Here is a 57,671-nt window from a genome sequence, read left to right as displayed (position 1 = left end):
CCCGGGTGGAGGGAATCTTCGCCTCGCTGAAGCTGCGGCGAGCCGCGGCGAGATGTTCGGGTTCGTTGTCGATCGAGGTGAGTATGGCTTGAGGGGCTCCGCGCAGTAGCCACAGACCGGAGACGCCGGCGCCGGTGCCGATCTCGACGATCGAACGGGCATTGCTGGTCGCGGCGAGAACAGCAAGTTGCGCACCGACTGCGGCGCTGAGCGGCGCAGCGCCCAGCTCAATCGCGTGGGCCCGTGCGCGTGCGATGGCTGCGGGCTCGACAATGGCCTCGCGGATGTACCGTGCGTTCGCGTCATTTTCGCTCATGACCATCTCCTATAGCTGCTCGTTCCAGAGTATTCGCATGCCCTGTTCTTGTCAGGCAGGCGCGGCCGGTAGCCTGTGTCATATGGATTTCGGTCTGACCTTCGAGAAACTGCTGCTCATCGGCGTGGTTGCTGCGATCATCATCGGTCCCGAGCGACTTCCGAAGGCTGCCGAGAAGTTCGCCGGTTTCGTGCGAAAGGCGGGGGAGTACCTCCGAGACACGAAATCCCGGATGCGTGACGAGATCGGTCCGGAGATCGATGACGTCGACTGGCGCAAGCTTGATCCGCGTCAGTACGACCCACGTCGCATCATCCGTGACGCGCTGCTGGAAGACACACCGAAGCCTGCGGCAGCTGCGCCGGCAGCCGTTGCCACCGCACCGCTTGCCAGACCGCGTACCCCTCTGGTGCGGCCGGAGTTCACGCGTGAGTCTCCGCCGCCGTTCGACCTCGAGGCGACCTGAATCAGATTCGCGACTTGAGTTGCGCGACGTCCGCGTCGTTCAACAGTGCGCGGGGCACCGCCGTGATCACTGACTGGCCACGCAACTGCAGAATCACCGCGTGTTTGCCGACGCGAATCGCACGAAACGTCGAATAGGCCATATCCGAGACGCCGCGCTTCGAGATCATCTTGATCGTCTCGTCGCCAAGCTGTACGGCTGCCTTCGTGCCTGCGGGCATCGACGTGGTGATGGCACGCTTCACGGAAGCCTTGGTGAAGATGATCGACGCGACGATCAATGCCGCAATCGCGAACAGCGTCCAGCTCAGGTTCGCCGTTTGCTCATCATCGACGCCGCCGATTATCGACAACACGATGGCGTTGACGACGAACGCTGCGATCAGAGCAGCGTAGGCAATGATCGCCAGCGGACGAGTCAGAGTGTAGATCGTCGCATCCCAGGTCATCCCGCGAAGGAGCTCCTGGTCGACGAGCACAGAACGGGGCGCAGGTTCGCTGGTCACGTCAGAAGTCTTTCATGCTCCGTCTGGCGCGCCGGACGGAGCTGCTCTGGTCACCGTCATCGGCAGTGATCTGCCTGCCAAACGTCGCCCCTGGTGGGCGAGTGTCGCGGCCAGATCACGAATTGTGCGGGCGGCGACGTCATCGGGCTCGCTGAGGACGATGGGGATGCCGGTGTCGCCGCCCACGCGCAGGGCGGGGCTGAGCGGTATGGAAGCGAGCAGTGGCACCTCGTCGTCCGGCTGGGACAGGGCAGCGGCGACTTCGGCACCACCGCCGGTCCCGAACAGGTCGACTACTGTGCCATCCGGCAGGGTGAACGCTGCCATGTTCTCGATCACGCCGATGACCTTCTGCCCGGTCTGTCGTGCGACGAGTCCGCTGCGGATCGCGACATCGGATGCTGCGCTCTGCGGCGTCGTGACGACGAGCACCTCGGCGTGGGGGAGGATCTGCCCGATCGAGATCGCGATGTCGCCGGTTCCAGGAGGCATGTCGATGAGCAGTACATCGAGGTCGCCGAAGAACACGTCGGTGAGGAACTGCTGCACTGTGCGGTGCAGCATCGGTCCGCGCCACGCCACCACGGCCTCACCGTCGCGCAGGAACATTCCGATCGAGATGGTCTTCACCTCGTGCGCCACCGGTGGCAACATGAGGTCGTCAATACGGGTCGGTTGGGTGCCAGGCGGGATGCCGAGCAGGCCAGGGATCGAGAACCCGTGTACGTCGGCGTCGACGAGTCCCACAGCGAGTCCCTGTTCGGCCAGAGCGACAGCGAGATTTGCGGTGATGGTCGATTTGCCGACGCCGCCCTTGCCGCTGGAGACGAGGATGACGCGTGTGAGCGAGTCCGGCCCGAACGGCATCTGCCGCGCGGGGCGGCCGTCGCGGAGCTTCTCGGTGAGTGCCTTGCGCTCTGCCGGCGTCATGACGCCGAGGTCGATCGTGACATCCGAGATTCCGGGAACGGATGCCGCAGCACGGCGCACATCGCTCTCGATGCGGTCAGCGGCGGGGCATCCGACGATCGTCAGCGCGATGCCGACGCGGGCATGCTCCCCGTCGACGGCGATCTCGCGCACCATGTCGAGATCGCCGATTGGGCGTCGCAGCTCGGGATCCGATACCGCGCTGACTGCCTGCCGTACCCGGTCTGAGAGCGTCATGTGCGTGGGCGGCGCGGTCTGGTCGAGATCGGACCGGTCTCTGTGCCCGCTGTCTGTCCGCCGTCGCGTTCGTCGTCGAGCCCGGCCAGCATCGCCTTGAGCTCCGCGCGCAGCACGTCGCGCGTCACCGTCTGGGAGTTGCGTTCTTCCAATGCCATGCGCAGTGCGACGATTTCGCGAGCGAGATACTCGGTGTCGGCGAGATTGCGCTCGGCGCGCTGACGGTCCTGCTCCATCTGCACACGGTCGCGGTCGTCTTGACGGTTCTGCGCGAGCAGGATGAGGGGAGCAGCATACGAGGCCTGCAGGGAGAGCATCAGGGTAAGAGCGGTGAATCCAAGGGCGGCGTCGTCGAAGCGCACCGAGTGGGGCATCAGTGTGTTCCAGCCGAGCCATGCGACACAGAACAGCGTGAGGATCAGTAGGAACGCGGGCGTTCCCATCGCGCGGGCGACCCATTCAGTGAACCGGCCGAACCGGTCTCGGGACGAGGGACGCTGGCGGGTGGCGCTGCGCCCGAGTGGAGCATCCAGTGCGGAACGGTCAGGCTTTGCCATCGTTGCCCACCCCCTCGGTGGCAACAGCAGCATCGGAATCCTGCGTGCGCCAGTCATCCGGCAGTAGATAATCGAGCACGTCATCGATGCTCACCACGCCGACGAGCCGGCTGGCGGCATCGACGACGGGGAGTGAGACGAGGTCGTAGCTGGCGAGCAGACGAGCGGTCTCCGCGGCGGATGCCGTCACCGAGATGGGCTCCATCGTCTCGTCCACAATGGCACCCAGACGCTCGTGCGGCGGGTAACGCAGCATCCGCTGGAAGTGCACCACTCCGAGAAGGCGACCGGTCGGTGTTTCGAACGGAGGGAGTGTCACGAACACCGCAGCGGCAAGAGCCGGGTGTAGTTCATGGCGTCGGATCAACGCGAGCGCCTCGGCGACGGTGGCGTCTGCGGAGAGGATGATCGGCTCGGTCGTCATGAGACCGCCCGCGGTATCGGGCCCGTAGCTGAGCAGGGTCCGAACGTCTTCGGCTTCCTCAGGTTCCATGAGTTCGAGGAGCTGCTCGAGACGCTTCTTCGGTAGCTGCGCCAACAGGTCGGCCGCGTCGTCCGGCTCCATATGGTCGAGAATGTCGGCGGCGCGTTCATCGCCCAGACCGTCGAGGATATGCACCTGTTCGTCCTCTGGCATCTCCTCGAGGGCGTCGGCGAGACGGTCATCCGGAAGCTCTTCGGCGACCTCGATCATCCGCTTCTGCGGCAGGTCGAGCAGGGTCGTCGCCAGGTCTGCGGCGTGAAGTTCGGAGTAGGAAGCGACGAGCTGCTCCGCGGACTGGGATTCACCCGGTGCACGCTTTTCGGTGACCTCATTCCAGGCGGCGAAGGTCGTTGGACCCTTGGCAAACGGCGAGACGCTGGTCTTGGGCTTGCGCAGGAAAAGCTGGCTGACGTTCCACTCGCCGAGACGGTTTGGCTCGATAGCGACATCTTCGATCACGGCGCTTCCGGTGCCGTCGATGAGTTCGACTCGGCGTCCCAGCATTTCGGCGAGAACACGCACTTCACCCGGGCGAGGCTGGAAGCGACGCACGTTGATGAGGCCGGTGGTGAGGACCTGTCCCGACCGGATCGAGGTGACGCGTCCGATCGACATGAACACCTGGCGGCGGCCGGGGATTTCGATGACCAATCCGATCACGCGCGGGGACGCCGTACTTCGATAGACGATGACGACATCACGGACCTTGCCGAGCCGGTCGCCCACGGGATCAAAGACGGCGCATCCCGCTAGGCGTGCGACGAAAACCCGTTGTGTGCTCACGCTCCCAGAGTAGTCCGCGGCCCGCTGAACTCGGGCTGTGTGCATGCGCGCGTGGAACAATAGGATCATGAGCTTGCTGAATCGACCTGCCGCTGGTGCCGTTGTGGGCGAGACCGTCGCTTCGGTACGCGAGTACGAGGCCGCCCAGAAGACTGTTTCGAAGCTGATCGCGGGTGACGTGCCTGCGCGCGACATCGCGATCGTTGGTCAGGGTGTGCGCACGATTGAGCGCATCACGGGGCGACTCGGCTATGCGGCAGCCGCGCGTTCAGGCGCGGTGAACGGAGTGCTCATCGGGCTCCTGCTGTCGGCGATCCTGGTGATCGGAAATCCGGATGCTCCGATACAGCTGTTCGTCGGATTCGTCTTCATCGGCGTCGCGCTCGGCATGATCCTGAGCCTGGTGACGTACGCAATCGTGCGACGTCGTCGCGACTTCGCGAGCGTTACGCAGCTTGCCGCCGATCACTACGAGGTGACAGTGCTGCCGGCGTCGCTGGCGAAGGCGCGCGAAGTCGTCGGCGATCAGCGCACCGTTGTGGTGCGTCCGCCGGTCGATCTGACCGAGCCGCCGCGGTACGGTGAGCGCGTCGATCCCGGTGCGAAGCCTGCCGCGGACGCGAGCACGGACGCGAGCAGCGAGGCAGGTGCGGATTCCGCCGGCGGGCATGTGATTCCGCCGCGCCCAGCCGATCCGGCACCTCGTTTCGGCGAGCGAGCATCGGATGACTCGGCCTCGGATGATTCAACCGCGGATGCTTCAACAGCGGATGCGTCAACCGCGGATGCTGGGGCTTCGGATGAGTCGGGCGAACCAGTTGAGACGACCGCTGAGTCCGATTCTCCTGCGGAGGAGCCCGGCGACAAGGCGTGAGCATGCTCATCCCGGTTGAACTGCCGAATGCGGCGGTTTCCGTCTCGGGCGTGTGGAGTGCCGGGTCCGGTCGCGGCACCGTCGTCATCGCTCACGGCGCTGGAGCAGGGATGGAGCATCCCTTCCTCACCGGCTTTGCAGAGGCGCTGAACGCGTTGGGCTTCTCGACACTGCGCTTCAACTTCCCTTATCGCGAGCAGGGTCGGCGGATGCCGGGCCCCGCGACGCATGCGATTACGACGTGGCACGCAGTGGTGGCACACGCACATTCCCTGGCTCCGGAGAGCCCGCTGTGGGCTGCGGGAAAGTCCTACGGTGGCCGGATGGCCTCGATGGCCGTCGCCGGCGGGCTGGCGGTGGATGGGCTGATCTATCTCGGGTACCCGTTGCATGCTCCGGGGAAGCCGGAGAAGCCCCGTGCCGAGCATCTGCCCGCGATCGCGGCGCCGCAGCTGTTCATCGAGGGGACGAATGATCCGTTCATCCAGCCGCTCTCGCAGTTCGAAGAGGTCCTCGCGACCTGTCAGGACGCTCGTGTCGCGTGGATCGAGGGCGGCGGCCACTCATTCGAGGTGAAGGGCAACAAGCGTGCTCCTGAGGTTGTCGGCGCCTCGCTGGCACCGCTGGTGGCGGCGTTCGTGGCGTGACGAGTCAATCCTCCGTCAGGTTGATCACGGTACGCGGCGTGTCGGCTGCGTCGGTGTCGAAGTCGATCGTGCCGGAATAGCCCGTACCATCAACTTTTCCCTTCACTACGAAGGAGGCCAGATGGACCTGCTCGCCAAGGGGGTTGGCATGAATTTCATATCCGGCATCTTCCAGAAGTTTCTGATAGGTCGCCGAGGCTGACTGAGCGTCGCCGGGAAAACTGAGTGTCCCAGACATCGCGATGTCCTTGCCTATTTTCTCCTCCGCGAATGCGTCGAGCTCTGGCCAGTCTTCTGGCACGGGGAAAGGGAATGCGGCACTTGCCGGCCTCGCTCCTGCCGGAATGACGGTTGACGACGCATCGTCGTCCTCCGAGGTGTCGACCACAGGATCTGATTGCTCCTGCTCCTGCTCCTGCTCCTGCTCCTGCTCAACGATGGGGCTCGTTGCGTCAGCGTCGCCAGAAGTGGCGCTTGCGCAGGAGGACAGACTCATTATGCCCGCCAACAATAGTGTGGAGGCGATCGTAAGGCGTTTCATAATTTCCTCGTGGTTGATGAGTGGTAATGATCAGTTGCACACAAAGCGCAAAGTGCCTGTTCCGTGGTCAACGCCGGTGTTGCCCCATGTTTTCCCCGTAGCGACGAATTCGTTTCCCTTCTTTACGACCGTGAACGTGATGTCACCTCCAGTGGGGGCGCCCAGTGAGAGGAATTCATCCGACGACTGAAAAGGCCCGTCTGCGCCGAGATCGATGCGAAACTCGCCCAGCGGGTCACTGTCCATCCTCATGGCGCCTCCGTCGAGGAAGCTGGGAACGTCAGAGTCTATTTCCCCACCGAGACCGCGCAGTTCCACTTCCTCTTCGTTGTACATGACGCAGAGGTCCAACTGGAAGGTGAATTCTCGCCCCGCGATAAGAGCGGTCGCGTGACCGGCATACGTCTCGTCGGACACTTCCTCATCATCCGGAGATGCCGATTGCTCCGCAGGTTCCTCCCGGATCGTTGTCTCGGGCAGGTCCGCAGGCTGTGGCGCACCCGAACACGCGCTCAGGAGGAGGACAGCGAGCAAGGATCCGCCGAATCGTACGCCGCCAAGGTGGTGTCGAAATTTGTTCTCGGAAATCCTGGTCTGGTCAGTCATCGAAGATGGCTCCGTTTCCCCGCTCAGGCGTATTTCTTTGTTCTTCTGAAGCAATTTGGCTCCTCCGGTGCGTCACGAAGATTCACCCCTCTGCAATTGCGCGCGCGAATTGGGAAATATGTCCCATTCGAATTCTCATCCCCCTGGATGCGCCTGTATTCCACGCTGATTCGGCGACGTTGAAAGGATATGTTGAGCGCGTGAGCGGTTTCTTAATGCGAGCTTTAAGAATCGGCTACGGTGATGCTGTGCCGACTACGATTCGTTTGACGCTTCACTTTTCAGGGCAGAAAATAGTTGCTCAAGAAAAGACAGCCGCAAATCTGCTCGCGCAGATCAGCCCCGCAGAGCACGCAACGCGCGCACGACTGCACGCGATCCTTGCGGCTTCGCGCGTTCTCATCTCCCCTTTGGACGCTGCAGATTCGGCGTCCGAATCGGCTCGCGAGGCGGAGCACGCACGCGATGACGTATCCCGCGCCTGGTCGATGATCGCCGCATGCATCGTTGATGTGTCTCCTGGCACTTTGAACGCGCGCGTGACGATGTCCGGTGAGGCGATGCGGATTGCGCAGGCTGCGGATGAGCGTGAACTCGTGCCGACAGCATATTTTCTCCACCTCGGTGCGCTCGCGGAGGCCGGCGCGATCGAAGACCTTGATCTGGCACTCAGCCCCTCGGGTACGGTTCTCTCCGCTTTCCCATGGCTGGAGCAGGAGAGACACGTCGTGTGGTTTCGCTGCCTGCGCGCGACGATCGACGGTCAGCCGGAGCTCGCCGAGCAGCTTGCGGGGAAGGCGCTCAGAATCGCCGAGGAGCAGGAAGACCCCGACGCTCAGACCGTGTGGCTCGGGCAGCTCGCGATCATCCGCTGGATGCAGGGGCGTGTGGTCGAGCTTGAGCCCGCGTTTTTGCACGCGAGGAGGACTGCTCCGCATGAGCCAGTGTGGGCAGCCTCGCTGGCGTGGATGTGGCTGCAGCAGGGGCGCCGAAGCGCGGCGCGTGCACTTATTTCTACGATGGCACGGTTCGACCAGCTGCCGGTCGACAGGAACTGGTTGGCGACGTCCTGCCTCCTTGCAATCGTTGCGGCCGAACTGGATGAGATCGAGATTGCAAGAGCCGCTTATGACGCTCTTGTGCCGTATGAAGACCGCATAGTGACGATGGGACTCGGAATCACCACGTGGGGAACAGTGGCGAGGCCCCTGGCCCTGCTCGCCCGCACTATGGGCGACGACAACGCTGCAATTCGGCACTACCGAGCCGCAGCAGGGGTAGCTGCACGCGCGGGAGCGCATTCATGGCTCGCAGAAATTCAGATCGAACTCGCCGCGCTTCTCGCAACGCGCTCACACGACGTGGACGCGGAAGAGGCCATCGCGCTGGTCACCGATGCGATGGCGACCGGTCGCGCGCTGCGGTTGCGTGCAATTGAGGAATCGGCGGCAGTCCAACTTTCAGCGTTGAGTTCGCCGAGGCATTCCCGTATACAGGCGAGGCTTCCGTCCACTGAGGCGCCTTCGGCCCGGATTAGAGTTCTGGGCACTTTCGAGGTTGCGTCCGAGCAGGGGACGATCGCGCGCTGGCAGTCGCGTAAAGCCAGACAACTGTTGCAGATCCTTGTCGCAAAGCGAGGCGTGGCGATCAGCCGCGAAACGGTGATGCATCTTCTTTGGCCTGACGAGTCGTCGCAGCGATTGGCGAATCGTCTCTCTGTGGCAGCGACGACTGTCAGGCGTGCGTTTGATCCGGCCGGACTGCTCCCGAAGGATACGTATCTTGAAGCACGCGGGCCGCTCATGCGGCTGTGCGTCGATCGGCTCGATGTGGATGTCGAGAGATTTCTCACAGACGCGTATGCGGCGCTGTCGGACGTCGGAACAGAAGATGCGCACGCGCAAAAACTCGCGGACGCATTGGCCAGCTATCACGGCGAACCGCTTATCAACGAGCCCGAACAGCTATGGGCGCAGGAATTCCAACGCGAGGTGCACATCGCCTTCTTCTCGTTGTGTCACGCACTCGCGCACGCATCAGACGTGGCAGGTGACCAGCTCACCAGATTGGATTGCTATCGGAAGGTTTTGGCCGTCGATCCGTACGACCAACGTGCGCACGAAGGTCAGCTCGACGCGCTGACGAAGCTCGGCGCAACCACACAGCTCAGCGAAGCGAGGACGTCCTATTCCGAACGCATGAGTGAACTGGGAATACCTCTTGTGCCGAGGTGACGACGGGGTTTGTAGCATGGCCATATGCCTATCGCTCTCGTCACCGGCGCCGCTCGCGCCAATAGCATCGCCGCAGGCATCGTTCCGCGCCTGATCTCAGACGGATGGGACGTCGTCACGAGCGACCTCTCGGATGCCGATTTTCCCTGTGACCTCTCCACTCACGCGGGGCCGGACGAACTGTTCACCGCCGTGAGCCGCGACCGCGGGCAGATCAGCGCGCTCGTGCTCAGCCATGCGCACGATGTGAACTCCGGCATCCTCGATACAACTGCCGAGAGCTTCGATGCGCATGTGGCGATCAACGCGCGTGCGAGCCTGCTGCTCATCGCGGCGTTCGCTCGGCAGATCCCTACGGACGGCGGGGCGGTCGTGGCGTTGACCAGCGACCACACCACCGGCAACCTGCCCTATGGCGCGTCCAAAGGCGCGCTGGACCGTCTCGTGATCTCCGCGGCGCGTGAGCTCGGACCGCTCGGAATCTCAGCGAACGTGCTGAACCCCGGCCCGATCGACACCGGATGGATGGAGGAAGGATTCGCGGAAGAACTCGTGTCCGCGCATCCGCTTGGCCGTATTGGCACACCCGGCGATATCGCGGCCTTCGTCTCGTTCCTGCTGTCGGAGGAAGGCCGGTGGGTCTCTGGACAGCTTCTACACGCCGACGGCGGCTTCTCGGCGCGGTACTGAGCCTGGTCCACGCCGAGCGAGCAGCTCACGTCCGGATCAGCCGGCGAACGCCCGAACCTCGTCATCGTTCAGTAGCCGCTCGATCGTAGACAGTCCCAGCGCGCTCATCGCTGGATTCGAGTTCACGTAGTACCAACCGAGCCCCATGGCCTGTTGGAAAGCCCAGGCGGCGCCACGCAGCCATTCCACGTCGCTCACGCCGAGCCCCCGTCGCACGCGCTCGCGGCTATCTGCGTCGAACAGGTGCCACGCAGCGACCAGGTCCAACGCCGGATCGGCAGGCCCGAAGGCCCCACCGTCCAACACGCCGCTGAGTCGGCCGTTCGACACGAGCAGATTCGGCGGCGTGAGATCGCGGTGCGACATGACATCGGCCCCCAGCGACGGCAGTGCGTGAAGCGAGTTCCACAGTCGGGCAGCCGTCTTGACATCCAGCAGTCCTGCGCTTCGTGAGAAGCACCGCTCCAGCCATTCGTCATGATCACGGAGATCTCCACCGCGACCATTGCCGTCAAACGTACGACCGCCAACACTCACCGCCCGCAGCGCGGCGATCAAAGTCACGACATCATCAGCAAGCGCCTCAGAGCAGGCGAAGTCGGATGGGCTCGCCACATCACCTGACACCCACGTCTGCACCGACCACGCCGATGGGTACTCCGCCGACGTAGTACCGACACCGATGGGCTCCGGCGCCGCGAACGGGGAGGCGGCAGCGAACGCACCCAACTGCTGAGCTTCAGTCTCGAGCTCCGATGCGGATACAGCCTCAAGCGGCAACCGCGCGACGAAGCGCACCCCGACACGGAAGATCGCGTTCACTGTTCCCTGTGTCGCGACCCTCCGCACCGGCATCCCACGGTGTGCGGGAAACTGCTCGTCGATCAGCCGACCGACGAGACCTTCATCGACATCGAGTTGTCCGACGTGCACGGGTCAGCCCTGCTGAACCCGCGCGATCCACGCTTCAACCTCGTCGACTGTCCGCGGAATATCTGCTGACAGGTTCACGGGGCCGTCCTCGGTCATGAGAATGTCATCTTCGATGCGCACGCCGATGCCACGCAGTTCCTCAGGAACCGTGAGATCGTCGATCTGGAAGTACAGGCCCGGCTCGATCGTGAAGACCATGCCAGCCTCCAGCACGCCGTCGTAGTACATCTCACGACGCGCCTGCGCGCAGTCGTGCACATCGATGCCGAGGTGGTGCGAGGTGCCGTGCACCATGTAGCGACGGTGGTGGCCACCGGCATCGGCGTCGAGCGCCTCTTCGGCGGTGACCGGCAGCAGACCCCACTCTGCGACGCGCTTGGCGATCACAACCATTGCTGCCTCGTGCACCTCGCGGAACCGCACGCCCGGACGAGCCACGGCGAATGCCGCATCCGCAGCCTCAAGCACCGTCTCGTACACGCGCCGCTGCACGTCGGAGAAGGTGCCGTTCACAGGCAGAGTGCGTGTGATGTCGGCCGTGTACAGGCTGTCGGTCTCGACCCCGGCATCCACCAGGATCAGGTCACCGGGGACGACAGCGCCGTCATTGCGCGTCCAGTGCAGGTAGCAGGCGTGCGGGCCGGAGGCCGAGATCGTGTCGTATCCCTCGCCATTGCCGTCTTCGCGCGCGCGGCGGTGGAACACACCCTCCACGACGCGCTCGCCCCGTGCGTGACGGGCTGCATCGGGCAGCGCGTGAATGATGTCGTCGAAGCCGCGTGCAGTGATCTCGACGGCGAGGCGCATCTGGGCGATCTCGTACTCGTCCTTCACGAGGCGCAGCTCAGATACGAAGCGTGCGAGATCGGCATCCTCCAACGTCACGTCGTCGTCAGACGCGGTGAAAGCGTTGAGGTGATCGGTGGCGACGGCAAGATCGGCGGCGACGCCAGCCAGCGATGGCCGCGCGCCGATCCAGAATTCGCCGACCGTGGCATCCGCGTAAAACTCCGTCGTGGTGCGGTCAGCCCGCTCGCGGAAGTACAGGGTCACGGCGTGTCCGGCATCCGTCGGCTCGAACACGAGCACGGAATCCGGCTCGGTGTCGGCGGCCCATCCGGTCAGGTGCGCGAACGCCGAGTGGGCGCGGAACGGATAGTCCGTGTCATTGGAGCGCTGCTTGAGCGAGCCAGCCTCGATCACGAGGCGCTTGCCTGGGAACGTGGCAGACACTGCCACGCGCCGCGCTGCCGCGAACTCTGCCTGCGCACGCGCGCTCGGCATCGACTCAGGCCGGTCCGCCCAGCCGGTCGAGATCGTTTCCAGGAATCCGCGGGGGAAGGGCTGCTTGCGGTTCGTGACGGGGGCCTCGGCGATGGTTTCGCTCTCTCCGGTGTTCATACAACCAGTCTCTCACTCCGCCTTAGGCTGGGAAACATGACTAGTGACACGATGGCACCAGGATTCTCCCGGCCACTCACGATCGTGATCGACGTGGTGCTCGTCGCGGTGTTCTGCGTGATCGGCCGCCTTTCGCACGCCGAAGGAATCTTCAGTGACATTCCCGGCCTGCTGAACACGACGTGGCCCTTCATCGTCGCCGTCCTCGTCGCGCACGCCGTCGTACTCATGCGTCGTGCGCGTGCCGAGCGGATGTCTACGGGCGCAGCGATCTGGGCCATCACAGTCGTCGGTGGCCTGCTGTTGCGCGCAGTCAGTGGCCAGGGCACGGCTCTGCCGTTCATCATCGTGGCGACGCTGGTGCTCGCGCTGTTCCTGATCGGGTGGCGCGCGATCCTCGTGCTGGTGCGGCGAGTGCGGACGGCCTGAGGCTCAGCCCGCGGGATCCAGCTGTACAACGAGCGCGCGGTGATCGCTTCCCGACGCATCCAGCACGAGCGAGCCGGTCGGCTCCCAGTTCTGGCTCGCCATCACATGGTCGATCGGTGCACCCACCAGCTCTGGGAATGAGGCCGGCCACGTCGCGGTGAACCCGGTGCCGGTGCGCATGGCCGCGTCGCGGCAGTAGCCCATATCGCCGTCGTCGACGCCGAGCGTCGCCATATGATCGATCGTCGCGTTGAAATCACCGGCCAGAATGAAATCGCCTGCGGGGCACTGATCCGCAATCCACTCCAGATCGGACTGCCAATGCGCCATATCCTCGACGCGCGGAGCCACGGCGTGCACAGCCACGATCGTGGGTCCGGTGCCGTCTACCGGCATCACGACGGCACTGGGCACTGAGCTGGTGTTGCTGGAGCCGTCCTGCGAAGAAGCGATCACTGAGTAGTCGCCCAGCTCAGGGGAGATGAGGATCGTCGTCTCCCAGGCCTGCGGCCCGTTGGTGACGTCGCCGAATTGCACATGGTGCACCCACATCGGGCGCCCCTGTTCACGCAGCATGACCGCGATACGTTCGCCGACCGACTCCGCAGTCTCCGGCAAAGTGACCACGTCGACCTGCTGCGAAAGGATGGTGTCGGCAATCGTCTCGGCAGAGACCGCTTCCCCGGCAGTGTTCCAGGTGAGCACGCGCACGCTGTCCTCGGTCTTTTCCGGCAGCGTTCCGGTGCTGACACCGCGCAGCGCGCCGATCCCGCCGATCGCGACGGCGCCCAGCAGGGAGATGACCAGAATGGATGCCGCGAAACCTCGCAGCGGCCGAGCGAACAGCAGCAACAGCGAGAGCAGCGCGATCACGAGAAATCCGCCGAGCACGCCTCCACGGACAGCGACCAACTGCGCGATCGGAAAGGTCTGCTCGAGCTGGAAGAACTGCGGCCACACGACGATTGCTGTCGCAATCGCGAACAGCACCGTGATCAGGATCCCCAGCAGCCGAAACATCCCTGCCAGCCTACGGGCGCTCACTGTGAATCGCCTGCCGCGCCGGTATGCGCGCACCGCAGTATGGTCGAAGCATGACCGATGTGCAGCGCTTCTGCGGACCGAATGACCTGCACATGCATTCCAATCACTCAGACGGTACCGAGAGCCCAGGGCAGGTGGTGCGTCAGGCCCATGCCCACGGCGTCCGAACGCTCGCCCTCACCGACCATGACCGCACCACCGGATGGGCTGAAGCCACAGCGGCCGCGACGTCGCTCGGCATGACTTTTATACCTGGAATGGAGCTGTCGGCGAAGTATGAGTGGCGCAGCGTGCATGTGCTCGGGTACCTTTTCGACCCCGAGAACGCTGCGCTGCGCGCTGAGACCGATCGCATCCGCGACGATCGGCTCGGACGGGCCGAACGCATCGTTCGCAACATCGGGCGCGATTACGATCTCACCTGGGACGACGTCGTCGAGCAGACGACTCTGGATGCCACGGTCGGCCGCCCGCACATCGCTGATGCTCTCGTTGCCCGGGGTATCGTGCAGGACCGCTCGGCAGCGTTCGACGGCATCCTGCACCCGCGCGAGGGCTATTACGAGCCGCACTACGCGCCAGATCCACTGATCGCGGTCGGGCTCATCACGGATGCCGGGGGAGTCGCTGTCATCGCACACCCCGTCACCGCGGGACGCGATCGGATGATGCCGCTCAGCTTCATCGAGCGGCTCATCGCCGCTGGGCTCGGAGGGTTTGAGATCGACCATCGTGAGAACACGGTGCAGGGCAAGCGCATTCTGCATGACCTGGCGGCAAAGCACGACCTCATCGTGACCGGATCCAGCGACTATCACGGCTCCGGCAAGCCCAATCTGCCGGGGGAGAACACGACCAGCGATGAGATGGTCGCACGCCTGATCGCTCGGGCCACCGGGACCGCGCCGCGTTACCCCTGAGCGTTCCTGCTCAGGTACACGAAAGGACGGATGCCGAAGCATCCGTCCTTTCGAATCAGAACTTAAGCGCCGGTCGGTGCGGCACCACCTGAGCGGCGACGACGACGGCGGCGCTGCGGAGCGGTCTTGCCATCGTGGTGCTCACCGCCCTTGCCGTCGTGCGTGCCAGCGCCCTCGGAATCGCGGTCCGCGGCGGGGGCCGCATCCGACGATGCCGTTTTCTCGGCGGGTGCACCCTCGGTGAAGGTCGAACCAACCTTGTCGCCCGATCCGCCGCGGCGGCGACGGCGACGCGTGCCACTCTCGCCGGAATCCTGCTCAGCGGCGGCATCTGCAGCGCGCTCCGGACGCGGCGCGCGCTGCGTCTTCACGGACTGCGTCTTGGGCGCCGTCGTCAGACGACCCTTGGTGCCCTCGGGGATGTCAAGGTCCGAGTAGAGGTGCGGGCTCGACGAGTAGGTCTCCATGGGCTCGGGCTGGCCGAAATCGAGAGCGCGATTGATGAGCGCCCACTTGTGCAGGTCATCCCAATCGACGAACGTGACCGCGATACCGGTCTTGCCCGCGCGGCCCGTACGACCGGCGCGGTGCAGGTACGTCTTGTCTTCGTCCGGGATCGTGTGGTTGATCACGTGAGTCACATCATCGACGTCGATGCCGCGAGCGGCGACATCCGTGGCGACGAGTACATCGCGCTTGCCGGCCTTGAACGCGGCCATCGAACGCTCGCGCTGCTCCTGGCCCATGTCTCCGTGCACACCGCCGACGTTGAAACCGCGGTCGCCGAGTTCATCCACGAGACGCTGCGCTGCACGCTTGGTGCGGGTGAAGATCACGGTCTTGCCGCGGCCTTCGGCCTGCAGGATGCGGGCGATGACCTCATCCTTGTCGAGCGAGTGCGCGCGGTACACCAGGTGCTTGATGTTCGCCTGCATCAACCCCTCATCGGGGTCGGTCGCACGGATGTGGATCGGGTTCGTCATGAAGCGGCGAGCCAGTGCCACGATCGGGCCGGGCATCGTCGCCGAGAACAGCTGCGTGTGGCGGACGGGCGACACCTTCTGGAAGATCTTCTCGATGTCGGCGAGGAAGCCGAGGTCGAGCATCTTGTCGGCCTCGTCGAGCACGACCTCTGTCGCATTCGACAGATCGAGCAGACGCTGGCCTGCGAGGTCGATAAGGCGCCCGGGGGTACCGACGACGATCTGCGCGCCGGCCTTCAGCTGGTCGATCTGACCTTCGTATGCCTTGCCACCGTAGATGGCGACGACGCTGGTGGAGCGATTGCTGGTGAGCAGATCGATGTCTTCGTAGACCTGCACGGCGAGTTCACGCGTCGGCACGACGATGAGTGCCTTGACACCCGGCGTCGGGTTCTTGCCGAGGCGCTGCACGACGGGGACGCCGAAGCCGAAAGTCTTGCCAGTACCAGTCTTGGCCTGGCCGATGATGTCCTGGCCGGGAAGGCCGAGGGGGATGGTCTGCTCCTGGATGGGGAACGCGTCGATGATGCCTTTAGCGGCGATTGCGTCGACGATGTCCTGATCGATACCGAGATCAGCGAAAGATGTCACTTGATTTATTTGCCTGTCCGGCGGCCTTCAGATGAGAAGAGATCGCCTCGTTACGGATCCACGCCGTCTCTTGTGCCACAGGCGCGGGGCCCTACTCCTACGGCAGGGGCACTTCAAGCGTACCCGAGGGGTGCAAAACTGCGCGGATTCCGGAAGAGGACTCTTCACGCAGGTAGTCTGAACGCGTGGTGAAGTGGTTCTGGCAGCGAGACACGCCCCGACGCAACTTGACGCTCCGCAGTCGCGGAGACGTCGGCAATGCGACCAGGGTGGATTTTGCCGAACTCGCGCCCGAGTTGAATCGTTTCCTTGGCCAGGCGGCGTACCTGCAGCTCGGGTACTTCGAGACGCTCACGCGGCTCATCCGCGCGACACCTGAGCTCGATGAGAAGGGCGCCCTCGCACGCGCAGCAGGTGCAGCCCTCAGCAAGCATCGGGGCATCGTTGACGTCATCCGTGAGCAGGGCGAGGACCCGACCGAGATCATGCTCCCGTTCCGCGAGTACCTCGACGCGTTCCGCCGCAAGACCATCGGCGTTCGTCCGAAGGAAACACTCCTTGCCGTTTACATCACGGCGGGGATGCTGGATGACTTTTACCTCGCCCTTGCCTCCAGCTACGGCGCGACGGGGCAGCGTGTCGCGGATATCCTCAGCGAGGACGACGACACCGGCGAGATTGTGGCGATCTTGAAGCAGACCATCGAGATCGACAATGAGTGGCGCTCACTTCTGTCGATGTGGGCGCGTCGGCTCGTCGGTGACACGTTGCTCGTGGCGCGACAGGCACTTCGACCAGAACGTCTCGCTGTGAATGAGGATCGCGTCGAGCCGGTCTACACAGAACTCATGGGCGCGCACGCGCGTCGTATGGACGCGATGGGCCTCGCCGCCTAGCAGGCATGGCACCAATTTTCGTCGTCAGACCGTGAGACGAGGCGAACCTCAGATGCCGAGGGCAGCCTTCTGCGCGGCATCCGAATTGCGGCGCGAGAGCGTCAGCAGGTAACCCGCCACAGCGGCGATCACCGGGGCGCCGACGATGCTCGCCAGCCACAGCCAACCGTTGTCCTGCCCGATGCCCGCCCACTGCATCATCGTGTAGATGACCGCTGAGGCGGCCGTCGCGATCGCGGGAACCAGCGCGACGCCGCGCAGTGTGCGATGCGGCAGTAGGTAGTGCACGCCAATGCCGAGCGCACACGCGGCGATGAGCGCGAGAAGGATGTACATCGTGGGTCAGGCGACGAAACCGACGCGACGCGACTCTTCAGTGCCCAATTCGATGTAGGCGAGGTTCGCGGTCGGAACGATGTAGGAGTTGCCCTTCACATCGGTGAAGCTGACGTGCGCGGTGCTCTGCTCAAGAGCAGCGGTGACCTCAGTGCGGACTTCGCCCGCGGGGGTCGCGGTCTCGAAGCTCAGTTCGCGGCCGGTGTTGATGATGCCGATGCGGATTTCCACGCGTGCTCCTTGAAGATTCGGGGACTGCGCCCAACTCTACCCCGGCGCGGTATGCCCGGGATCGGGGCAGCGCCGTGGTTTCGCCGTGGGCGCACAAGTGGAGTTGTGCGACGGCGTCCAGCAGTGTCCGAGCCTGCCGATAACGTGGATGACATGACAGAGGATGCCGGACAGCGCGCCGTTGTAGACGCACCCGTCGACGCTTCCGGTGTCATCATCGGTGCCCCGGGGACGGGGAAGACCCAGACACTCATCGACCGCGTCGTGCGTCTTCTCAGCGGCGACGGCGCACTCGCACCCGAAGAGGTGCTGGCGCTGACTCCGAACCGCCAGGCGGCCACCGTGCTGCGTGACCGAATCGGGGTGCGCATCGCGCAGGCGACGCCCGGACCGCTGGCTCGCTCGCTGGGGTCACTGGCCTTCCAGATCGTGCGCGGCGCGATGGTGCGTGCAGGGGAGGACCCTCCTGCACTGCTGACCGGCGCGGACCAGGACCGCATCATCGCCGATCTGCTCGGTGGCGACGCCGAAGACGAGGCTGCCGGCCTCGAGAGCCGCTGGCCCGAGACGCTGAGTCCGGCGGTGCGCGCGTCGAAGGGTTTCCGCTCCGAGCTGCGCGCTTTCCTGGCCGAGTGCACTGAGCTGGGCGTGCTGCCCGAGGAACTACGGGCCTCCGATCGCCCGGTCTGGCGCGCTGCCGGGCTGTTCCTCGACGAGTATCGTGCCGTGCTTGCGGGCATGCGCACGTCGTATCGTGATGCCGCCGACCTGGTCAGCGAGGCGGCTGCGATCCTTCGCGAAGCGGATGCTGCGACTCTTGGCCCGCTCGCGCCGCTGCGGGTCGTGCTCATCGACGACGCGCAGGAGATCACCCGCGGCGGCATCACTCTTGTGCAGGCACTGCGTGAACGCGGCATCGCCGTGCTGGCGTTCGGCGATCCGGACATCTCGTCCGGGGCCTTTCGCGGCGCGAGCCCGCAGCTGTTCCACGACCTCTCCGGGGTGCTCGGCCGGGTGTTCGTTCTGGACACCCCGCACCGGCAATCGCGCGCGCTGGTCGACCTCACCCGCACCGTCACTCAGGCGATCGGCGTTGCCGGGCGCGTGGAACATCGGCGTGCGCCGGGGCCGGCTCACGAGACCCCTGATCCCGCCGTGCAGGCTTTCCTCGCGGCATCCCCCTATGAAGAGGTGGACCGGATCGCTGGCACGCTACGCGACTGGCACCTCAGCCACGGCGTTGCCTGGAGCGACATGGCCGTCATCGCCCACGACACCCGCCAGGTCATGACGCTCGAGACCGAGCTCGCCGCACGTGAGGTGCCGACCAGGGCTGCCGGCGTGCAACGTCCGCTCGGCAGCGAGGGCGTCGTGCGCGACATCGTCGGCATTGTGCGGCTCGCCCTCACCTCCGTCGAGGAACGTGAGACTGAGGCGCTCGTGGAGGCGTTGCGCTCGCCGTTCGGCGGGATGGATGCCGTTGGTCTGCGCCGTCTGCGCGCGCGCATGCGTCACGCAGAGCTGGCCGAGTCAGGCTCGACGCCGGCATCGGAACTGCTACGTGAAGCGATGGCGCATCCGCTGTCCTTCACCTTCATCGACGCTCCGGAGGCGCGCGTCGCCGCGCGCTTCGCCAAGACACTGGCAGAGACAGCCGCCGCAGCAGATGCGGGGGAGACGATCCACGAGCTGCTCTGGCGCATCTGGGACGATTCGCGCGCCCTGGACGGCTCGAAGCTGCAGAAACACTGGCGTGAAAGCGCCGATCAGGGCGGCGGAGGCGAGACTTCCCGCGCGCTCGATGCGCTGGTCGCGCTGTTCGACGCGGCCAAGCGCTTCGTCGAGCGCACGCCCGACGAGCGTCCGGAGACGTTCGTGCGCGAGATCCTCGACAGCGAGGTGCCGGAGGACTCGCTCTCCACCCCCGATCGTCCGGGACTCGTGACGCTGCTCACCCCGGCGACCGCGCTGGGCACCCAGTTCGATGCGGTCATCGTCTCCGGTGTGCAGGACGGCGTCTGGCCGAACACTCGTCTGCGCGGCGGCATGCTCGAGACCTGGCGGCTGGCAGATGCCGTGACCGCCGCACGCACGGGCATCCCCGACGTAGCTCCGGGAGCGCTTGACCGCCGCCGCGCGGCCCTCCACGACGAGCTGCGGCTGTTCGTACGTGCTGTGTCCCGCGCGCAATCGCGCATCGTCGTCACCGCTGTTGACGACGACACGACCGGCCCGAGCGCCTTCTTTGCCTTCCTGCCCGTGCCACCGCCGTTGTCGGAGCATCCGGCATCCGAGCATCCGCTGACCCTGCGCGGACTGGTCGCCAGATATCGGCGCACGCTGACGAGTACGCTCGATCCGACCACGCGAGCGGAGGCGGCGGAACAACTCCGTCTGCTCGCCGAAGCCGAGGTTCCCGGCGCTGCTCCCAGAGAGTGGTACGGCAGCACCGCACCGTCGACGCCGGCGCCACTGCACGATCTACAAGTGGAGGCAGCACGCGTCTCCCCGTCGAAGATGGAATCGTTCGAGGAGTGCCAGCTGAACTGGGCGATTTCTTCCCTCGGCGGTGACACGGTCCTGCCGCCATCGGCGGGTATCGGCACGATCATCCACGCGGCGATGGAGACGGCGTCGGATGGCGATCTCGAGAAGATGCGCGCTGTCGTCGCCCAGCACTGGCCGGAGCTTGAGTTCGAAACCGAGTGGATCGGGCGCAAGGAACGCCGCAGGGCCGAACTGTACGTCGACCGACTGCACTCCTACCTGAGCACCGTCGCGGACGAGCACGGGAGCGTGCTCGCGAGCGAGGTCGAGTTCCGCTTCGCGGTCGACGTGGCCACAGAAGAATCAGACGAGGAGCCCGCAGTGCACATCGGCGAGGAGGCAGGTGGCCCGCACCGCGCGGTCGTGCACGGGTTCATCGATCGGGTTGAGGTCTATCCGCGAGCAGGCGGTGAGCACGCCGCTGCCCGCGGCCGCGGCTTCACGTCGATGGGTGAAGGAGCGAATGGGGAGCGTGTGGTCGTCGTCGATCTGAAGACCGGGAAGTATGAACCGGAGTCCGATGGCAAGGTCATCGACCACGCGCAGCTCGCGGCATATCAGGTCGCGGTTGAGCAGGGGCTCGTCGAAGGCGCGGATGCTGCGGCGTTGACCGGCGCGCGGCTGGTGCTCGTCGCGAAGACGCTGTCCGGCAGCGACTATCGGGTCGCGCACCAGCACACCCTCCAGGGCGAGGATCGCACGCGCTTCCTGAACCGGCTCGCCGATGCTGCCAAGGGCATGTCTGGGAACAGCTTCACCGCACACGTCGAGGCGCACTGCGCCGACGTGCAATGGCGTGTGCAGCCGTGCCGCATCCACACGGTCCCGGCGGTGAGCGCGTGACTGCCTGGAACGGGGGCGCAGGGCTCTCCGCGCTCGAGGTCGCAGCCGCTCTCGGGCAACCTTCGCCGACCGCAGCGCAGCAGCGCGTGATCGAGGCGCCGCCGACACCCGCGCTCGTCGTAGCCGGTGCCGGCAGCGGCAAGACCGAGACGATGTCAGGGCGCGTGGTCTGGCTCGTCGCCAACGGCCACGTGCGCCGTGACGAGATTCTCGGACTCACGTTCACCCGCAAGGCGGCCGGCGAATTGGCCGAACGCATCGGCGCAAGACTCACGGTCATTGACGAGTTCGGCCGCCGTGGGCTGTTGCCGCACATGCCGGACATCGTGGCATCCGGTGCGCTGGCGCGGGTGGATGCGGCCACCACGGCCGCGCAGAAAAGCACAGTGCGCGCGCACGTGCTCGACGAGATGGCTGAGAAGTTCGGCACCGGGTGGGATCAGAGCGCGCCCCGTACCGCAGACGACCTGCTGATTCGACCGCGGGTCTCGACGTACAACGCGTTCGCGGACTCGATCGTCCGTGAGCACGCCGCGCGGATTGGCCGCGACCCTGATGTCGCCATGCTCAGCCAGGCGGCATCCTGGATGCTGGCGCGCGAGATCGTCTTGCGCGCAGATCTGCCGCAGCTAGAGGATATTGACCTGTCTGTGGCGACGGTCGTCGACGCCGTGCAGCGCCTCGCCGGCGACGCCCTCGACCACCGGGCCGATCTCGGGCGCGCAGAGCGCATCGCCATAGAGCAAGCTGGCGCATTCGAGCCGTACCGCAGCAATGACACGATCGCGAAGATCGCCGATAACCTGCTCTCGCTTCCCACGCTCGCCGTGCTCGTGCGCGAGTACATCTCCGAGAAACACCGCCGCGGCGTGCTCGATTTCGCCGACCAGGTCAGCGGCGCCTTCGACATCGTCGAGTCATCTCCCGATGTGCGCGAGGCTCTTCGTGAGCAGCACCGCGTCGTACTCCTGGACGAATATCAGGACACCTCGGTGATTCAGACGCAGTTCCTCGCCGCGCTGTTTCGTGATTCGGCGGTCATGGCTGTGGGCGACCCTCATCAGTCGATCTACGGCTGGCGTGGCGCGAGCGCGGACAACCTCTACGCCTTCGCCCGAACCTTCGCCACTGAGCAGTCGGCGCAGAGCTACAGCCTGATGACGAGCTGGCGCAATGACAGCGCGATCCTCGGCATCGCGAACCAGGTGCTGCAGCCGCTGCGCCGACCAGAACTCGACGTGCCGCCGCTGGAGGCGCGCCCCGGCGCAGGTACAGGCGCCGTCGAGGTCCGCTTTCCGCTCACCGTGCACGATGAGGCCGCGCAGGTTGCGGACTGGTTCGCGGACCGTCGAGCCGCGCACAGCGATACGGCAAAGCCGCATACTGGTGCGATTCTGTTCCGCTCCAAGCGGCACATGCAGACCTTCGCCGAGGCGCTCGCAGCCCGCGGCATTCCGCACCGCATCCTGGGTCTCGGCGGTCTGCTGGCGACGCCGGAGGTCGTCGATGTTCTCTCCGCGCTGCGCGTCATCCACGATCCGAACGCCGGGTCCCCGCTGATCCGACTGCTGGTCGGTCCGCGCTTCAGCGTCGGGGTGGCCGACATGGGAGCGCTATATTCGCTGGCGAGCGAGCTTTCCCGCCGCGACAGCGGGTTGCTGCCGCTGCCGGAGGAGCTCCGCGCCCGCATCCGCGCATCGCGTGGCGCCGACGAGGCGGTATCGATCGTGGATGCCGTCGACGTGGTCCGCGGACTCCGTGACGACTACCGGCTGCTGGAAGGCATCACGCCGGAAGGGCGTGCGCGAATCCGTGCGGCAGGGGAGATATTCGAACGTCTGCGTCGCGCCGCGGGCCAGCCGATTCCCGAGTTGATCCGCCTCATTGAGCTCGAACTCCGTCTCGACATCGAACTCGCCGCGAACGAGACGCGCGGACCGGCACGTGTCGCAGCCACCCAGCTGCGCGCGTTCACCGACGAGGTGCGTGCGTTCCTCGCCGCAGACGACCGCGGCACGATCGGGAGCCTGCTCGCCTGGCTCGACAAGGCTGAGAGCACCGATGAGCTCATGCCGCGCCCAGAGCCACCGGAACCCGGCATCGTGCAGCTGCTGACGATCCACGGTTCCAAGGGACTCGAATGGGATGCGGTCGCAGTCGTTCGCATGGTTGACGGAGAGCTTCCATCGCGTCCGAGCGACACCTCCGGCTGGTTCGGATTCGGCGTGCTCCCGTTCGCCCTGCGCGGCGACAGTGCCGCCCTGCCCAAGTTCACCTGGTTTCCGCCGGTCGAAGAGGAACTTGATCCCGAGAAGCGTCTCAAAGCTGGCATCGCCTCGCTCACGAGCGCGAGCAAGAAGACCCCCGGCGCGATCACGGTGTTCAAGGACGCGTATCGCGACTACCAGCAGCAGGAAGAGCGGCGGCTCGGCTACGTCGCCGTCACCCGCGCGCGCACCGATCTGCTGCTCAGCGGGTCTCACTGGGCAGGGCAGAAGAAACCGCGGGGGCCCGGGCCATTTCTGCGTGAAGCCTTCGAGGTCATCGGGGTTGATCCGATCACCGAGATCGACGAGGACGAAAACCCCTACGAGGGCGAGGGCAAGACGAGCGTCTGGCCCATCGACCCGCTCGGGTCACGCCGCGAGAAGGTCGAGGATGCGGCGGCGGCAGTGCGCGAGGCCTTCGAGCGGGATGCCGCGCAGCCGACCGACCTGCTCCGACGGCTGCTCGCCGAACGCGCCGAACGTCAGCACGGAATCACCGCTGTCGCACCGACCCGCGTGCCTGCGTCACGGTTCAAGGACTACGTCACCGACTACGACGGCACCGTCCGCGGACTCACCCGTCCCATGCCGGAGCGTCCCTACCGGCAGACCCGGCTCGGCACCCTGTTCCACGCCTGGGTCGAGCATCGATCGGGTCTCGTCGGCACGGCGCCGAGTCCGGAGAGTGCGTTGTGGGAGATCGACGAGGATCAGTCCGACGTCTGGAACGCCTCGGCTGCGGATGCCGCAGACCTCGAACGCTTGCGTGAGACCTTCGAATCCAGCGAATGGGCCGCACTCAAACCCATCGCGGTGGAGATCGAGATCGACTTCGCGCTCGGCGCCGGTTCGACCCCTGAACGGATCGAAGGGCACATCATGATCTGCAAGCTTGACGCTGTCTACCGACGAGAAGACCGCGGCGGGCGCATCGAGATCGTGGACTGGAAGACCGGAAAAGCGCCGCGAAATTCGGCAGAGCGAGACGAGCGGATGCTGCAGCTCGCACTGTATCGCCTCGCCTACCACCGCCGCTTCGGTGTTCCGCTGGAGGAGATTGACGTCGCGCTGTACTACGTCGCAGACGACCTCGTCCTCCGCGGGGACCGGGTCTACTCGGAGGAGGAGTTGGTCCAGCGTTGGAGCGCGGCGCGCGCCGCGCGCTGAGCTTCCTCGGCCGGGTCGCTGCCTGATCCGTCGCTGCCTGATCCGTCGTTCCCTGGCCTGTCGACGGGCTCAGCGACTGGCAATTCAGCGTTCAATGTCTCATCCCGCGGGAGAAGGTCCGACTCCGCAAGGTCACTGAGATCTTCGGTGGCGTCGCCTAGGACCACTTCATCACTGATGACACCCTCGGCACCGACGACCACCTCGGCCGTGTCCTCACCGGGCAGCAAGTCCTCTGGGTTGTATGCGTCGGTCTGCATCGAGGTGTTGATGCGTGCTGCCGCCGTCGCCGGCACGCGATTCAGCGCATCCATCGCCGAGTCGACGCCTTCGCTGCGGGCCGCGATCACAGAGAGGTCGCGTTCCCGCAGCCCCTCAGAAAGTGATTCGAGCAACGACGTCGCGTCGTCCATGATGTCGGGGCGTCGCAGCAGGTCGCCATGCACAAGCCACCGAGCGAATTCCAGCTCGGCCAGCAGCCGTGCTCGCACGGCCAGTGCGTTGTCCGGCGCGCGATCCGAGGCCGCAGCGTAAGCCGCATAAACGTCGCTAGCGGCATCCGGAGCAGATGAGAGCCAGGCCAGGTCCACGGCAGGGTCCCCCAACGAGAGTCCGTGCCAATTCAGGATGCCGACGACGGTCGGACCCTGCTCCGGGTCATCCTCGAAAAGGAACGAAGTCGCCTGGGTGCCGCCGAGATTCACGGCAGACTCGAAGCGCCACAGGTCATCGTCGCCGACGGCCTCGCGCCAGCGAACTGTCAGGCGTGCGGGCACGCGACCCGTCGCCGCGGCGCGATCGACCAGCTGGCGGATGTCCTCACGCGACTCGTCGGCGCTGCGAGCGGTGAGCCCGGCGCTGCGCACCACGGATGCGGGAAGCGCGTGTACTGCGGCGATCGACGAACCCATCGATTCGGCAGCCCCTCGACCGCCGGGCACGTGGCCTGCTTCGATCTGAAAACCGGGCAGCAAACCGGTGACAAGTGCGCGACCCTCGGAAAGCAGCGTTTCGCCAACATAGTCCGGGGCGCTGAAGGGCAACATGGCGCGAGCCCCGGCCGTCAATGCGCGAAGCGCGATCGACTCCGCCGCAAGCTCACGTGCCGTCTCATCGTCATCGCCGACGCGGATTGCGACTTCGCTTCCATCAGCGAGCGTCGCGACTGCAGAGTCGAATCGTCCATCGCCCCCGGCGGTCAGAATTCGTGCGCCGACGACCTCGGCCCCGGGCAGTGCAGCCGTGACCGCCGCGGCTAGAGTAAAGGGAGACCGTGCCATGCCCCCAGGGTAGGTCGGCTCGGGTGTGGATTGGCCTACGCCACGCCTGTGAGAGAGGGAGTCGATGACTGTTCGCCGTGCTGAGTTTGATCGTGCAGGACACCTCCGTGATGAACCCGGGATCCTCGAAGCGCTGCGTTCCTCGGATGATGCCCGTGTAATCGTGGTCCGTGAAGGGCGCGTCCGTGTCGAAGACGGTGCACTCGTCACCGTCGCATCCGCCGAGGTGGGCGACGCCGACTGGGGGCTACTGGGGCGGCACAGCGACGGAAGCACTCTCTTAGTCGCGGCCATCGCGGCTATGACAGATTCGATCGACGCGGCGCCCGCCGAAACGTGGCTAGGCCTGCGCGATACCGGTGGTCTACTCGATGCGGAGCATACTGAGCTCCTCGTCGAAGCGGTCACGCTCGCTTCATGGCTGCGCGACGCGCGTTTCTGCACGGCGTGCGGATCAGCGACAGAGGTGCGCCAGGGCGGATGGTCACGGAAGTGCCTCGACAATGGCCATGAGTTCTTCCCTCGTACCGATCCCGCGGTGATTGTGGCAGTGGAGAGCGAAGACGGCGAGAAGCTGCTCCTCGGTGCCAATGCGAACTGGCACGGCCGGATGTACTCCTGCTTTGCCGGATTCGTAGAGGCCGGTGAATCACTGGAGTCGACAGTGCATCGCGAGATCGAAGAGGAAGCGGGCGTCCTGCTGAGCAGCCTCCGATACATCTCCTCGCAGCCGTGGCCGTATCCGCGCTCACTCATGGTCGGTTTTCGCGCGACAGCATCCGATGAACGTCGCGCGCGCCCGGATGGTGAGGAGATCGTCGACGTGCGGTGGTTCACTCGTGCGGAGATTGCCAGTGCAATGAACGGTGACGGTCCGGTCGGGCTGCCGGGTCCGGCATCCATCGCCAGGGCCCTGATCGAGGACTGGTACGAGGCTCGCGAGTGAGTGCGCTCGACACTCTCGACGAACGTCAGCGGGAAGCGGCATCCGTGCTGCGTGGACCGGTCGCCGTGCTCGCCGGTGCGGGTACCGGAAAGACGCGTGTGATTACGCATCGCATCGCGCACGGCGTTGACACCGGTGCATACTCGCCGAGTCGCGTGATGGCGGTCACGTTCACTGCGAAAGCAGCCGGTGAACTGCGCGGACGCCTGCGCGCCCTCGGAGTCGAAGGAGTGGCCGCGCGAACCTTCCACGCTGCGGCTCTTTCACAACTGAACTTCTTCTGGCCGACGCTCGCCGGCTCGCCGGCGCCGAGCATCATCGACAACAAGGTGCGCATGCTTGGCCAGGCCGGCGAGCAGCTGCGGCTGCGGCTGGACACCGCCACCCTGCGCGATATTGCCAGCGAGATCGAATGGCGTAAGGTCTCGATGCTCTCGATCGAACAACACGCCGCACTCGGTCGTTCCATCGGCCGGGTGAGCACCGAACAGCTCGCCGAATTTCAGCAGGCATACGAGATTCTCAAAGACGACCGTCGCCAGCTCGACTTCGAGGACGTGCTGTTGGCGTGCGCCGGGATGCTGGAAGCAGAGCCTCGGGTGGCCGCATCAGTGCACGAGCAATACCGCCACTTCACCGTCGATGAGTACCAGGACGTCTCGCCGCTGCAGAATCGTCTGCTCGAGCTGTGGCTGGGAGAGCGCAGCGACATCTGCGTCGTCGGCGATGCCAGTCAGACGATCTACTCGTTCGCCGGCGCCGATCAGAAGTACCTGCTCGAGTTCGGTCGTCGATACCCGGATGCCACGGTGGTGCGGTTGGAGACCAACTACCGCTCGCAGCCACCGATTCTCGCTGCAGCCAACGCGCTCATGAAGGGGCGCCCCGGCGCTCTCGAGTTGGTGGCGGCGCGAGAGTCTCTGACTGCAGAACCGCCGACGGTGACCGCCTACGACAGCGAGGCCGAGGAAGCGGCAGGTATCGCCGCGGCGATCGCCGCCAGGATCAAGACCGGCGCCTCCGCTTCAGAGATCGCCGTGCTGTACCGCGCGCACTCGCAGTCCGCAGCGATTCTGCAGGCGCTGGGCGAAGCGGGGATCGCATCGACAGTGCTCGGTGGCAAACGCTTTTTCGACATGCCGGAGGTGCGTCAAGCTGTGCTCGCACTGCGCGGTGCATCCGTGGCTCCGACGGAACGCGATTTCCTGTCCAATGTGCGCAAGGTCATGCGCGAGCTCGGCCTGAGCGACGAACCGCCAACGGCCGGGGGAGCGCAGCGCGACGGTTGGGAGGCGAGACGGGCGATTCTGCGTCTCGCTGAGGAAGCATCGAGCGAGACGACGCTGCGCTCATTCAGCGAAGTGCTCATGGCGCGAGCGAAAGACCAGCATGAGCCGACCATGCAGACGGTGACGCTGTCGACGCTGCATGCGGCGAAGGGTCTGGAGTGGCCGCACGTGTATCTCGCCGGTTGGGCGGAAGGTGCCCTACCGATCGGATATGCGAAAAGCTTCGAAGCGATCGATGAGGAGCGCCGACTGGCCTATGTCGGCGTCACGCGCGCCGCGCGAACCCTGGATCTCTCATGGTCGCGTGCGGCGGGACGAGGGGATCGGCAGCCTTCGCGGTTCCTTCAGGAGATCGGAACGAATGCTCGCGGCACCGGCATTCTTCGTGAAACGTCACCGCGCGCCACACGCGCCGTCCGTCAGGGCTGATCCGCACCGATTTCGTGCGCTTCGCCTTTCCCGGTTCAGCGAGGATTCTCGCAACGAGGCCCGCGGCCTCAGATGCGCGGGCGGCGGTGATGGGGGTTGACGTCGCAGCGACCAGTTGTGCATGCATGCCGGGCCAGGCCGCATCTCTGTCACGTTCATGCGCATCACGGCACGACAGGCATGCGGTTCGGCCAGGCACCACGAGCGGACCAGCCGTGGTGCCACCAGGTTCGAACGCAACCGGCACGTGCGTGAGGTCATCGCGCAGATAGCGGGCGAGCTGATGAGCGGACGCTGCGCCGTGCACGAGCACGACGCCGACAGCTCTCGGATCTGCACGATCCGTTGTGGTGAACCCCTCGTCAGCCAGGGAACTCTCCACTCGGGCTTCAACTCGGGAATCGGCGATGTTGACGCTCTCGATCCATATCCTCGGCAGAGGAGGAGCATCCGTACGCAGCACTGGCCGGAGCCGCGCGAGCAGCTGCCTGGCAGCATCCCTCGGCGCGCCGGCACCATGGGCGATCACATCGAAGGAACTGCGACGGAAGCCGTTTCTCATCGCCTGCAGCAATGGCTCGATCCACGGCTCAGTCAGGGGCACGCACACCCGCCCCTCCAGCCCGAACTGCACCGTGTCGACATCCCGCCAGAGCAGCGGGTAGGCCGGATCGAGGCGAGTCAGCGTCGGCGGCGTGATCGGGGACATGTCCCGATTCTGCTCATCATGCGCTCGCCGCGGGGCGCGAAATCACGATCAGTGGAGAACTCCGCGCACCGACGATCTGTGCAGAGAAAGACTTACTGTTCGCGGTCCTGAGTGATCAGACCGGAGTCTCGCCGCCCTGGTTGGTGCCGTCGCCGTCGGTAAAGTCATCGCCATCGAGCAGTCGGGTCAAGGCCTCATCGAACTCATCTGTTGCGGGTGCCTCACCGCGAGCGCGAGCCTGCAGCCGTTCGATGAGAGCGGTGGGATCATCGATGTCGGCAGCGGTCGGCTGCAGGTCGGGATAATCCCAGAGCGTGTCGCGGACGGCGATGCCGACGGCATCCGTCACCTTCCGCCACATCGCGGCCGCCTCACGCATACGCCGCGGACGCAGTTTCAAGCCGACCAGGGCTCCGAGAGCATCCTCCGCCGGGCCTCCGACAGCGCGACGGCGACGAGCCGCTTCGGCCAGCCGGACGCTATCGGGCAACCGCGAGGTCGCCTCGTTGGTGACGACATCCACCCAACCGTCGATCATCGCGATGATGTTCTCCAGGCGGGCGAGTGCGTCGCGCTGAGCTTCGGTCTGCGCCGGTAGCAATGCGCCGCCTTCGATCGCGGCGCGAAGTTCTTCCGGGTTCGACGGGTCAAGTCGACTCGCGACATCTTCGAGTGCTTCGACATCGACGGTCACACCGCGGGCGAAATCGGTGATCTGCGACATCACATGCAGGTGCAGCCACTTCGCGTGCCGGTAGAGGCGGGCGTAAGCGAGCTCACGGGTCGCGAGGTACAGTGCGATCTGGTCTTCCGGGATCTCGAGCCCCTCACCGAACGCAGTGATGTTCTGTGGGATCACCGCGGCGGTTCCGGCCGGCAGCACCGGGATACCCACGTCGCCACCGGAGACGACCTCGAGCGCGAGATTGCCGAGAACCTGACCGAACTGCGCGGCGAATACCGAAGAGCCGAGTCCGCGCATAAGTTTGCCTGCGCCCTGGATCGCATCACGCATGTCGTCCGGAACCTGAGTGTCCAGGGCGCTGGTGAGGGCGTCGGCGATGCTCGTGGATACCGGGCCTGCGATCTCTTTCCACACTGGAAGCGTCTTCTCCACCCACTCGCCCCGAGTCATCGCTTTGGGCGTCTCGGAAAGTTCAGAGATCGTGGTCGCCTCGCCCAGCCAGAGATTCGCCAGCGCGAAGGCATCGACAAGCGAGCTCTGCGCGCCGTCGGTGATGCCCTGACCCTCGCGGTTGGCGATGTGCAGGGCCTGGCGCAGTGTGTTCGCCCACGGGTCTCCGCTGAAAGCACCCTGCAACTGCTGCATGAGTCCCGCCATCATCGTCGGGTCGAGTTGAAAGCCCTCGGCCCCACCTAAAGCGTTCTGCAGAGCGCTCAGATCGAAGTCTCCGTTGCCCGCGCCGGACATCATCTTGCGCAGGAACTCCTGGAAGTCCTCGGGGTTGGGTTCGTTGTCTGCCATGTCGGTCGCCTCTCAGCACGTCGCTAGCCGTGGCATCTACGCTAGTTGCACGAGTCTGCCCGGGCCCCCGCCACGGGCAGATCGCTGTACGCCGGTCGCGAACGACGGAGGATCTCCTTGTCTCATTCCCGCACGCCCAGGGTCGGGCTCGGTGTCTGGGCGCTCATTGTCGCCCTCATAGCCCTTGTCGTGATGACATTTCTGCCGACTCCGTATGTGATTCAACGACCGGGTCCCGTATACGACACCCTGGGCACTGCGGCCAGCGCTGACGGCGAACAGGTGCCACTGATCGCCATTGACGGTGCCGAGACGTTCGATACCGGCGGCACCCTGAATCTCACAACGGTGGAGGTGGTCGGTAATCGTGAACGCACGCCCTCGTGGTTTGAGCTTGCGCTGGCATGGACGGATTCGTCTCGTGCGGTCGTGCCCATCGACTCGGTGTTCCCCGAGGGCGTCACCAGTGAGCAGCGCAACGAACGCAATGCGGTGCTGATGGTCGATTCACAGCACGAAGCAACCGCTGCTGCGCTGCAGGCGCTCGGCTTCGACACCGGGGCTTCGGTGAAGGTCGTCGCCGCGATCGAAGGTTCACCCGCCGAGGGGCTGCTGGAAGAGGGCGATGTGATCACGGCGTTCGACGGCGTCAAAGTCACCAGCGCCAGTGAGCTACGCAACGGCATCCAAGAGGCAAAAGGTGCAGCGGCGCAATTGACTGTGCTTCGCGGGAGCGAGGAGATCGAGGTTGAGATCACCCCGGAGCTCAGCACATCGAACGGCGTGGATACCTGGCTGATCGGTATCACGCTGACCACCGAGTACGACTTTCCCATCGATGTGACGATTCAGCTGGACAATGTCGGCGGCCCCAGCGCCGGGATGATGTTCGCGCTCGGAATCATCGATGAGCTCACTCCGGGCGAGCTGACCGGCGGCAATGACATCGCCGGCACCGGAACGATCGATGCGACGGGGGCGGTCGGTCCGATCGGCGGCATCAGGCAGAAGCTTTACGGCGCACGCGATGCGGGCGCTGACTTCTTCCTGGCTCCGTCGTCGAACTGCGACGAGGTCGTCGGTCATGTCCCTGACGGACTCCAGGTGATCAGCACTGCGACGCTGGATGAATCCTTGAAGGCGCTTGAAGTGATCGCGGACGGCGGTGACGTCGATTCACTGCCGATGTGCACGGCATCGTGACCTCCCCGTCACCGTAAGCACAGCCCCCACATAATCAGTGGCACTTAGGATGGACGGGTGACCACGACCTCGGCGCCGAATCCGGCCACGCCCAGTACATCCCGACGAATCATCACGATATCGCTGGTGATCATCGCTGCGATCATCGCGGCGTTCTTCGTCTTCGCTTCGCTCTACACAGACTTCCTCTGGTTCGACCAGTTGCAGTTCACGAACGTCCTCACCACGCAGTGGCTCGCCACCGCGCTGATGTTTGTCGTGGGCTTTTTGGGGATGGCGGTGCCGCTGTTCATCGTGATCCAGCTGGCCTATCGCCTCCGCCCGGTCTACGTGCGACTGAGTTCGCAGCTCGACCGGTATCAGGAGGTCATCGAGCCGCTTCGCAGGCTTGCAATGTGGGGAATGCCGATCTTCTTCGGCCTGTTCGCCGGTTTCGCGGCGGCGGGTAACTGGCAGACCGTGTGGCTGTGGTTCAACGGTGGCGCCACTGGCGTCGCTGACCCGCAGTTCGGCATGGACACCGGTTTCTACCTGTTCGCGATGCCCTTCTACTCGATCCTTCTCGCGTTCGTCTCGGCTGTCATCCTGCTGAGCCTGATCGTCACTGCGCTGGTCTCGTACCTCTACGGTTCTGTGCGCATCGGTCAGGGCGAGCTGCGCATCTCGAAGGCTGCTCGCATTCAGCTCGCCATTCTCGCCGGACTCTACCTGCTGGTGCAGGCCGCGAGCCTCTGGCTGGACCGTTACAAGACGCTCGTCGCCGAAGAGGATCGCATCACCGGCGCCGCCTACACCGCGGTCAACGCCACGATCCCGGGTATGGCGATTCTCGCGATTCTCGCGATCCTCGTCGCAATCCTCTTCTTCGTCACCGCAATCATGGGCCGCTGGCGTTTCCCCCTGGTGGCGACCGGGCTGCTGCTCGTGGCATCCCTCGTTGTAGGCATCGGCTACCCGTGGGTCGTCGACACCTTCCAGGTGCGCCCGAACCAGAACAGCTTCCAGGCCGAGTACTACCAGCGCAACATCGATGGCACCAAGCAGGCGTACGATATCGCCGACATCGAGGTCACACCGTTCAAGGCAGAGACGGATGCCAAGGCAGGCCAGCTCCGTGAGGACGCCGAGACCACCGCGTCCATCCGTATCCTCGACCCGAGCATCATCAGCCCGACTGTGCAGCAGCTCGAGCAGTTCCGTGGCTACTACCAGTTCAATGAGACGCTCGACGTCGACCGCTACGAGATCGACGGCGAGACGCAGGACACCGTGGTGGCTGTTCGTGAGCTCGACGTCAACCGCCTTGGCGACAGCAACAACTGGAACAACCGCACCGCCGTTTACACGCATGGTTACGGTCTCGTGGTCGCAGCGGGAAACCAGCGCACGAGTGAGGGTGAGCCGGTATTCCTTGAACGAGGCATCCCGTCGTCCGGCTTCCTGACGGAGAGCGAAAACTTCGAGCCTCGCGTCTACTTCGGTGAAGACTCTGCGCTGTACTCGATCGTCGGGGCCCCGGAGGGGACAGCCGACGTCGAGATCGACTATCCGCGTGGTGAAGACGGCGCGAACGAGACGAAGACGACCTTCGAAGGTGATGGTGGGCCGGCGATCGGCAACACCTTCAACAAGCTGCTGTACTCGCTGAAATTCCAGGAAGCCGAGATCCTTTTCTCGGATCTGGTCAACTCTGACTCGCAGATCCTTTACGACCGCAACCCGGTCGATCGCGTGCAGAAGGCCGCTCCGTACCTCGAGCTCGACACCGACCCGTACCCGAGCGTCGTGGACGGTCGCATCGTCTGGATCATCGACGGTTACACCACGAGCTCCACGTACCCGTACTCGACGAGCGTGAGCCTGTCGGATGCGATCACCGACTCGAACACGACGGCACCTGCGTTCGCGCTCGATGACATCAACTACATCCGCAACTCGGTGAAGGCCACCGTCGACGCATACGACGGCACGGTCACGCTGTACGCATGGGATGAAGAAGACCCGATTCTCAAGGCGTGGCAGAAGGTATACCCCGCGACGGTCGAGCCGATCAGCGAGATGTCGGCCGATCTGATGAGTCACGTGCGCTACCCGACTGACCTGTTCAAGGTGCAGCGCGAGATCCTCGAGGTCTACCACGTGGACACCGCTGGTTCGTTTGCACAGCAGGACAACCGTTGGCAGACGCCGAACGATCCGCGCAACGACACCCGGCTGCAGCCGCCGTACTACCTGTCGATGCAGATGCCCGGTCAGGATTCGCCGAGGTTCTCGATGTTCTCGACGTTTATTCCTTCGTCCGCGGCGGGTACAACCAGCCGCAACGTTCTGCTGGGTTACCTGGCCGTCGATTCGGATGCCGGAGCCACCGCAGGTGAGAAGGCCGAGGGCTATGGTCAGCTGAACCTGCTGGAGATTGATGCCGACACCACGGTGCCTGGCCCCGGTCAGGTGCAGAACACGTTCAACTCCGACCCGGCCGTGGTGCAGCAGCTGAACCTGCTGCAGCAGGGTGAGTCAGAGGTCAAGTACGGCAACCTGCTGACACTGCCCGTCGGTGGCGGTCTGCTCTATGTGCAGCCCGTGTACGTGCAGTCTTCTGAGGGCACCAAGCTTCCGCTGTTGCAGAAGGTGCTGGTCACGTTCGGTGACAGCATCGCCTTCGAAGACACCCTCACTGCCGCACTGGATGTCATCTTCGGCGGTGACGCTGGTGCGAGCGCTGGCGACGAGACGGTGGAGCCGATAGACCCTGATGCTGGTGCGACGACGCCGCCCGACGAGGGTGGAACGCCGCCTGATGAGGGCGCAACGGACCCGGGCACGAGTGAGCCCGATCCCGGCACCGGCGGCGACGCACGCGAACAGGCTCTGGCAGCCGCGCAGAAGGCGTTGACCGACCGGGATACGGCACTGAAGGCTGGTGACCTCACGGCGTTCGCCGAGGCAGACAAGCGTCTGACTGCCGCGATCACCGAGCTGCTGGCGCTGGAGGCTGCAACGGCCAAGTAACCGCGGGCACCCCGGGCGGGTCCGCCCGGGGCGCGCCGCGGGTTCGCCCCGCATATGCGAGAAGGAATTCCCGGCTGAGACATTGATCTCAGCCGGGAATTCCTTCTTCCGTCGGGTGTGCCACGCCGGGGACTTTGCGGGCCCCGGGCTGGTCCGGGGCAAAGCAAAAGGCTCCTGATCAAGTAATACTTGATCAGGAGCCTTTTGTGTGTCGCGTTCTCGTTGCGGGGACAGGATTTGAACCTGCGACCTCCGGGTTATGAGCCCGGCGAGCTACCGAACTGCTCCACCCCGCGGCACGTTTAAGAGTTTACGTGACGTTTAGGTTCAAATCCAATCGTCACTGTGTGGGCGTGTTGACGGCGTTCTTCCCTGTGGTTGCAAGGGATCTGGCTCGCCGCTCCAGCGCCGTCTCGCTGCCTCCCAGCCGTTGGTCAGTTTCCCTTCCGCAGAGACAGCATCACCGCCCCGATGCCAATCCAGCAGATTGAAGCGATCGAAGCTCCCATAATCATCGAGGCGGCATCCATGCGGCCTACCTTAGGGCAGGACGGTGCGACGTGCTGAAAAACGCCGGCCTATAACCCCCTCGTGGAGGAGAGAAGAAGCTGACATAGCGAAAGGCCCCTGATCTGGATTTCTCCTGATCAGGGGCCTTTCTGTGTCGCTATATCCGTTGCGGGGACAGGATTTGAACCTGCGACCTCCGGGTTATGAGCCCGGCGAGCTACCGAACTGCTCCACCCCGCGGCACGCCTTATAGCCTAGTACGGATTTCGAGCACCGGGCGCCACTTGTCACGATGCGCGAAGATAGGGGCATGTCCGAGCTCGTCGTTGCCGTGTGCCAGTTCCGTCCAACCGAGGATCGGGAGGGCAACCGCACGCGCATCACGGAGCTCGTGGCGGATGCCGCGAGCCGGGGCACCCGCCTGGTGGTGTTCCCGGAGTACTCCAGCTACTTCGTCGATCCGATGGATGCATCGTTCGCGTTGCATGCCGAGACCCTCGACGGTGAGTTCGTGCGGGCGCTGCAGGCGGCGGCATCCGCCCATGACGTCACGATCATCGCCGGCCTCGTCGAAGCAGCGGGGGAGCGCGTGCGCAACACCCTCGTCGCCGTCGATGCCACAGGCCTGCGCGCGACCTATCGGAAGCAGCACCTCTACGACGCCTTCGGACAGACCGAGTCTGACTGGATAGAAGCAGGGGAGCTGGGTGTGCCGCAGACGCTCGACATCGACGGCCTGCGCATCGCGATGATGACCTGTTATGACCTGCGATTCCCCGAGGTCGCCCGCACGCTCGTGGATGCCGGCGCCGACGTCATCGTCGTGCCGGCGGAATGGGTGCGCGGCCCACTCAAAGAACACCACTGGACGACGCTGCTGGCGGCGCGCGCGATCGAGAACACCGTCTACGTCGTCGCCGCTGACCACCCGACCCCGATCGGCATCGGGCATTCACAGATCATCGACCCGCAGGGGGTCGTGATCGCCGGAGTCGGAACGGGCGACGGTATCGCCGTAGCCCAGCTCTCCCAGGAAGCGATTGCCCGCGTACGCGAGGTTAACCCCGTGCTGCGGCTACGGCGCTACGGTGTTGTCCCGCGCTGACGCGTTCGAGGGTCGCACATGGCCGGCTCGGTGCGCTTGAAGCGGCCATCCGCGACCCCTGGGGAGATGCGACATCTGCGGACGTCCGACTCCTGCGGACGCCCGACCCCTCAGAACGAGGCCGCGGCGAGGCGCCTGGCAGCCTCTTCCAGCACGTCGATCTTCTTGCACGCCGCGAAGCGCACGAGGCCCGAATACTCGCCCTGATGGTCGGGGCTGACGAATGCGCTCATCGGGATCGCGACCACCCCAGCCTTCTCCGGCATCGCCCGGCAGAAGGCTGCCGTATCCGATCCGCCGAGCGCTGTGGCATCCGCGACAGTGAAGTATCCGCCCTGCGGCATGGCCACGTCGAAGCCTGCGCTGCGCAGCCCAGCCCCGAGGATCTCGTGCTTGTGTGCAAGAGTCGCGGCGGCATCCGTGAAGAATGCATCCGGCATCCGCAGGCCCACCGCAATCGCCGGCTGGAACGCTGACCCGTTCACATAGGTGAGGTACTGCTTGACGGTCAGCACCGCGGTGATGAGGTCAGCGGGGCCGTGGATCCAGCCGATCTTCCAGCCGGTTGCCGAGAACGTTTTCCCGCCGGAGGAGATCGTCAGCGTCCGCTCTGCGGCACCGGGCAGCGTTGTGAGCGGCACGTGAGGTGCGGCGAAGGTGAGGTGCTCGTAGACCTCGTCGGTCACGATGATTGCGTCATGCTGGTGCGCCAGCCGCACAATCTCAGCCTTCACCTCCGACGTGAACACCACACCGGTCGGATTGTGAGGGTCGTTGACGAGGATGATCCGAGTGCGATCCGTGACGGATGCCGCAAGTGCCTCGAGATCGGGTTGGAAGTCCGGGCGGCGCAACGGAACAGTGCGCAGGCGCGCGCCAGCCAGCGCCACCGCGGCGGCATACGAGTCGTAGTACGGCTCGAACACGACGACTTCGTCATCGGGAGAGTCGATCAGTGCCAACAGCGTCGCAGTCAATGCCTCCGTGGCGCCGGCGGTCACGATCACCTCGGTCACCGGGTCGACTACGAGTCCGTAGAACCTGTGCTGGTGCTCGCTGATGGCCGCGAGCAGATCAGGAAAACCACGCCCAGGCGGATACTGATTCATGCCATGCGAAATCGCGGTGCGAGCGGCTTCCAGCACCTCGGCGGGTCCGTCCTCGTCAGGAAAACCCTGACCGAGGTTGATCGCACCGGTTCTCACCGCAGCCGCAGACATCTCTGCGAAGATGGTGGGCGCGACGTTGCCCTCGGGAGAAAGAAGTCCGGCTCCAGCCGCGGTGCGCCGCCAGGCGCCGGGAATAGCACTCATAGAACCCAGGCTAAGGCCATAGCGGACACTCATCGTGACCATAACGAACGCACAGGTACGAGCGGCACTCTGAAAAGACGTTGTTGAAGGAGCAGACCATGAACGAAGACAACATTCCCAACGAGACCGTTCCGTCCGAGCAGCCTGCACCGCAGGTGCCAGGTGGTAGCGGTGCCGGCCACGAGATCCCTACCGCATTTACGTCGCCCGTCATGCCCCAGCCGGCCCAGGCACCAACTCCACAGGGGGCAGCCTTTGGCATCCCCACACCGGAATATCAGTACGGCACCGTGCCGGGTGCGACAGTTCCGATCACCCCGATCACCCCGATCGAGACGAAGGCCGCGCAGAAGAAGTCCTTCGGAGCTGGCAAGGTCGCAGCTCTCATCGTTGCGGCATCCCTTGTCGGCGGTGCGGCGGGACTGGGAACCAGCTACCTCGGAAACACTCTTTGGGCGCAGCCGGCGGGCACCACTGCCAGCGGTCCAGACAGCATCACTGTGAACAACCCCGGCTCCGTCAACGAGACGACAGCGATCGCCACGAAGGTGTTGCCGTCGGTCGTCACGATCGAAGCTGTCGGCGACAGCGAATCGGGTAGTGGTTCTGGTGTCATCCTCAGCGACGACGGCTACGTGCTCACCAACACGCACGTCGTTACCCTCGGCGGCGCAGCCGCGCACCCCACGATTCGGGTCACCACCTCCGACGGTCACATCTACAACGCCACCATCGTCGGCACCGACCCGGTCTATGACCTCGCTGTTATCAAGCTTGAGGATGCCAAGGGGCTGACCCCCATCGACTTCGCCGACTCGTCTGACATCAACGTCGGCTCGACCGCCGTCGCCGTTGGCGCACCGCTGGGGCTGTCCAACTCGGTGACTACCGGCATCGTCAGTGCCCTGAACCGTAGCATCCAGATCGCGTCGTCGGCGCTGCCGGAATCTGCAGATCAGGAGGCCCCGGATGACCAGGGTGATTCCGGTCAGGAGAGCCCCTTCCAGTTCGATCTTCCCGGAACCAACACCCAGGGAGCAACGCAGAACATCTCGATTGCCGTGATCCAGACGGATGCCGCCATCAACCCCGGAAACTCCGGTGGTGCGCTGGTGGACAGCGAGGGCAACCTCATCGGCATCAACGTCGCGATCGCGACCGCAGGAAGCGCCGAGGAGTCCGGGTCGATCGGTGTGGGCTTCGCGATCCCCTCGAACATCGCGAAGCGCGTGTCGGAAGAGATCATCGAGAACGGTGCGGCGACGCACGGTCTGCTGGGAGCCACGGTGCAGGATGCCGCCTCCGATGCGGATGCCGATGTTGCGGGTGCCGCCATCGTGAAGCCAACACCTGGCGGTGCTGCTGACGAGGCAGGGTTGAAGGCAGGAGACATCGTCACGAACTTCAACGGCTCTCCGATCAGTAACGCCACAGACCTTACCGCTCAGGTGCGTGCCGCCGCAGCTGGCAGCGACGCGACCATCACCTACGTCCGTAACGGCAAGTCGTTCGAAGTCGATGTGACGCTCGGCAAACTCGAACTGTAAACAACACCCGGCGGGCATAGAAGCGCCGCCGGACTCTCAGAGAAGGACGCCACCCCGCGATAAGCTCGCAGGGTGGCGTCCTTCTCTTTCGGCTCCGGCAATGCGGCGAAGCTGCTGCGCATTCCGTTGTATGCCATCGGACGCATAGGAACTTTGCTCGTGCCGCGGGGGCACCGTTGGGTGTTCGGCTGCGGCGCCGGAATCGGTGACGGCGCACTCACTCTCTGGCGGGTCGCAACGGCCGAGGGACACCGGACCGTCTGGCTCACTTCGAGCGATCGAGAGCGAAAGGATGCCGCGGCCCTCGGTATCCCCACCATCTCGAAGTCTTCACTGCGGGGCTGGTGGGCGACCGCGCGGGCGGGAGTGCTCGTCGTCACGCATGGTCTTGGAGATGTGAACCGCTACGCCGTCTCAGGTGGCTTCGTCGTGCAACTCTGGCACGGGATTCCGCTCAAGCGGATAGGACTGGACTCACCTGCCACGACACAGGTTCCGAACATCCCGGGCGCGAGTGTGCTGCGCCGGCTCATCGGGCTGCTGTATCGGGGTGCGGCCCAGCGGATTCGCGTACTGCCGGCAGCATCCGATCGCTCGCGCGGACGACTGGAATCGGCATTCGCACTCGGCGACTCGCGGGTCATTGTCACCGGTGAACCGAGAGTGGACGTGCTTTCGGCCGGCACCGAACCGGAACGGCGGGACGCAGCATCCGTTCTGCTCACCGAGGCGACGCACACCCTGCCGAGGGATGCGCGCAGGCTTCTCTACGCACCCACCTGGCGCGACGGTGAAGGCGACCCTGCCGTGCCGACAGCCGCAGAGTGGGTGCGGATTATTGCCCTGCTTGAACAACAGAACACTGTGCTCTTCGTGCGCTCGCATCCGCTCGGCGCGGGGGCATACCAGCCGCCGCTTCCCAGCGGGCGAGTGCGGATGCTGGGCTCTGACGTGCTCGCCGATGTGACCCCCGCGTTGCCGGGAATCGATGTGCTGATCACCGACTATTCTTCGCTGGCATACGACGTGGGTTTGCTCGATATGCCGGTGCTGTACCTCGCACCCGATGCCGAGGACTATGCGCGCACCCGTGGGTTCTACGGACGCTATGAAGATGTTGCCAGTGCAGGCGTCGCGACCGGCTGGAGCGAGCTGCTCGAACAGTTGAGAATGCTGCTCACAAATAAGCGTGTGTTCACGGAGCGGGCGCAGCAGTCCACTACGCTCAGCGCACAGGTACATGCGTATCGCGACGGTCGAAATACACGTCGCGTGTACCAGGCAATCCGCGCGCGGGGCATCCCCGCGCCGAAAGGAGCAGGATGACGACCGCCCGCATCGATGAGCAGACCGAGAGCCTGATCATCGCCGGTACGGGGCCGAAACCGGCCACGGCGACCCTCGACGGTGCTCGGGCGCGCGTCACCGCGAAGCTGACTGGTGGGGGCAAGACCTGGAAGGCGACCTTCGTGCTTCGCGCATCTCGTTGGGGAGGCGAGGCACTGCCGCTTCCTGCGGGCGAGTACGAGTTACACATCGACGGCGTCGACCTCGACGAGGTTGTGTCCGGCCCTGAGCTGTTGCCGGGGCTGCGCATCACTCAGCAGGGCGCACATGTCGACATTACGGCTCCGATCGATCCGATCTATTTGACGAGCGAAGGCCAGTCGACGCTGGAAGAGCGCTATGTGGCGCAGGCTGGCGGCGAGGAGAACGCCGTCTTCTTCGAGAGCTTCTACGGCCAGAGCGCGGGATGCAACCCCCGTGCGATTGACCGGGAGCTCGCCACTCGTGCCCCGAAGGTCACGCGGTACTGGAGTGTTGTCGACCTTTCTGTTCCGGTGCCGGAGGGGGCGATCGCAGTGGTCGAGGGGAGCCCGGAGTGGTGGCGTGCGCGCGGCGCGGCGCGGTTGCTGATCGTGAATGACTGGCTCCGGCGGCGCTTTGCCCGCAAAGCAGGACAGAAGGTGCTGCAGACGTGGCACGGCACTCCACTCAAGCGCCTCGCGCTGCACCGTCTTGGCTTCGCACCGCGCCGGATGGCAGCGGTTGTGAAGGAATCCCGTCGGTGGGATGTGCTGCTCGCGCAGAACACCTACTCCGAACGCATTCTCAAGAAGGCATATGCCTTCTTCGGGAAGCCGATCTGGACCGACGGCTACCCCCGCAACGACATGCTCTTCACGCACGATGGGGCGGCCACGCGTAAGGCACTGGGCATCGGCGCGGAGGAACGGGTGCTGCTGTACGCGCCGACCTGGCGTGATGACCGAACCGAGATCGTGGACTTCATCGATCCGCAGCGACTGGCGGAGCAGACGGATGCTGTGGTGCTGGTGCGCGGCCACTCCAGGACACTGCGGCCTGGCCGCGATCAGTCCGGTGCGCGTGTGATCGATGTCACGGGCTACCCGGAGACCGCGCGGCTGATGCTGGCCGCGGACGCACTCATCACGGACTATTCGTCGGTGATGTTCGACTACAGCGTCACTGGCAAGCCGATGTACTTCATGGTGCCCGATCTGGATCATTACCGCGGCGAGCTGCGTGGATTCTATTTTGACCTCACCGAACGTGCGCCGGGGCCGCTGCTGACGACGCAGGACGAGCTTGCCGATGCGCTGATGGACGACACGTTGCCTGGCTTCTTTGCCGAGCGCTACGCCGCCTGGCAGAAGCAGTTCAACACTCGCGATGACGGCCACGCCGCCGAGCGCGTGGTGTCTCGTCTGCTCGACCTCGGCTTCCTCAGCGCGTAGTACCGGGCGCGCCGCCGCGCGCTCTAAGGCAGGGGAGTATTCTGCGTGCCGAGGCGTGACGCGTCGACGGTGCCGCGCGCCCCCCGCATCACGCCGACGACGAATCCGATGCCCCAGGCGAAATGCATGGTGGGGAGCACTGCGATGGTCCAGAGTCGTTCGCGGGGGCTCCGGCCACCGCCGGGCCGCAGCGCCATTGCCAGCACGAGCAGGGCATATGCCGCCAGCGGCAGATACACGAGGGATGCCACGATCGAAGCCACACCGGCAAGCACACCGGTCACCTGCAGCACGGCCACGATCAGCGCGAGCGCAACGTTCAGCACCAGCGCCGGCGGCGCGAAGAACCGCAGCCCGTTGCTGCGACCGAACCGGCGCACGAGCTCACCACGCCACGCACCGGTTGCCCGGAACTGCCGTGCCAGTCGCCACCAGCTCTCGCGCGGCCAGTAGGTCACCGACAGCTGCGGATCGAGCCAGACCTTGTAGCCCGCCTGCCGAATGCGCAGGTTCAGCTCCCAGTCCTCGCCACGGCGGATCGACTCGTCGAACATGCCGACTTCGTCGAGCACTGCGCGGCGCATGACGCCAAGGTAAGCGGACTCTGCTTCGCCCTCGTGAGTGGTGCCGTGGTAGGCGCCGCCGCCGAGGCCGATGGGGGAGTTGTAGGCGCGGGCCACTGACTTCTGGAACGGTGCGCGGCCGTCGGCCCGCATCACCCCGCCCACGTTCGCTGCTCCCGTGCGTTCCAGCGTTGCCAGAGCACGTTGCGCGTAGCCGGGGGACAGCTCGGAGTGTGCATCCACCCGCACGATCGTCGGGTACCTGCTCGCGCGGATGGCGGTGTTGAGCCCGACCGGAATGTGTGCGGCCGCGTTGTCGACCAGGCGGATACGACCGTCGCCTGCAGCGAGACGTTCGGCGAGTTCGGTCGTGCCGTCGGTGGAAGGCCCGAGCGCGAGGACGAGCTCCGAGGGGACGTCCAACTCTTGTCCGAGAACCGATGCGACGGCATGTTCGAGATAGGCACGCTCGTTCAATACAGGCATGACAAACGACACACCCTCCAAAGGCGTTGCCGAATCGTTCTCTCCCACCCCCCGATCATGTCACGGTGAATGGGTGTTGCCTGCGTAGTCTGGACACGTGGGTGCTGTAAGAGATGTCAAGAAGTCCTTTCGTCTCCTGCGAAGGGCGCTGCAGTCGCGGATGGCCGTGCAGCGCGTTCGTCGAACCCTCCAGACGCAGCCGCGGCATCCAACCCGTCATTACAAGATCGCCGTCTACTTCGCCGATGGTGCGGTCAACATGTACCAGATGCGCCAGTGGTACCGTCCGCTCGCCGAGCTCGCGAAGACGTGGCCGGTCGTCGTCCTCGCACGCAATGCCGGTGGAGCGGAGAAGCTCCTCGCCGAAGACGCACCGCCGGTGGCGTTCGTGCCGACAGTGCGTGACCTTGAGCGCTTCATCCGCAAGCAGGACATCCGCATCGTGCTCTACGTGAATCAGAACACGCGCAACTTCCAGATGTTCCGCTACGGGCGCCGGTGGCATGTGTTCATCAACCACGGCGAGTCCGACAAGATGTACATGACCACGAACCAGTACAAGGCATACGACTATGCGCTGGTGGCTGGGCAGGCCGCCCGTGATCGCCTGTCGCGCACGCTGTGGGACTTCGACCTCGACCAACGCACCATCGAGATCGGACGCCCTCAGGCAGACCACTTCTCGGGCACGTTGCCCTATACGCCGGATGCACGCACGGTGGTGCTCTACGCGCCCACCTGGGAGGGGGACCGCCCGAGCGCGCTTTACGGATCGATCGCCACCCACGGTGAGACGCTCGTGAACGCACTGCTCGCGACCGGATCGCACCGCGTGATCTACCGTCCTCACCCGCGCAGCGGTGTGGTCGATGATGCGTACGGGGCCGCACACCGCCGCATCATGGCAGCGATCTCCGCGGCCAATGCCGCCGACCTCGGCGCGCACCACGTGTATGACGACGGACCAGAGCTCGGCTGGCAGCTCGCCGCGGCAGACGTCGCCATCGTCGATATTTCGGCAATGGTCTACGACCGTCTCGCCACGGGCAAGCCACTCATGATCACGCGTCCGGAAAACCCACGAGCGTCGATCGATACGGGCGGATACCTCGCCGACTGTGAATGGCTGACAGTGGATGCCGCGGCAGACATCGTTGCGGAAGTGGAGCGCGTGCGTGCCGACGAAGACGCCACCCTGAAACTTCGCATGTGGGTACAGCACTACTTCGGCGACACCGCGCCCGGCGTGGCAACAGAGAAATTCCACGCGGCGATCGACCAGCTCATGGCGAAATGGGATCTGTGGCGGCAAGCCGAGATCGGTGCGGTTCCGACCGGCGAAGACGATGACGACGAAGAAGAGAAAGACGAAGAGCTCGGCGGCTGACGCGAAGGGAGCTTGACCGTAAAGTGGCAGCCATGAACTTTCCGCGTGCCGCAGCCGTCGCCTCGAGACTTGACGTCGTAACCGAATCCGCATCGACGAATGCTGATCTGCGCGCGCACGCGGCAGATGTCACGGGGTGGCCCCACCTGTCTGTTCTCCTCACCGCGAATCAGACCGCCGGTCGGGGGCGACTTGATCGTTCCTGGATCGCGCCGCCCGGTACGGCGTTGGCAATCTCGGTGCTGTTGAGGAATCTTCCGGCCCGAGTCGAAGCTTTCGGCTGGATTTCGCTGGCGGCGGGCGTCGCACTGGCGGATGCCGTGTCCGCGCAGCTCACCAAGCACGAGGTCGGCGTGAAATGGCCGAACGACGTGTTGGTCGACGGGAAGAAGATCTGCGGCATCCTCGCAGAATCGACCGGCAGCGCCGTTGTACTGGGTGCAGGGGTCAACACCTCGATGCGCGCGGAACAGCTGCCTGTTCCTACCGCCACCTCGTTCGCCGTGCTCGGCGCCGTTGTTGATGAGGATCGACTTGTGGCCGACTACCTCCGCGGGCTAGACGAGAAGCTCGCGGCGCTCGCTGCGGAGGGCGACGCCGACACGAGCGGATTGCGTCCGGCGGTATCTGAGCGATGCCTGACGCTTCATCGGGATGTCGACGTGGCATTGCCGGACGGCTCCACGCTGCACGGCCGGGCGACTCGACTTGAGATGGACGGCCGATTGGTCGTTGACGTTGACGGCGTCGAACACCTCGTCGCGGCCGGTGATGTCGTGCACGCGCGCCTGAGCTGAGCACCCGGACCAGACACGCCGTGACGCGCCCGCGGATGTCTGAGGTCGCAGGCACAATGGAGGAATGACCCAGCCAGTGACCCTCGGAGGTCGGCCAATGATGCCGCCGGCTGGCGCGCCAGCCGAAGAACTCCTCATTGCGCGCTTCCGTGGTCATGCCCGTCGATTGTTCTGGTCGGCTGCCCTACTGATCGTCGTGTCGGGTGTCGGCGCGTACTTCTACGACAACCTTCCCGCTGGGTATGAAAACTGGATGCTGATCACCGCCAGCGCGGTGCTGTTCATCGTCGGCGTGCTTATCCCGTACCTGGTCTGGGCTTCCCGCAGCTATACCGTGACTACGCGACGGGTGATCGTGAATCACGGCATCGGTGCTCGGCAACGGCGCGAGATCTCGCATGTGCGTGGTTACACGATCGGCGTGCGCCGTGGCCTCCTGCAGCGGCTGTGGGGTGCGGGCACCATCACGCTGTCCAACGGAGTTGAGACGCCACTGCGACTGGCGAACGTTCCGAACGTCAGGCTCGTGCATGAAGCGCTTGCTGACCAGATCGAGGTCAACCAGATCCTCGCGCACCGCGATGCGCAGGCCATGTCCGATCCAGACGCCACACGCTGAACGCTACACAGCGAACGCCACCCGGGCATCCGGGTTCGGTGTTCAGCGGCGCGCGGCATGCGGGAGAATGGACGCAACGAACGGAGAACTCAATGGCGTTGCGTGTTGGCGTGATCGGCGGCGGACAGCTGGCTCGAATGATGATTGCTCCGGCGGTCGAACTCGGCATCGACATCCGAGTACTCGCGGAGGGCGAGGGGATGTCAGCGCAGCTCGCGGCCACGGCGCTCGGTGACTATCGCGACTTGGACATCGTCCGGGCCTTCGCGAGGGACGTCGATGTCATCACGTTCGACCATGAGCACGTGCCCCAGGCGGTGCTGCGCGCGCTGGTAGCCGAGGGCGTTGCTGTGCACCCGGGCCCCGATGCTCTGCAGTTCGCGCAGGACAAGCTGGTCATGCGCGCCCGCCTCACGGAGCTTGGCATCCCGCAGCCGGACTGGGCCGCCGTAGCGAACGTCGACGAGTTGCAGGCGTTCCTCGACGATCACGGTGGAAAGGGTGTCGTGAAGACCCCGCGCGGTGGCTACGACGGTAAGGGCGTGCGCGTCGTGCGAACCGCCGCGGAAGCGGCGGACTGGCTCGCTGACCTTGAGGGTGATGCGCTGCTCGTCGAGGAACTGGTGTCGTTCACGCGAGAGCTCGCGCAGCAGATCGCGCGTCGACCCAGCGGGCAGATGGTCGCGTATCCGGTTGTGGAGACTGTGCAGCGTGACGGCGTCTGCGCAGAGGTCTTCGCTCCGGCACCCGGTGCAGGCGAGCGTCTGATGCGGGTTGCAGAGGCGATCGGCCGACAGATCGCAGAGGGCCTCGGCGTCACCGGAATGCTGGCGGTCGAGCTTTTTGAGACGGATGATGAGCGCATCCTCGTGAACGAACTGGCGATGCGTCCGCACAACAGTGGTCATTGGAGCCAAGACGGCGCCGTGACCGGACAGTTCGAGCAGCACCTGCGTGCGGTCGCGGATCTTCCGCTCGGCGATGCAACGCCGCGGGCGCAGTGGAGCGTGATGGTGAACATTCTTGGGGGTCCTGCCGAGGGCACCTTTGAGGACCGTTTCGAGGCCGCGATGGCCGAGCATCCGGAAGCCAAGATCCACACATACGGCAAGTCGGCGCGTCCCGGCCGCAAGGTCGGCCATGTGAATGTCTCCGGCAACGACCTAGACGACGCCGTCTACACGGCGCGCGCCGCCGCCGCCCACTTCGCCTAACCTCCCCCGTCCAAGCTTGCGAGTGTGCAGCTGTGGCTCGATTCTCGCGTCGCAATGAGCCACAACTACCCACTCGCAAGCGGGGAAAGGGTGCGTTGTTCAGGGGAAAATAAGGAGCGGGAGATTAGCCTGGGGGAGTGACTGAGCCACTGCACTCCTCCGCTGTGCCCGTCGTCGGTGTCGTGATGGGGTCTGACTCCGACTGGCGCGTGATGAGCGACGCATCGCAAGCCCTGACCGAGTTCGGCATCGCGCACGAAGTCGAGGTCGTTTCGGCGCATCGCACACCCGACAAGCTCATGCAGTATGCGCGCGAAGCGCGTGGCCGTGGGATCCGAGTCATCATCGCTGGAGCGGGCGGTGCCGCGCACCTGCCGGGCATGCTCGCGTCGATGACGCCACTTCCTGTCGTTGGCGTGCCCGTGCCTCTTGCATACCTCGATGGGATGGACTCGCTACTCTCGATCGTGCAGATGCCTGCCGGCATTCCTGTCGCCACGGTGTCGATCGGCGGCGCGCGCAACGCGGGAATTCTCGCGGTCCGTATTCTTGGCGCATCGGATGACGCGATCGCGGACCGCGTCGAGGGCTACGCGAAGACGCTCGAAGCTCAGGTCGCTGAGAAGAACGAACGGTTGAAGGACTCTCTGTGACCCTCGCCGCGCCACGCGCGACGGGCAGGTCCCGGAATCCGGTGATCGAGACGCGTCCGCTGCGCAACCCGGATGTCGCTGACCGTGCATTCATGGGAAGGCGTGGCTGGTGGCTGGTCGCGATGAACGTGCTGGTGCCTGGTTCCGCACAGGTTCTCGCCGGCGGCAATCGCAAGCTCGGCCGCATCGGCCTGGTCGCGACGCTTTCCAGCTGGTTTCTGGTTGTGCTCGTCGTCGTCTCCGCGGTCTTCTGGCGCCCCACACTCATCACCGTCGCCACGAACTGGTTCGTGCTGACCGCACTTCAGGTGCTCCTGATCGCATTTGCACTGCTGTGGGTCGTGCTCACCATCGACACCGTGCGTCTCGTTCGCATCGTGAGAGTACCGCCCATCTCACGACTGGCGATTCCCTTGGTGGCGCTGATTCTGCTCGGTCTCCTCAGCGGAGGAGCCGGTTACGCCGCGTCCGTCGCAGGGTCCAGCCGTGGCGTGATCAATGACATCTTCGGGCAGAGCGGGCCCAGCGTGGAGCCGAGCAACGGCTACTACAACATTCTCCTTTTGGGGGCGGACAGTGGCGACGGCCGCGATTCCATGCGCTTCGACAGCCTCTCCGTGGTGTCGGTCAACGCCACCACCGGTGCGGTGACGATCGTCGGCATCCCGCGCGAGCTCCCGCACGCGCCGTTCAGCGAGGGCAGCCCCATGCAGGCGCTGTACCCCGACGGCTTCCAGGGGCAGTCATCCTCGACATGCGGATGGAACAGCTGGATGAACCACGTCCGCTACGCGGCCGAGGTCTGCCGAGACGACGAGGGAACAGGGCTGTATCCGGATGCGGCTTCGCACGGATCAGCGCCAGGAATCGAGGCCACCAAGGATGCGGCAGCGGGAATCCTCGGCATTGAGATCCCGTACTACATCTTCATCGACATGAACGGCTTTGCCGCCATGATCGATGCCCTCGGCGGCGTCGACATCAACGTCACGGAGCGTCTGCCGAAGGGCGGACCGCCCGAGGGCTGGACAGGCACCGACGTCAACGAATGGGCGATCGGCTGGATCGAGCCAGGACAGCAGCACATGAACGGCGACACGGCGCAGTGGTACGCCCGCTCGCGCTACACGACCGACGATTGGGACCGGATGCAGCGCCAGCGTGAGCTGCAGGTCGCGCTCCTGGATCAGTTCACTCCGCAGAACGTGCTGACCCGCTTCAACGAGATTGCGGCGGCCGGAACCGTGCTCATCGACACCGATCTGCCGAAGGATAAGCTTTCGGAGTTCTTCGAGCTGATGCTGAAGGCGAAAGAGCAGCAGGTCACGACGATCGAGCTCGTGCCGGAGTCTGGTATCGACGAGTTCAACCCGGACTATGCGTACGTGCGCGACCTGGTCCAGCAGACGCTGCATCCGCCGACCGCGACGCCGACGCCGACCCCGTGACGTATACACGTGACGTATAGCCGCCACGTGTAATCCGTTCCGGCGGCACGCCAATGGCCCACTGCTCCTCACCCCACGTCTGTGGTGGCGAACAGTGGGCCTTCCGGTGTGCACCGGACGGCACCGGACGACGACAGTCGGAGGGGGAGGGACTGCCGTCGCCCGGCGAGCGAACACCGCGAAAGCGGTGACGCGACCTAGGCGCGCTTGCGGCGCGTGGCACCTGCTGCGATGAGTACTCCTCCTGCCGCAAGGGCGACAGCACCGCCCCCGAGAACCCACGGCGAGACTCCGCCGCCGGTGAGAGCGAGCTCGAGTCCGCCACCGGTCAGCGGCAACTCCGTACCCACAGGGGCAGCCCCGGGGTCGTGGTAACAGCTCACCGCGGCATCATGGCCTTCAGACACCGTGATCAGCGCGCTGTACGAGCGGCTGGCGGTGAATGCGAGCTCATAAGCTCCGGCGCCATCAGCGGGTGGACGGAACGAGAGCACCATCCCGCCCTCCGTGTTCGCGACGTTGCCCGAGTACGAGGCATTCGCAGCGTTCAGACCAGAGACTCCGACCGCGACGTTCTCACGGGGCTCGAAATAACCGGAACCGAACACGACGGTCGAGACTTCGCAGGTATCGACGACAGGAGAGTCGACGGTGACCTTCGGAGGCTCGGTGTACGAGTCGGCAGCGAACGGCGCGAGCTCATTCGGTGCAGCAGAGGCAACAGCAGGTGCGAAAAGCACGAGCGCGCCAGCGGTCAGGCTGATAACAGCCAGTTTCTTCAGCATGATTTCTCCCCCAGAGAGACACACGCGGAATCACACCCGAACACACCCCTGCGTTCGACTGCGTGGACCCTTCCTGCCCCCACGGCAAGATTGTAGAGTCCGATATTCCCCAGTGGTGTTGACATTAGCCCATGACGAAGGCGTTTGTCACTACTGGCAGACGATTTCCGTACGGACGATATCTGGGCTCTCGATCAAAGGCGTGTGTTGCACCCTCGTGAGACGGTCACCGGCGCCGGTTCCAATGTAGGAAACGGTGATTGTGGTCGATTCTCCAGGCGCGAGCAGAACGTCGTGCTGCACGACGCTGCGAGTGCCGAGTCGGGTGGTCTGCACGCCCTCCTCGGCGCCATCACGATCGATGGAGCGCACCTCGGCGCCCTCAGGGCCGTAGACAGCGATCAACGTGCGCACGTCACCAGCATCCACGCCGTAGTATCCGCCAGCAGTGACGTACTCCGGAAGCTCTTCCGCGGCGTTCGCGGGCGCGTTGTTCGTCCACGTCACCTGCACCTGCGTCGTTGGTTCTCCATCGCAGACGCCGACGGCCGTGCTGATGGCGGCATCGGTATAGAAGTTCATCTTGCCGCCGGTCGTGTCGTTGAACAGCACACCGACGTAGGTGCCACGTGCGCCGTCCACAGGCAATGCACCACCGAGTGTGGATGCCGCGAGCAGCGACTCCTCCTCAGGATGGGCGCTCCAGATTCTGATCCGATCCTCGCCTGCCGATGCGGCGAGGGCACCGATCAGTTCCTGTGGTTCTGCGCCGCCGAGCGCCGCCGAGAAGAGAGCGTTCGCGGCCTGCGCGAACACCGCATCCTGCTCGACCGGATCGGGGAAGGTGGCGTAGAGCCCGGATAGCAGGATCGGGACGATCGTGTCGGCGTTCGCGGTGAACGGTCCGAAGGTGATGTCTCCCGTCGCCTCGACCAGATGCTCGGCGACGATGGCGTCAATCGCGATGACTCCGTCGACGCTGTCGCCGAACTGTTGTTCCCAACGCAGAGCGAGTGTGGCGCCGGCTTCGGTGAAGTCCGGGATGCTGGTGATGTTCTGCATGTAGCGCCCAGGGCGGTCTTCGAACAGCGCCGTGGTGGAATCGCTCAGCGGCAGTGGCTCATCGAGCGGTGGGAAATCTCGAGTGGATGCCTGGCGCACAATGCTGATTGAGCCGTTCTCCGCACGAAGCAGTGCGAGCGATCCGACGATGCCGCCGCTGGAGCGGAGTTCTGCGTTGTTCTGCATCGCGACCACGTATGTTCGTGGCCCCTCGCCGCCGAGCATGGGTGGAAGCAGCACTGATGCACCGTGCAGTGTTCCCACAACGGTGGCGGCCTCGGTGACGACGTCGCGCATCTTGTGTACGGCATCCGACAGCGGAGGCAGAGTCGCGTTGGCATCGATCTGCTGGGCTTGAGTGTCGGCGGCGCTGAGTACGGCGCTGGCGGCCTCGAGGGGGGCCTCGACAGCGGAGAGGGGAGCGAGGTCAAGAGTGGATCCGGTGAAGCCGAAACTGGCGAGATTCATGCTGCTCGCGACCTCGAGCACCGGGGTCACGGCGTCCGCGGCGATGCTGTCGGCGATCTCTGCAACCTCGCGCACCGCCGTGAAGTTCGCGCCCAGCCAGGGGATGAACTCGAAACCGCGCCAGATGGGATCAGTGGTGAGACCGTGCGCTTTCGCGGCATGGCCCGCGATGCGAGGCGCAATACGCTCGGCCTTTTCCAGGTTGCCCTCAGCGATCGCGGTGCGCATCTGCGAGGCCGAGGCCTGGATGTTCTGCAGCTCGCTGACGGCGCTCGCTCCACGGATCACAACCCACCCGATGGCGAGCACCAGAAACGTCACCACTGCGCCGATGGTCCATCGCACCCAGCGTCGCCTGACCGGAAGTCGACCGTCGCTCACCTCAGCATTCAAGCACGAGGGGCGTCAGTCACGGGTTTTTCATATGCCACCGTTACTCTTTGGGTATGGGTGCCCAGTTGCGCGTCGTTCTCGACCAGATCGTGCAGATCGTCGACTCTGATCAGGCTGGTGCGTCTGCTGACCTCGCTGTCGGGCTCATCGCGACCGCGCCCAGAGGGTGTTCGGTCGAAGCGATCGTCCCATCAGGAGGAGCAGTCGACATCGCTGGCCTTGCTGGGGTGCGTTCGCTCGGACTGGCACGGCGTGAACTTGCCGCAACCTGGCAAATGGGCATCGCTCCCGGGGTCGGCGGCGGACTCATCCATGCGCCTACGCTCATGGCGCCGCTGATCAAGCACGACCGTCTGCACGACGATGACCAGGTCGCGGTGACGGTGTGGGATCTGAACGCCTGGGAAGCGCCGCAGACGCTTTCCAAGACGACTGTCGCGTGGCAGCGCGGGATGCTGCGTCGTGCTGTCAAGCACGCAGATGTGGTTGTCGTTCCCTCTCATGCGATGGTCGACCGGATCAGCCGGATCGCGAAGTTGGGCGACCGCGTGCGGGTCATCGCCGGCGCCCCGCCTGAGGGATTCTCCGTCCCTACTGATGCCGTCTCCCGCCGCAACATGCTGTCGCTGCCGGGGCGCTACCTCGTGCTCGCCGGCTCGCCTGAGGACCTGGAGCGTGGCTTCCGAGCGGCCGCTGCTGCCGATCTGGACGCGGTGGTATTGGATGCTGACGATGGTGCGGAACCCCGACTTGCCGAACTTGCCTCGGCTGCGGGACTTCCCGAGCGCCGCGCGCACATCCGCGGTGCGCTGTCGCGCGATGACCGCGCTGCGGTGCTCGGCGGAGCATCCGTATTCGTCGCGCTGAGTGCGCTGTCGGCGTGGCCGTGGCGGGCGATGGAGGCGATGGCGCTGAGCGTGCCGATCGTCGCCGTAGACAGCGGGGTGCACCAAGATGCGATCGCCGAGGGGGGTGCCCTGGTATCGGTCGATGAGATTTCGGATGCGGTGACAGACGCCGTCGGCGCCGGTTCGAAGCGCCTCGGCGTGCTGGCGGGAGACAGGGCGCGAGCCTTCTCGTGGGCAAGCTCCGCCGAACGTGTGTGGTCACTGCACGCCGACCTCTGATCGGCGCGGATCTCGCGGACATGCCGTTCCCCTGCGGGCCCAGTCGTGTCGAACCTGGATAATCGCACAACTTCAGTCACACTGGTTAGATGTCTCGACGCGCCCCCCGCTCTCGAAACGTGCTCAGGATCGCCCGATTCCTCACCGTCCTCGTCGCCGTCACCGCTGTGGTGGTCGGCACCGTGGCGCCGGTGACCGTGGCAACGGCATCCGCTTCGCAGAGCACGTCAGCCAGCCTCTCCCGCACATCGGCCAGCTCCGCACAGCTGAGTATCGTCAAGACCTCGTTGGACGGCTTCACGCCGGGCAACCTCATCAGCGATGCTGTGTTCACCAACGAGAACACGATGACCGAGGCTCAGATTCAGAGCTTCTTCAACAGCAAGGTGTCGAAGTGTCGAGCGGGGTACACCTGCTTGAAGGACTTCAAGATCACCTCTGTGACGCGTGCTGCCGATGCATACTGCAAGGGGTACAAGGGCGCCGCGAACGAGAGTGCTGCCCGCATCATCTATCGCGTCGCGCAGGCCTGCGACATCAATCCGCAGGTGCTGATCGTCATGCTCCAGAAGGAGCAGGGGCTGGTCAACCACACGTGGCCGAGCCAGTGGCGTTACGACATCGCGCTCGGGCAGGGATGCCCGGACACCGCCGCGTGCGATCCCAAGTATGTCGGCTTCTTCCACCAGATCTATGGCGCCGCTCGCCAGATGCAGACCTACCTGGAGGGGCGGTACTTCACCTGGTATGCGCCGGGGAAGACCTGGAATCTTCGCTACCACCCGAACGCGTCATGCGGATCCTCGCCGGTCTACATCTCGAACAAGGCGACGGCGGCGCTTTACTACTACACGCCGTACCAGCCGAACGCTGCGGCTCTCGCTGCCGGATACGGCGAGGCGAACAACGCGTGCTCCAGCTACGGAAACCGCAACTTCTATAACTACTTCACCGACTGGTTCGGTTCAACGCAGACCGGCAAGCCGACCACACCGACGACGCCACCGGCACCGAAGCCTCCGGCGCCGAGCGTGACGGTCACCTCGATGGATACCAATGCCTTGGCGATCGCGCTCGGATCGAACGGCATTGCCTGGGCATATCCGTACGCGAAGGGTCAATGGGGCACCAAGACGCAGATCGCCACCGGCCTCACCGGCATCAAGAAACTGATCGGCATCGCCGACCTCGACGGAGACGGCCACCGCGACCTGCTGGCTGTGCCGAAGTCCGGCCAGTTCTCTGTGCTCTTCGGCAACGGCACAACTACGTACACCAAACCCGTCTCGTTGTCCGGAGTCGGCTCGGGTGCGGTCCTCGCGACTGGTGCCGGCGATTTTGACGGCGACGGCCGGCCCGACTTCTTCACCACGAATTCCGCGCACGACCTGCTCCTGTGGCGTGGCAACGGGTTCGGATCCTTCCTTGAGCCCATCAAGGTCGGACGCGGCTGGGGCGCGATGAACCTCATCAGTGGCGGTGCTGATCTCTCCGGGGACGGAATTGTCGACCTATTCGCGCGTGACAAGAGCGGCCGACTGTGGCTGTACCTCGGCAACGGCAAAGGCAGCTGGAGCGATGGCTTCCAGATCGGCAAGGGCTGGGGATCGTTCGGTGACATCATCAGCATCGGCGACTTCACCGGTGACGGCAAGGGTGATCTGATGGGCATCGCCGCTAACGGCGACAGCCTCGTCTACGCGGGATCCGGCGGGGGCAGGCTCGGGGCGTCCTCGAAGGTCGGCACCGGCTGGGGATCACTGGCCGTCGCCGTCGGAGGGGCCGCGGTGAAGTCAATACGTCTGCTTCCCACCGGGGTCGGTAACTTGGACAGCGCTGGCGGCAACGATGTGATCGCGGTCTCCGGCAACAGCGAACTGCTGCTGTACTCCGGCGGATCCAACGGCGGTTGGACTGGGATGACCTTGCTGGGCAAGGGCGGCTGGCAGAAGGAAGATCGGATGTTCCCGGTCGGAGATTTCAACGGCGACGGCCTCGTCGACCTCGCCCGCATCGATGGAAGCGGTAACTTCCGCCTGCTCCGAGGAAAATGGGGCGGAACGTTCCAGCAGTCGATCGTGATCGGCAAAGGATGGTCCTCGGTGACGATCATCGCCGCAGGCCTCGACTATGACGGCGACCACCAGCCCGACATCATCGCGAAGGCCGCGAATGGCGATCTTCTGCTGTACCGCGGAAACGGCAGCGGCGGGTGGGCCGGCAACGCGACCAAGATTGGCAGTAACTGGTCCAAGATTGACGCAGGTTTCTATGCCGGCGACTTCGATGGCGACGGCAAGGGCGACATCATCGCACGAGCCAAGGACGGAACTCTGTGGCTGTATCCGACCACCGGTGCCGGACGATGGGGAACTGCGCGTCAGATCGGACATGGCTGGAACAAGATGACCGGCATCTTTAGCCCGGGCGACTTCGACGGTGATGGCAAGGCCGACGTCTTAGCGCGCACCGGTGACGGACTGCTGTACCTGTACCGTGGAAACGGAACGGGAGGCTGGCTCTCGGGGACCGCGATCGGCAAGGGGTGGAACAACATCCGATCGATGTGGTGATCCTGACAGCCCGCTTGGCGCGGGTGTGGCGTCGTGACGTAAGCTGGTTGAGTTTGTGATGACTGATGTCGTCCCCGAGTGAGCAGGGCCTGTGACTGATACCCGAGATCTTTTCGCCAACGTCCCGCGTTCCGAATTCGAAACCCCAGGCAAGAGTCGGGGTCTGATCGACATCGTGCGTTGGCGTTACCTGCTGAGCCTGCTCGTCAGAACTGGCGTGACGACGCGCTACCGCAACTCCGTGCTCGGTTGGACCTGGTCCTATGTGCGACCGGCAGCTCAGTTCATGGTGTTCTGGATTGTCCTCGGCGTCTTCATGAACCTCGATCGCGATATACCGAACTACGCGGTCTACCTGTTCTCCGGCATCGTCGTGATCAACCTTTTCTCTGAAGGATTTAAGAACGCCACGACCTCGATCGTGGGAAACGCACCGCTCGTGCGCAAGGTATTCCTCCCGCGTCAGTTGTTCGCGGTTTCCTCCGTCATCGTCTCGTTCGTGCACTTCCTCCCGCAGGTCGGACTCCTCCTGGTGGTCTGTCTGCTCATGGGCTGGATCATGCACGTCTCAATCGTCTCGATCCTCGCGATCGTCGCTGCGACGATCATCGTGATGCTGTTCTCGCTCGGTCTCGGACTGTTCTTCGGCGCGATCAACGTGCGGTACCGCGACGCCGAGAACATCGTCGAACTGCTATTGCTGCTCGCGACCTGGGCGTCTCCGGTGCTCTACTCCTGGACGATGGTGCAGGCCGCTGTGGTTGACAAGCTGAATTGGCCGTCGTGGGTGGTCGACTTCTACATGCTGAACCCGATCACGCAGAGTGTCGAGCTCTTCCACTACGCGTTCTGGCGGCCCGCGACCGAGGGGATCGTCGCTGCCGCAGGTTACGACGGATTCCAGATGATGGAGATTCCTCCAGGACTGGCCTGGAATACGCTCTGGACGTTCCTCATCGCTCTCGCCACGCTGCTGATCGGGCAAGTGGTGTTCCGTCGCCTCGAAGGAAGGTTTGCGCAAGACCTATGAGCGAGCAGACGATCAAAAAGCCGAGCATCATCATTGATGGTGTCAAAAAGCGTTTCACTCTGAATCACGCCTTCTCGCTGAAGGACACCGTGGTCTCCTGGATCAAGCGGCGTCAGCTCACCAGCCAGTTCGAAGCGCTCAAAGGCGTCGATCTCGTGATCGGTGAGGGAGAGTCAGTCGCGATCCTCGGGCTCAACGGCTCCGGGAAGTCCACACTCCTCAAACTCGTGTCCGGTGTGATGGAACCCGACGAAGGCCAGGTACTCACTCGCGGACGCGTCGCAGGTCTGATTGAGGTCGGCGCGGGCTTCCACCCCGAGTTGTCGGGACGAGAGAACGTCTTCCTGAACGCCGCGATCCTCGGCATGAAGCAGCACGAGATCGAAGAGCGCTACGACGACATCGTCGCGTTCAGCGAGATCGAGCAGTTCATCGACCAAGAAGTGAAGCACTATTCCTCAGGCATGTTCATGCGCTTGGCGTTCTCTGTAGCGATCCATGTCGAACTCGACGTCCTTCTCGTGGACGAGATTCTCTCGGTCGGCGATGCGCCGTTCCGTGAGAAGTGCCGCTTGAAGTTCGAGGAGCTCATTTCTCGGGGCAAGACTTTGGTGGTCGTCACCCACGACATGGAGATGGTGCGTGAACTCTGTGTCCGAGGAGTGGTGATCAACAAGGGCAAGCTCATCTACGACGGCGAGATCGAGGGCGCGATCAAACTGGTGGATAAGTGATCTTCGACTGGCTCACCGCGACGCCGGTCATCCTGGTCGCTGCCGTCGTCGTCTTCGTCCCCGGGCTTTTATCGCTAGCAGCCGCGGGAATGCGCGGCCTTGCATTGGTCGCGTTCGCCCCGGTGATGACCACAGCCGTCGCATCTCTTGCCGCCATCGCGCTCAGCCTGCTGGGAATCGACTGGTCGCCGTGGAGTTTCGTGGTCGTGGTCGCGTTGGTCAGTGGTGCGGCGTGGCTGGTAGGGCCTGCGCTACCGCTCCTCGGGCGACAGCGGCGTACCGTGCC

At 64.7% G+C, this 57,671-nt stretch carries 48 protein-coding genes and 2 tRNA genes (2 of these 50 cut by a window edge); 29 read left to right on the top strand and 21 right to left on the bottom strand.

The window, feature by feature from the left end:
• Positions 1 to 316, bottom strand: the 5' end (the start) of a protein-coding gene (locus tag ACSU04_RS05050; RefSeq protein ID WP_439285808.1) for an O-methyltransferase. The gene continues 320 nt to the left of window position 1, outside the view; only the first 316 of its 636 coding nucleotides appear in the window; it begins with the start codon at positions 314 to 316; its stop codon lies off the left edge, out of view.
• An 82-nt stretch (positions 317 to 398) separates the two neighbouring features.
• Between ACSU04_RS05050 and ACSU04_RS05045 the strand changes: the two genes are divergently transcribed.
• A complete protein-coding gene (locus ACSU04_RS05045) occupies positions 399 to 782 on the top strand; it encodes a Sec-independent protein translocase TatB (RefSeq protein ID WP_439288629.1) in 384 nt (127 codons plus the stop codon).
• Position 783: 1 nt separating this feature from the next.
• Here ACSU04_RS05045 and ACSU04_RS05040 read toward each other — a convergent pair whose 3' ends face one another.
• Genes ACSU04_RS05040 through ACSU04_RS05025 form a run of 4 tightly spaced genes read right to left on the bottom strand, consistent with a single transcriptional unit; the run spans position 784 to position 4,278 of the window.
• Positions 784 to 1,287 (bottom strand): YcxB family protein, encoded by a 504-nt coding sequence (locus ACSU04_RS05040; RefSeq protein WP_439288628.1) that lies wholly within the window; start codon positions 1,285 to 1,287, stop codon positions 784 to 786.
• A gap of 12 nt (positions 1,288 to 1,299) precedes the next feature.
• The gene (locus ACSU04_RS05035; protein WP_439285813.1) at positions 1,300 to 2,454 is read right to left on the bottom strand and encodes an Mrp/NBP35 family ATP-binding protein; all 1,155 of its coding nucleotides are present in this window, start codon (positions 2,452 to 2,454) and stop codon (positions 1,300 to 1,302) included.
• The gene (locus tag ACSU04_RS05030; protein WP_439285815.1) at positions 2,451 to 3,011 is read right to left on the bottom strand and encodes a DUF1003 domain-containing protein; all 561 of its coding nucleotides are present in this window, start codon (positions 3,009 to 3,011) and stop codon (positions 2,451 to 2,453) included. Before ACSU04_RS05030 ends, ACSU04_RS05035 begins: the two co-directional genes overlap by 4 nt.
• A complete protein-coding gene (locus ACSU04_RS05025; protein ID WP_439285816.1) occupies positions 2,998 to 4,278 on the bottom strand; it encodes a magnesium transporter MgtE N-terminal domain-containing protein in 1,281 nt (426 codons plus the stop codon). Before ACSU04_RS05025 ends, ACSU04_RS05030 begins: the two co-directional genes overlap by 14 nt.
• Before the next feature lie 67 nt (positions 4,279 to 4,345).
• On the opposite strand from ACSU04_RS05025, the gene ACSU04_RS05020 reads away from it, so the two are divergent.
• Positions 4,346 to 5,152: a general stress protein gene (locus ACSU04_RS05020; protein WP_439288627.1), complete on the top strand. Its 807-nt coding sequence runs from the start codon at positions 4,346 to 4,348 to the stop codon at positions 5,150 to 5,152.
• A 2-nt stretch (positions 5,153 to 5,154) separates the two neighbouring features.
• Positions 5,155 to 5,799: an alpha/beta hydrolase family protein gene (locus tag ACSU04_RS05015; RefSeq protein WP_439289426.1), complete on the top strand. Its 645-nt coding sequence runs from the start codon at positions 5,155 to 5,157 to the stop codon at positions 5,797 to 5,799.
• Positions 5,800 to 5,803: 4 nt separating this feature from the next.
• On the opposite strand, the gene ACSU04_RS05010 is transcribed toward ACSU04_RS05015, so the two are convergent.
• Both ACSU04_RS05010 and ACSU04_RS05005 read right to left on the bottom strand, forming a co-directional pair.
• Complete coding sequence (locus tag ACSU04_RS05010; protein ID WP_439288626.1) at positions 5,804 to 6,295, bottom strand: hypothetical protein; 492 nt, start codon at positions 6,293 to 6,295, stop codon at positions 5,804 to 5,806.
• 75 nt (positions 6,296 to 6,370) lie between these two features.
• Positions 6,371 to 6,946, bottom strand: a complete 576-nt coding sequence (locus tag ACSU04_RS05005) for a hypothetical protein (protein WP_439288625.1) — start codon at positions 6,944 to 6,946, stop codon at positions 6,371 to 6,373.
• Between the two features lie 200 nt (positions 6,947 to 7,146).
• On the opposite strand from ACSU04_RS05005, the gene ACSU04_RS05000 reads away from it, so the two are divergent.
• Both ACSU04_RS05000 and ACSU04_RS04995 read left to right on the top strand, forming a co-directional pair.
• Positions 7,147 to 9,180, top strand: coding sequence for an AfsR/SARP family transcriptional regulator (locus ACSU04_RS05000; RefSeq protein WP_439288624.1), 2,034 nt, complete (start codon positions 7,147 to 7,149; stop codon positions 9,178 to 9,180).
• A gap of 24 nt (positions 9,181 to 9,204) precedes the next feature.
• Positions 9,205 to 9,870 (top strand): SDR family oxidoreductase, encoded by a 666-nt coding sequence (locus ACSU04_RS04995; protein WP_439288623.1) that lies wholly within the window; start codon positions 9,205 to 9,207, stop codon positions 9,868 to 9,870.
• 36 nt (positions 9,871 to 9,906) lie between these two features.
• Here the strand turns inward: ACSU04_RS04995 and ACSU04_RS04990 are convergent, their stop codons facing one another.
• Positions 9,907 to 10,803: a phosphotransferase gene (locus ACSU04_RS04990; protein ID WP_439288622.1), complete on the bottom strand. Its 897-nt coding sequence runs from the start codon at positions 10,801 to 10,803 to the stop codon at positions 9,907 to 9,909.
• 3 nt (positions 10,804 to 10,806) lie between these two features.
• Positions 10,807 to 12,204 carry an aminopeptidase P family protein gene (locus ACSU04_RS04985; protein WP_439285831.1) on the bottom strand — a complete coding sequence of 466 codons (1,398 nt, stop codon included), beginning with the start codon at positions 12,202 to 12,204 and terminating at the stop codon, positions 10,807 to 10,809.
• Positions 12,205 to 12,240: 36 nt separating this feature from the next.
• Here ACSU04_RS04985 and ACSU04_RS04980 point away from each other — a divergent pair, with 36 nt between their 5' ends.
• A complete protein-coding gene (locus ACSU04_RS04980) occupies positions 12,241 to 12,633 on the top strand; it encodes a DUF3054 domain-containing protein (protein WP_439285833.1) in 393 nt (130 codons plus the stop codon).
• Positions 12,634 to 12,636: 3 nt separating this feature from the next.
• Here the strand turns inward: ACSU04_RS04980 and ACSU04_RS04975 are convergent, their stop codons facing one another.
• Positions 12,637 to 13,653 carry an endonuclease/exonuclease/phosphatase family protein gene (locus tag ACSU04_RS04975; RefSeq protein ID WP_439288621.1) on the bottom strand — a complete coding sequence of 339 codons (1,017 nt, stop codon included), beginning with the start codon at positions 13,651 to 13,653 and terminating at the stop codon, positions 12,637 to 12,639.
• A gap of 74 nt (positions 13,654 to 13,727) precedes the next feature.
• Between ACSU04_RS04975 and ACSU04_RS04970 the strand changes: the two genes are divergently transcribed.
• Positions 13,728 to 14,597, top strand: coding sequence for a PHP domain-containing protein (locus ACSU04_RS04970; RefSeq protein WP_439285837.1), 870 nt, complete (start codon positions 13,728 to 13,730; stop codon positions 14,595 to 14,597).
• 62 nt (positions 14,598 to 14,659) lie between these two features.
• Here ACSU04_RS04970 and ACSU04_RS04965 read toward each other — a convergent pair whose 3' ends face one another.
• On the bottom strand, positions 14,660 to 16,171 hold the full coding sequence (locus ACSU04_RS04965) for a DEAD/DEAH box helicase (RefSeq protein WP_439285839.1): 1,512 nt from the start codon (positions 16,169 to 16,171) through the stop codon (positions 14,660 to 14,662).
• Between the two features lie 185 nt (positions 16,172 to 16,356).
• On the opposite strand from ACSU04_RS04965, the gene ACSU04_RS04960 reads away from it, so the two are divergent.
• Entirely contained in the window at positions 16,357 to 17,067 is a 711-nt protein-coding gene (locus tag ACSU04_RS04960; RefSeq protein WP_439285840.1) for a ferritin-like fold-containing protein, read from the top strand.
• Positions 17,068 to 17,115: 48 nt separating this feature from the next.
• Here the strand turns inward: ACSU04_RS04960 and ACSU04_RS04955 are convergent, their stop codons facing one another.
• Together ACSU04_RS04955 and ACSU04_RS04950 are read right to left on the bottom strand one after the other, a co-directional pair.
• Positions 17,116 to 17,403: a hypothetical protein gene (locus ACSU04_RS04955; protein ID WP_439285841.1), complete on the bottom strand. Its 288-nt coding sequence runs from the start codon at positions 17,401 to 17,403 to the stop codon at positions 17,116 to 17,118.
• A gap of 6 nt (positions 17,404 to 17,409) precedes the next feature.
• Positions 17,410 to 17,634, bottom strand: coding sequence for a DUF3107 domain-containing protein (locus ACSU04_RS04950; RefSeq protein ID WP_439285843.1), 225 nt, complete (start codon positions 17,632 to 17,634; stop codon positions 17,410 to 17,412).
• A 153-nt stretch (positions 17,635 to 17,787) separates the two neighbouring features.
• Between ACSU04_RS04950 and ACSU04_RS04945 the strand changes: the two genes are divergently transcribed.
• Together ACSU04_RS04945 and ACSU04_RS04940 are read left to right on the top strand one after the other, a co-directional pair.
• The gene (locus tag ACSU04_RS04945; RefSeq protein ID WP_439288620.1) at positions 17,788 to 21,024 is read left to right on the top strand and encodes an ATP-dependent helicase; all 3,237 of its coding nucleotides are present in this window, start codon (positions 17,788 to 17,790) and stop codon (positions 21,022 to 21,024) included.
• Positions 20,973 to 24,458: a UvrD-helicase domain-containing protein gene (locus ACSU04_RS04940; RefSeq protein WP_439288619.1), complete on the top strand. Its 3,486-nt coding sequence runs from the start codon at positions 20,973 to 20,975 to the stop codon at positions 24,456 to 24,458. The genes ACSU04_RS04945 and ACSU04_RS04940 overlap by 52 nt, the downstream gene beginning before the upstream one ends.
• Here ACSU04_RS04940 and ACSU04_RS04935 read toward each other — a convergent pair.
• Positions 24,404 to 25,738 carry a phosphotransferase gene (locus tag ACSU04_RS04935; RefSeq protein WP_439288618.1) on the bottom strand — a complete coding sequence of 445 codons (1,335 nt, stop codon included), beginning with the start codon at positions 25,736 to 25,738 and terminating at the stop codon, positions 24,404 to 24,406. The genes ACSU04_RS04940 and ACSU04_RS04935 overlap by 55 nt on opposite strands.
• A gap of 64 nt (positions 25,739 to 25,802) precedes the next feature.
• Here ACSU04_RS04935 and nudC point away from each other — a divergent pair, with 64 nt between their 5' ends.
• Both nudC and ACSU04_RS04925 read left to right on the top strand, forming a co-directional pair.
• Complete coding sequence (gene nudC / locus ACSU04_RS04930; protein ID WP_439288617.1) at positions 25,803 to 26,684, top strand: NAD(+) diphosphatase; 882 nt, start codon at positions 25,803 to 25,805, stop codon at positions 26,682 to 26,684.
• Complete coding sequence (locus tag ACSU04_RS04925) at positions 26,681 to 28,402, top strand: ATP-dependent helicase (RefSeq protein WP_439288616.1); 1,722 nt, start codon at positions 26,681 to 26,683, stop codon at positions 28,400 to 28,402. Before nudC ends, ACSU04_RS04925 begins: the two co-directional genes overlap by 4 nt.
• An 824-nt stretch (positions 28,403 to 29,226) precedes the next feature.
• Here ACSU04_RS04925 and ACSU04_RS04920 read toward each other — a convergent pair.
• Positions 29,227 to 30,597, bottom strand: coding sequence for a zinc-dependent metalloprotease (locus ACSU04_RS04920; protein WP_439288615.1), 1,371 nt, complete (start codon positions 30,595 to 30,597; stop codon positions 29,227 to 29,229).
• 117 nt (positions 30,598 to 30,714) lie between these two features.
• On the opposite strand from ACSU04_RS04920, the gene ACSU04_RS04915 reads away from it, so the two are divergent.
• Together ACSU04_RS04915 and ACSU04_RS04910 are read left to right on the top strand one after the other, a co-directional pair.
• A complete protein-coding gene (locus ACSU04_RS04915) occupies positions 30,715 to 31,800 on the top strand; it encodes a YlbL family protein (protein ID WP_439285855.1) in 1,086 nt (361 codons plus the stop codon).
• 57 nt (positions 31,801 to 31,857) lie between these two features.
• On the top strand, positions 31,858 to 34,812 hold the full coding sequence (locus ACSU04_RS04910; RefSeq protein WP_439285857.1) for a UPF0182 family membrane protein: 2,955 nt from the start codon (positions 31,858 to 31,860) through the stop codon (positions 34,810 to 34,812).
• A gap of 222 nt (positions 34,813 to 35,034) precedes the next feature.
• On the opposite strand, the gene ACSU04_RS04905 is transcribed toward ACSU04_RS04910, so the two are convergent.
• Both ACSU04_RS04905 and ACSU04_RS04900 read right to left on the bottom strand, forming a co-directional pair.
• A tRNA-Met gene (locus ACSU04_RS04905) sits at positions 35,035 to 35,108 on the bottom strand.
• 380 nt (positions 35,109 to 35,488) lie between these two features.
• A tRNA-Met gene (locus ACSU04_RS04900) sits at positions 35,489 to 35,562 on the bottom strand.
• Positions 35,563 to 35,632: 70 nt separating this feature from the next.
• Between ACSU04_RS04900 and ACSU04_RS04895 the strand changes: the two genes are divergently transcribed.
• Positions 35,633 to 36,427 carry a carbon-nitrogen hydrolase family protein gene (locus ACSU04_RS04895; protein WP_439288614.1) on the top strand — a complete coding sequence of 265 codons (795 nt, stop codon included), beginning with the start codon at positions 35,633 to 35,635 and terminating at the stop codon, positions 36,425 to 36,427.
• Between the two features lie 110 nt (positions 36,428 to 36,537).
• Here ACSU04_RS04895 and ACSU04_RS04890 read toward each other — a convergent pair whose 3' ends face one another.
• Entirely contained in the window at positions 36,538 to 37,740 is a 1,203-nt protein-coding gene (locus ACSU04_RS04890) for an aminotransferase class I/II-fold pyridoxal phosphate-dependent enzyme (protein WP_439288613.1), read from the bottom strand.
• 98 nt (positions 37,741 to 37,838) lie between these two features.
• On the opposite strand from ACSU04_RS04890, the gene ACSU04_RS04885 reads away from it, so the two are divergent.
• The 3 genes from ACSU04_RS04885 to ACSU04_RS04875 all read left to right on the top strand — a co-directional run bounded on the left by ACSU04_RS04885 (position 37,839) and on the right by ACSU04_RS04875 (position 42,046).
• Positions 37,839 to 39,287, top strand: a complete 1,449-nt coding sequence (locus tag ACSU04_RS04885) for a S1C family serine protease (RefSeq protein WP_439288612.1) — start codon at positions 37,839 to 37,841, stop codon at positions 39,285 to 39,287.
• Between the two features lie 72 nt (positions 39,288 to 39,359).
• Positions 39,360 to 40,613 (top strand): CDP-glycerol glycerophosphotransferase family protein, encoded by a 1,254-nt coding sequence (locus ACSU04_RS04880; RefSeq protein WP_439288611.1) that lies wholly within the window; start codon positions 39,360 to 39,362, stop codon positions 40,611 to 40,613.
• Complete coding sequence (locus tag ACSU04_RS04875) at positions 40,610 to 42,046, top strand: CDP-glycerol glycerophosphotransferase family protein (RefSeq protein WP_439285866.1); 1,437 nt, start codon at positions 40,610 to 40,612, stop codon at positions 42,044 to 42,046. The genes ACSU04_RS04880 and ACSU04_RS04875 overlap by 4 nt, the downstream gene beginning before the upstream one ends.
• A gap of 23 nt (positions 42,047 to 42,069) precedes the next feature.
• Here the strand turns inward: ACSU04_RS04875 and ACSU04_RS04870 are convergent, their stop codons facing one another.
• Entirely contained in the window at positions 42,070 to 43,095 is a 1,026-nt protein-coding gene (locus ACSU04_RS04870) for a glycosyltransferase family 2 protein (protein WP_439285867.1), read from the bottom strand.
• 97 nt (positions 43,096 to 43,192) lie between these two features.
• Between ACSU04_RS04870 and ACSU04_RS04865 the strand changes: the two genes are divergently transcribed.
• The 6 genes from ACSU04_RS04865 (at position 43,193) to ACSU04_RS04840 (ending at position 49,213) form a co-directional block, all read left to right on the top strand.
• A complete protein-coding gene (locus ACSU04_RS04865) occupies positions 43,193 to 44,482 on the top strand; it encodes a CDP-glycerol glycerophosphotransferase family protein (RefSeq protein ID WP_439285869.1) in 1,290 nt (429 codons plus the stop codon).
• Positions 44,483 to 44,514: 32 nt separating this feature from the next.
• Positions 44,515 to 45,279 carry a biotin--[acetyl-CoA-carboxylase] ligase gene (locus ACSU04_RS04860; RefSeq protein ID WP_439288610.1) on the top strand — a complete coding sequence of 255 codons (765 nt, stop codon included), beginning with the start codon at positions 44,515 to 44,517 and terminating at the stop codon, positions 45,277 to 45,279.
• A gap of 64 nt (positions 45,280 to 45,343) precedes the next feature.
• Positions 45,344 to 45,898, top strand: a complete 555-nt coding sequence (locus tag ACSU04_RS04855) for a PH domain-containing protein (protein ID WP_439288609.1) — start codon at positions 45,344 to 45,346, stop codon at positions 45,896 to 45,898.
• 92 nt (positions 45,899 to 45,990) lie between these two features.
• Positions 45,991 to 47,112: a 5-(carboxyamino)imidazole ribonucleotide synthase gene (locus ACSU04_RS04850; RefSeq protein ID WP_439288608.1), complete on the top strand. Its 1,122-nt coding sequence runs from the start codon at positions 45,991 to 45,993 to the stop codon at positions 47,110 to 47,112.
• Between the two features lie 185 nt (positions 47,113 to 47,297).
• Positions 47,298 to 47,765 carry a 5-(carboxyamino)imidazole ribonucleotide mutase gene (purE, locus tag ACSU04_RS04845; RefSeq protein WP_439289425.1) on the top strand — a complete coding sequence of 156 codons (468 nt, stop codon included), beginning with the start codon at positions 47,298 to 47,300 and terminating at the stop codon, positions 47,763 to 47,765.
• Complete coding sequence (locus ACSU04_RS04840; RefSeq protein ID WP_439288607.1) at positions 47,762 to 49,213, top strand: LCP family protein; 1,452 nt, start codon at positions 47,762 to 47,764, stop codon at positions 49,211 to 49,213. The genes purE and ACSU04_RS04840 overlap by 4 nt, the downstream gene beginning before the upstream one ends.
• 197 nt (positions 49,214 to 49,410) lie before the next feature.
• Here the strand turns inward: ACSU04_RS04840 and ACSU04_RS04835 are convergent, their stop codons facing one another.
• Together ACSU04_RS04835 and ACSU04_RS04830 are read right to left on the bottom strand one after the other, a co-directional pair.
• Positions 49,411 to 49,998 (bottom strand): hypothetical protein, encoded by a 588-nt coding sequence (locus ACSU04_RS04835; RefSeq protein WP_439288606.1) that lies wholly within the window; start codon positions 49,996 to 49,998, stop codon positions 49,411 to 49,413.
• Positions 49,999 to 50,148: 150 nt separating this feature from the next.
• Positions 50,149 to 51,909, bottom strand: a complete 1,761-nt coding sequence (locus tag ACSU04_RS04830) for a DUF4012 domain-containing protein (protein WP_439288605.1) — start codon at positions 51,907 to 51,909, stop codon at positions 50,149 to 50,151.
• A gap of 65 nt (positions 51,910 to 51,974) precedes the next feature.
• On the opposite strand from ACSU04_RS04830, the gene ACSU04_RS04825 reads away from it, so the two are divergent.
• The 5 genes from ACSU04_RS04825 to ACSU04_RS04805 form a co-directional block, all read left to right on the top strand.
• Positions 51,975 to 53,048 carry a glycosyltransferase gene (locus ACSU04_RS04825; protein ID WP_439286050.1) on the top strand — a complete coding sequence of 358 codons (1,074 nt, stop codon included), beginning with the start codon at positions 51,975 to 51,977 and terminating at the stop codon, positions 53,046 to 53,048.
• Between the two features lie 89 nt (positions 53,049 to 53,137).
• Positions 53,138 to 55,621 carry an FG-GAP repeat domain-containing protein gene (locus ACSU04_RS04820; RefSeq protein ID WP_439288604.1) on the top strand — a complete coding sequence of 828 codons (2,484 nt, stop codon included), beginning with the start codon at positions 53,138 to 53,140 and terminating at the stop codon, positions 55,619 to 55,621.
• A gap of 91 nt (positions 55,622 to 55,712) precedes the next feature.
• Positions 55,713 to 56,651 (top strand): ABC transporter permease, encoded by a 939-nt coding sequence (locus tag ACSU04_RS04815; RefSeq protein WP_439288603.1) that lies wholly within the window; start codon positions 55,713 to 55,715, stop codon positions 56,649 to 56,651.
• Positions 56,648 to 57,385, top strand: coding sequence for an ABC transporter ATP-binding protein (locus ACSU04_RS04810; RefSeq protein ID WP_439288602.1), 738 nt, complete (start codon positions 56,648 to 56,650; stop codon positions 57,383 to 57,385). Before ACSU04_RS04815 ends, ACSU04_RS04810 begins: the two co-directional genes overlap by 4 nt.
• A protein-coding gene (locus ACSU04_RS04805; RefSeq protein ID WP_439288601.1) for a DUF6541 family protein crosses the window boundary here: on the top strand, positions 57,382 to 57,671 show its 5' portion. The gene runs 1,657 nt beyond the window's last position; the window shows 290 of its 1,947 coding nt (coding positions 1-290); the start codon lies at positions 57,382 to 57,384; its stop codon lies off the right edge, out of view. The genes ACSU04_RS04810 and ACSU04_RS04805 overlap by 4 nt, the downstream gene beginning before the upstream one ends.

It is taken from the genome of Microbacterium sp. A84, from assembly GCF_051842815.1.
Classification (GTDB): Bacteria; Actinomycetota; Actinomycetes; order Actinomycetales; family Microbacteriaceae; genus Microbacterium.
The sequence above is the reverse complement of the archived record's forward strand: the minus strand, read 5'-3'. Positions and strand labels throughout refer to the sequence as shown.

Bases quoted from the DNA above. Each gene is read 5' to 3' on its own strand.
- ACSU04_RS04955 (WP_439285841.1), bottom strand. From the start codon at position 17,403: ATGTACATCCTTCTCGCGCTCATCGCCGCGTGTGCGCTCGGCATTGGC.
- purE (WP_439289425.1), top strand. From the start codon at position 47,298: ATGGGGTCTGACTCCGACTGGCGCGTGATGAGCGACGCATCGCAAGCC.
- ACSU04_RS04835 (WP_439288606.1), bottom strand. From the start codon at position 49,998: ATGCTGAAGAAACTGGCTGTTATCAGCCTGACCGCTGGCGCGCTCGTG.
- ACSU04_RS04855 (WP_439288609.1), top strand. From the start codon at position 45,344: ATGACCCAGCCAGTGACCCTCGGAGGTCGGCCAATGATGCCGCCGGCT.
- nudC (WP_439288617.1), top strand. From the start codon at position 25,803: ATGACTGTTCGCCGTGCTGAGTTTGATCGTGCAGGACACCTCCGTGAT.
- ACSU04_RS04850 (WP_439288608.1), top strand. From the start codon at position 45,991: ATGGCGTTGCGTGTTGGCGTGATCGGCGGCGGACAGCTGGCTCGAATG.
- ACSU04_RS04970 (WP_439285837.1), top strand. From the start codon at position 13,728: ATGACCGATGTGCAGCGCTTCTGCGGACCGAATGACCTGCACATGCAT.
- ACSU04_RS04935 (WP_439288618.1), bottom strand. From the start codon at position 25,738: ATGGCACGGTCTCCCTTTACTCTAGCCGCGGCGGTCACGGCTGCACTG.
- ACSU04_RS04895 (WP_439288614.1), top strand. From the start codon at position 35,633: ATGTCCGAGCTCGTCGTTGCCGTGTGCCAGTTCCGTCCAACCGAGGAT.
- ACSU04_RS05020 (WP_439288627.1), top strand. From the start codon at position 4,346: ATGAGCTTGCTGAATCGACCTGCCGCTGGTGCCGTTGTGGGCGAGACC.
- ACSU04_RS04940 (WP_439288619.1), top strand. From the start codon at position 20,973: ATGGCGTGTGCAGCCGTGCCGCATCCACACGGTCCCGGCGGTGAGCGC.
- ACSU04_RS04885 (WP_439288612.1), top strand. From the start codon at position 37,839: ATGAACGAAGACAACATTCCCAACGAGACCGTTCCGTCCGAGCAGCCT.
- ACSU04_RS04860 (WP_439288610.1), top strand. From the start codon at position 44,515: ATGAACTTTCCGCGTGCCGCAGCCGTCGCCTCGAGACTTGACGTCGTA.
- ACSU04_RS04875 (WP_439285866.1), top strand. From the start codon at position 40,610: ATGACGACCGCCCGCATCGATGAGCAGACCGAGAGCCTGATCATCGCC.
- ACSU04_RS05005 (WP_439288625.1), bottom strand. From the start codon at position 6,946: ATGACTGACCAGACCAGGATTTCCGAGAACAAATTTCGACACCACCTT.
- ACSU04_RS04825 (WP_439286050.1), top strand. From the start codon at position 51,975: ATGGGTGCCCAGTTGCGCGTCGTTCTCGACCAGATCGTGCAGATCGTC.
- ACSU04_RS05035 (WP_439285813.1), bottom strand. From the start codon at position 2,454: ATGACGCTCTCAGACCGGGTACGGCAGGCAGTCAGCGCGGTATCGGAT.
- ACSU04_RS05010 (WP_439288626.1), bottom strand. From the start codon at position 6,295: ATGAGTCTGTCCTCCTGCGCAAGCGCCACTTCTGGCGACGCTGACGCA.
- ACSU04_RS04980 (WP_439285833.1), top strand. From the start codon at position 12,241: ATGACTAGTGACACGATGGCACCAGGATTCTCCCGGCCACTCACGATC.
- ACSU04_RS05045 (WP_439288629.1), top strand. From the start codon at position 399: ATGGATTTCGGTCTGACCTTCGAGAAACTGCTGCTCATCGGCGTGGTT.
- ACSU04_RS05015 (WP_439289426.1), top strand. From the start codon at position 5,155: ATGCTCATCCCGGTTGAACTGCCGAATGCGGCGGTTTCCGTCTCGGGC.
- ACSU04_RS04945 (WP_439288620.1), top strand. From the start codon at position 17,788: ATGACAGAGGATGCCGGACAGCGCGCCGTTGTAGACGCACCCGTCGAC.
- ACSU04_RS04975 (WP_439288621.1), bottom strand. From the start codon at position 13,653: ATGTTTCGGCTGCTGGGGATCCTGATCACGGTGCTGTTCGCGATTGCG.
- ACSU04_RS04995 (WP_439288623.1), top strand. From the start codon at position 9,205: ATGCCTATCGCTCTCGTCACCGGCGCCGCTCGCGCCAATAGCATCGCC.
- ACSU04_RS04890 (WP_439288613.1), bottom strand. From the start codon at position 37,740: ATGAGTGCTATTCCCGGCGCCTGGCGGCGCACCGCGGCTGGAGCCGGA.
- ACSU04_RS04920 (WP_439288615.1), bottom strand. From the start codon at position 30,597: ATGGCAGACAACGAACCCAACCCCGAGGACTTCCAGGAGTTCCTGCGC.
- ACSU04_RS04870 (WP_439285867.1), bottom strand. From the start codon at position 43,095: ATGCCTGTATTGAACGAGCGTGCCTATCTCGAACATGCCGTCGCATCG.
- ACSU04_RS05030 (WP_439285815.1), bottom strand. From the start codon at position 3,011: ATGGCAAAGCCTGACCGTTCCGCACTGGATGCTCCACTCGGGCGCAGC.
- ACSU04_RS04985 (WP_439285831.1), bottom strand. From the start codon at position 12,204: ATGAACACCGGAGAGAGCGAAACCATCGCCGAGGCCCCCGTCACGAAC.
- ACSU04_RS04810 (WP_439288602.1), top strand. From the start codon at position 56,648: ATGAGCGAGCAGACGATCAAAAAGCCGAGCATCATCATTGATGGTGTC.
- ACSU04_RS04820 (WP_439288604.1), top strand. From the start codon at position 53,138: ATGTCTCGACGCGCCCCCCGCTCTCGAAACGTGCTCAGGATCGCCCGA.